The sequence below is a fragment of the Flavobacterium sp. GSP27 genome (genome assembly GCF_003970395.1).
Classification (GTDB): domain Bacteria; phylum Bacteroidota; class Bacteroidia; order Flavobacteriales; family Flavobacteriaceae; genus Flavobacterium.
The window spans coordinates 1-57,671 of sequence record NZ_RYDP01000008.1; the positions used below are offsets into that span (position 1 = coordinate 1).

49 protein-coding genes and 1 pseudogene (1 of these 50 running past the window's edge) are annotated in these 57,671 nt (G+C 35.4%); 24 read left to right on the forward strand and 26 right to left on the reverse strand.

Features of this window, described 5'->3' with window-relative positions:
• Positions 1-206 precede the first annotated feature (206 nt).
• The 3 genes and pseudogenes from EKM05_RS08535 (at position 207) to EKM05_RS08545 (ending at position 2,353) form a co-directional block, all read left to right on the forward strand.
• A complete protein-coding gene (locus EKM05_RS08535; protein WP_126554611.1) occupies positions 207-497 on the forward strand; it encodes a hypothetical protein in 291 nt (96 codons plus the stop codon).
• A pseudogene (locus EKM05_RS08540) lies at positions 496-704 on the forward strand (anti-sigma factor); the annotation flags it as partial. The gene EKM05_RS08535 and the pseudogene EKM05_RS08540, both read left to right, overlap by 2 nt.
• A 200-nt stretch (positions 705-904) precedes the next feature.
• Complete coding sequence (locus tag EKM05_RS08545) at positions 905-2,353, forward strand: IS1182 family transposase (protein ID WP_126554613.1); 1,449 nt, start codon at positions 905-907, stop codon at positions 2,351-2,353.
• Between the two features lie 596 nt (positions 2,354-2,949).
• Here the strand turns inward: EKM05_RS08545 and EKM05_RS08550 are convergent.
• From EKM05_RS08550 to EKM05_RS08560, 3 genes are read right to left on the reverse strand one after another with little or no spacing between them, the layout of a single operon-like run.
• Positions 2,950-5,607, reverse strand: coding sequence for a hypothetical protein (locus tag EKM05_RS08550; RefSeq protein WP_126554615.1), 2,658 nt, complete (start codon positions 5,605-5,607; stop codon positions 2,950-2,952).
• A gap of 8 nt (positions 5,608-5,615) precedes the next feature.
• Entirely contained in the window at positions 5,616-6,239 is a 624-nt protein-coding gene (locus tag EKM05_RS08555; RefSeq protein ID WP_126554617.1) for a hypothetical protein, read from the reverse strand.
• A complete protein-coding gene (locus tag EKM05_RS08560) occupies positions 6,236-6,718 on the reverse strand; it encodes a T9SS type A sorting domain-containing protein (RefSeq protein WP_126461620.1) in 483 nt (160 codons plus the stop codon). The genes EKM05_RS08555 and EKM05_RS08560 overlap by 4 nt, the downstream gene beginning before the upstream one ends.
• Positions 6,719-7,031: 313 nt before the next feature.
• On the opposite strand from EKM05_RS08560, the gene EKM05_RS08565 reads away from it, so the two are divergent.
• Together EKM05_RS08565 and EKM05_RS08570 are read left to right on the forward strand one after the other, a co-directional pair.
• Positions 7,032-8,195, forward strand: a complete 1,164-nt coding sequence (locus tag EKM05_RS08565; RefSeq protein ID WP_126554619.1) for an AraC family transcriptional regulator — start codon at positions 7,032-7,034, stop codon at positions 8,193-8,195.
• 98 nt (positions 8,196-8,293) lie between these two features.
• Positions 8,294-8,629 carry an OmpA family protein gene (locus tag EKM05_RS08570; protein WP_233584092.1) on the forward strand — a complete coding sequence of 112 codons (336 nt, stop codon included), beginning with the start codon at positions 8,294-8,296 and terminating at the stop codon, positions 8,627-8,629.
• A 79-nt stretch (positions 8,630-8,708) separates the two neighbouring features.
• On the opposite strand, the gene EKM05_RS08575 is transcribed toward EKM05_RS08570, so the two are convergent.
• Positions 8,709-9,290 (reverse strand): tRNA-(ms[2]io[6]A)-hydroxylase, encoded by a 582-nt coding sequence (locus EKM05_RS08575; protein ID WP_126461626.1) that lies wholly within the window; start codon positions 9,288-9,290, stop codon positions 8,709-8,711.
• A gap of 110 nt (positions 9,291-9,400) precedes the next feature.
• Between EKM05_RS08575 and EKM05_RS08580 the strand changes: the two genes are divergently transcribed.
• Complete coding sequence (locus EKM05_RS08580; RefSeq protein ID WP_126554623.1) at positions 9,401-10,642, forward strand: glycosyltransferase; 1,242 nt, start codon at positions 9,401-9,403, stop codon at positions 10,640-10,642.
• Between the two features lie 56 nt (positions 10,643-10,698).
• Here the strand turns inward: EKM05_RS08580 and EKM05_RS08585 are convergent, their stop codons facing one another.
• From EKM05_RS08585 to porU, 5 genes are all read right to left on the reverse strand, one after another.
• Entirely contained in the window at positions 10,699-12,372 is a 1,674-nt protein-coding gene (locus EKM05_RS08585; protein WP_126554625.1) for a pyruvate dehydrogenase complex dihydrolipoamide acetyltransferase, read from the reverse strand.
• Between the two features lie 7 nt (positions 12,373-12,379).
• Entirely contained in the window at positions 12,380-13,378 is a 999-nt protein-coding gene (pdhA, locus tag EKM05_RS08590; RefSeq protein WP_126554627.1) for a pyruvate dehydrogenase (acetyl-transferring) E1 component subunit alpha, read from the reverse strand.
• 156 nt (positions 13,379-13,534) lie between these two features.
• Entirely contained in the window at positions 13,535-14,017 is a 483-nt protein-coding gene (cdd, locus tag EKM05_RS08595) for a cytidine deaminase (RefSeq protein WP_126461638.1), read from the reverse strand.
• An 85-nt stretch (positions 14,018-14,102) separates the two neighbouring features.
• On the reverse strand, positions 14,103-15,275 hold the full coding sequence (gene porV / locus EKM05_RS08600) for a type IX secretion system outer membrane channel protein PorV (protein WP_126554629.1): 1,173 nt from the start codon (positions 15,273-15,275) through the stop codon (positions 14,103-14,105).
• A 37-nt stretch (positions 15,276-15,312) separates the two neighbouring features.
• Positions 15,313-19,140: a type IX secretion system sortase PorU gene (porU, locus tag EKM05_RS08605; RefSeq protein ID WP_126554631.1), complete on the reverse strand. Its 3,828-nt coding sequence runs from the start codon at positions 19,138-19,140 to the stop codon at positions 15,313-15,315.
• Between the two features lie 208 nt (positions 19,141-19,348).
• Between porU and gldJ the strand changes: the two genes are divergently transcribed.
• Positions 19,349-21,037 (forward strand): gliding motility lipoprotein GldJ, encoded by a 1,689-nt coding sequence (gene gldJ, locus EKM05_RS08610; protein ID WP_126461647.1) that lies wholly within the window; start codon positions 19,349-19,351, stop codon positions 21,035-21,037.
• A gap of 63 nt (positions 21,038-21,100) precedes the next feature.
• The gene (murF, locus tag EKM05_RS08615) at positions 21,101-22,384 is read left to right on the forward strand and encodes a UDP-N-acetylmuramoyl-tripeptide--D-alanyl-D-alanine ligase (RefSeq protein ID WP_126554633.1); all 1,284 of its coding nucleotides are present in this window, start codon (positions 21,101-21,103) and stop codon (positions 22,382-22,384) included.
• A 32-nt stretch (positions 22,385-22,416) separates the two neighbouring features.
• Here murF and EKM05_RS08620 read toward each other — a convergent pair whose 3' ends face one another.
• Positions 22,417-22,635: a glycoside hydrolase family 3 N-terminal domain-containing protein gene (locus EKM05_RS08620; protein WP_233584093.1), complete on the reverse strand. Its 219-nt coding sequence runs from the start codon at positions 22,633-22,635 to the stop codon at positions 22,417-22,419.
• On the reverse strand, positions 22,620-22,823 hold the full coding sequence (locus tag EKM05_RS14395) for a hypothetical protein (RefSeq protein WP_158615145.1): 204 nt from the start codon (positions 22,821-22,823) through the stop codon (positions 22,620-22,622). The genes EKM05_RS08620 and EKM05_RS14395 overlap by 16 nt, the downstream gene beginning before the upstream one ends.
• Positions 22,824-23,244: 421 nt before the next feature.
• On the opposite strand from EKM05_RS14395, the gene EKM05_RS08625 reads away from it, so the two are divergent.
• Complete coding sequence (locus tag EKM05_RS08625; protein ID WP_126554637.1) at positions 23,245-24,000, forward strand: NUDIX domain-containing protein; 756 nt, start codon at positions 23,245-23,247, stop codon at positions 23,998-24,000.
• 368 nt (positions 24,001-24,368) lie between these two features.
• On the opposite strand, the gene EKM05_RS08630 is transcribed toward EKM05_RS08625, so the two are convergent.
• The 5 genes from EKM05_RS08630 to fabD form a co-directional block, all read right to left on the reverse strand.
• Positions 24,369-25,097 (reverse strand): superoxide dismutase, encoded by a 729-nt coding sequence (locus EKM05_RS08630; protein ID WP_126452624.1) that lies wholly within the window; start codon positions 25,095-25,097, stop codon positions 24,369-24,371.
• A 330-nt stretch (positions 25,098-25,427) separates the two neighbouring features.
• A complete protein-coding gene (locus EKM05_RS08635; protein ID WP_233590895.1) occupies positions 25,428-25,928 on the reverse strand; it encodes a hypothetical protein in 501 nt (166 codons plus the stop codon).
• A gap of 54 nt (positions 25,929-25,982) precedes the next feature.
• Positions 25,983-26,852 (reverse strand): chromate resistance protein ChrB domain-containing protein, encoded by an 870-nt coding sequence (locus tag EKM05_RS08640; protein WP_126554639.1) that lies wholly within the window; start codon positions 26,850-26,852, stop codon positions 25,983-25,985.
• Between the two features lie 516 nt (positions 26,853-27,368).
• Positions 27,369-27,620 (reverse strand): hypothetical protein, encoded by a 252-nt coding sequence (locus EKM05_RS08645; RefSeq protein WP_197037213.1) that lies wholly within the window; start codon positions 27,618-27,620, stop codon positions 27,369-27,371.
• A gap of 117 nt (positions 27,621-27,737) precedes the next feature.
• A complete protein-coding gene (gene fabD, locus EKM05_RS08650) occupies positions 27,738-28,613 on the reverse strand; it encodes an ACP S-malonyltransferase (RefSeq protein WP_126456372.1) in 876 nt (291 codons plus the stop codon).
• Between the two features lie 174 nt (positions 28,614-28,787).
• On the opposite strand from fabD, the gene EKM05_RS08655 reads away from it, so the two are divergent.
• Positions 28,788-30,431 carry a hypothetical protein gene (locus EKM05_RS08655; RefSeq protein ID WP_126461663.1) on the forward strand — a complete coding sequence of 548 codons (1,644 nt, stop codon included), beginning with the start codon at positions 28,788-28,790 and terminating at the stop codon, positions 30,429-30,431.
• Positions 30,432-30,469: 38 nt separating this feature from the next.
• Here EKM05_RS08655 and EKM05_RS08660 read toward each other — a convergent pair whose 3' ends face one another.
• The 5 genes from EKM05_RS08660 to EKM05_RS08680 form a co-directional block, all read right to left on the reverse strand.
• On the reverse strand, positions 30,470-30,793 hold the full coding sequence (locus tag EKM05_RS08660; RefSeq protein ID WP_126461666.1) for a DUF6370 family protein: 324 nt from the start codon (positions 30,791-30,793) through the stop codon (positions 30,470-30,472).
• 143 nt (positions 30,794-30,936) lie between these two features.
• Positions 30,937-31,089, reverse strand: coding sequence for a hypothetical protein (locus EKM05_RS14635; protein ID WP_231507376.1), 153 nt, complete (start codon positions 31,087-31,089; stop codon positions 30,937-30,939).
• A 266-nt stretch (positions 31,090-31,355) separates the two neighbouring features.
• Complete coding sequence (gene purT, locus EKM05_RS08670) at positions 31,356-32,516, reverse strand: formate-dependent phosphoribosylglycinamide formyltransferase (RefSeq protein ID WP_126554641.1); 1,161 nt, start codon at positions 32,514-32,516, stop codon at positions 31,356-31,358.
• Between the two features lie 235 nt (positions 32,517-32,751).
• Complete coding sequence (locus EKM05_RS08675; protein WP_126461673.1) at positions 32,752-33,954, reverse strand: pyridoxal phosphate-dependent aminotransferase; 1,203 nt, start codon at positions 33,952-33,954, stop codon at positions 32,752-32,754.
• Positions 33,955-34,053: 99 nt separating this feature from the next.
• Entirely contained in the window at positions 34,054-35,148 is a 1,095-nt protein-coding gene (locus tag EKM05_RS08680) for an acyl-CoA desaturase (RefSeq protein ID WP_126554643.1), read from the reverse strand.
• Between the two features lie 106 nt (positions 35,149-35,254).
• Between EKM05_RS08680 and rsmG the strand changes: the two genes are divergently transcribed.
• Positions 35,255-35,884: a 16S rRNA (guanine(527)-N(7))-methyltransferase RsmG gene (gene rsmG, locus EKM05_RS08685; RefSeq protein ID WP_126461679.1), complete on the forward strand. Its 630-nt coding sequence runs from the start codon at positions 35,255-35,257 to the stop codon at positions 35,882-35,884.
• A gap of 71 nt (positions 35,885-35,955) precedes the next feature.
• On the opposite strand, the gene EKM05_RS08690 is transcribed toward rsmG, so the two are convergent.
• Positions 35,956-39,507 (reverse strand): PAS domain S-box protein, encoded by a 3,552-nt coding sequence (locus tag EKM05_RS08690; RefSeq protein WP_126554645.1) that lies wholly within the window; start codon positions 39,505-39,507, stop codon positions 35,956-35,958.
• A gap of 344 nt (positions 39,508-39,851) precedes the next feature.
• Here EKM05_RS08690 and dnaG point away from each other — a divergent pair, with 344 nt between their 5' ends.
• Positions 39,852-41,834, forward strand: coding sequence for a DNA primase (gene dnaG / locus EKM05_RS08695; protein WP_126554647.1), 1,983 nt, complete (start codon positions 39,852-39,854; stop codon positions 41,832-41,834).
• Positions 41,835-41,975: 141 nt separating this feature from the next.
• Here dnaG and EKM05_RS08700 read toward each other — a convergent pair whose 3' ends face one another.
• Both EKM05_RS08700 and nadE read right to left on the reverse strand, forming a co-directional pair.
• Positions 41,976-42,605, reverse strand: coding sequence for a response regulator transcription factor (locus EKM05_RS08700; protein WP_126461693.1), 630 nt, complete (start codon positions 42,603-42,605; stop codon positions 41,976-41,978).
• A 94-nt stretch (positions 42,606-42,699) separates the two neighbouring features.
• Entirely contained in the window at positions 42,700-43,503 is an 804-nt protein-coding gene (gene nadE / locus EKM05_RS08705) for an NAD(+) synthase (RefSeq protein WP_126461696.1), read from the reverse strand.
• A 100-nt stretch (positions 43,504-43,603) separates the two neighbouring features.
• Here nadE and gldB point away from each other — a divergent pair, with 100 nt between their 5' ends.
• Both gldB and gldC read left to right on the forward strand, forming a co-directional pair.
• Entirely contained in the window at positions 43,604-44,560 is a 957-nt protein-coding gene (gene gldB / locus EKM05_RS08710; RefSeq protein ID WP_126554649.1) for a gliding motility lipoprotein GldB, read from the forward strand.
• The gene (gene gldC, locus EKM05_RS08715) at positions 44,560-44,895 is read left to right on the forward strand and encodes a gliding motility protein GldC (RefSeq protein ID WP_126554651.1); all 336 of its coding nucleotides are present in this window, start codon (positions 44,560-44,562) and stop codon (positions 44,893-44,895) included. Before gldB ends, gldC begins: the two co-directional genes overlap by 1 nt.
• 80 nt (positions 44,896-44,975) lie before the next feature.
• On the opposite strand, the gene yihA is transcribed toward gldC, so the two are convergent.
• On the reverse strand, positions 44,976-45,596 hold the full coding sequence (yihA, locus tag EKM05_RS08720) for a ribosome biogenesis GTP-binding protein YihA/YsxC (RefSeq protein ID WP_126554653.1): 621 nt from the start codon (positions 45,594-45,596) through the stop codon (positions 44,976-44,978).
• Positions 45,597-45,621: 25 nt separating this feature from the next.
• The gene (locus EKM05_RS08725; RefSeq protein WP_126461705.1) at positions 45,622-46,401 is read right to left on the reverse strand and encodes an alpha/beta fold hydrolase; all 780 of its coding nucleotides are present in this window, start codon (positions 46,399-46,401) and stop codon (positions 45,622-45,624) included.
• Between the two features lie 378 nt (positions 46,402-46,779).
• Between EKM05_RS08725 and mraZ the strand changes: the two genes are divergently transcribed.
• The 10 genes from mraZ to murC form a co-directional block, all read left to right on the forward strand.
• Positions 46,780-47,253 carry a division/cell wall cluster transcriptional repressor MraZ gene (gene mraZ, locus EKM05_RS08730; protein WP_126554655.1) on the forward strand — a complete coding sequence of 158 codons (474 nt, stop codon included), beginning with the start codon at positions 46,780-46,782 and terminating at the stop codon, positions 47,251-47,253.
• Positions 47,228-48,136, forward strand: coding sequence for a 16S rRNA (cytosine(1402)-N(4))-methyltransferase RsmH (gene rsmH, locus EKM05_RS08735; RefSeq protein WP_197037212.1), 909 nt, complete (start codon positions 47,228-47,230; stop codon positions 48,134-48,136). The genes mraZ and rsmH overlap by 26 nt, the downstream gene beginning before the upstream one ends.
• Before the next feature lie 105 nt (positions 48,137-48,241).
• Positions 48,242-48,589 carry an FtsL-like putative cell division protein gene (locus EKM05_RS08740; protein WP_126452681.1) on the forward strand — a complete coding sequence of 116 codons (348 nt, stop codon included), beginning with the start codon at positions 48,242-48,244 and terminating at the stop codon, positions 48,587-48,589.
• Positions 48,580-50,583: a penicillin-binding protein 2 gene (locus EKM05_RS08745; RefSeq protein ID WP_126461714.1), complete on the forward strand. Its 2,004-nt coding sequence runs from the start codon at positions 48,580-48,582 to the stop codon at positions 50,581-50,583. Before EKM05_RS08740 ends, EKM05_RS08745 begins: the two co-directional genes overlap by 10 nt.
• Positions 50,580-52,043, forward strand: a complete 1,464-nt coding sequence (locus tag EKM05_RS08750) for a UDP-N-acetylmuramoyl-L-alanyl-D-glutamate--2,6-diaminopimelate ligase (RefSeq protein WP_126554659.1) — start codon at positions 50,580-50,582, stop codon at positions 52,041-52,043. The genes EKM05_RS08745 and EKM05_RS08750 overlap by 4 nt, the downstream gene beginning before the upstream one ends.
• 98 nt (positions 52,044-52,141) lie before the next feature.
• Entirely contained in the window at positions 52,142-53,371 is a 1,230-nt protein-coding gene (mraY, locus tag EKM05_RS08755) for a phospho-N-acetylmuramoyl-pentapeptide-transferase (RefSeq protein WP_126554661.1), read from the forward strand.
• A gap of 1 nt (position 53,372) precedes the next feature.
• Positions 53,373-54,704 carry a UDP-N-acetylmuramoyl-L-alanine--D-glutamate ligase gene (gene murD, locus EKM05_RS08760; protein ID WP_126461723.1) on the forward strand — a complete coding sequence of 444 codons (1,332 nt, stop codon included), beginning with the start codon at positions 53,373-53,375 and terminating at the stop codon, positions 54,702-54,704.
• A 63-nt stretch (positions 54,705-54,767) separates the two neighbouring features.
• Positions 54,768-56,057 carry an FtsW/RodA/SpoVE family cell cycle protein gene (locus EKM05_RS08765; protein WP_126461726.1) on the forward strand — a complete coding sequence of 430 codons (1,290 nt, stop codon included), beginning with the start codon at positions 54,768-54,770 and terminating at the stop codon, positions 56,055-56,057.
• A gap of 41 nt (positions 56,058-56,098) precedes the next feature.
• Positions 56,099-57,202 (forward strand): undecaprenyldiphospho-muramoylpentapeptide beta-N-acetylglucosaminyltransferase, encoded by a 1,104-nt coding sequence (gene murG, locus EKM05_RS08770; RefSeq protein WP_126461729.1) that lies wholly within the window; start codon positions 56,099-56,101, stop codon positions 57,200-57,202.
• A gap of 51 nt (positions 57,203-57,253) precedes the next feature.
• Positions 57,254-57,671, forward strand: partial view of a UDP-N-acetylmuramate--L-alanine ligase gene (murC, locus tag EKM05_RS08775; protein ID WP_126554663.1) — the beginning only. Its footprint extends 932 nt past the window's final position; the window shows 418 of its 1,350 coding nt (coding positions 1-418); the start codon lies at positions 57,254-57,256; its stop codon lies off the right edge, out of view.

Consider the following 57,671-nt stretch of genomic DNA (forward strand, 5'->3'; position numbering starts at 1 on the left):
ATTTGAACCCCAGTCTGAAAAGACTGGGGTTCTTTTGTTTATAGATACCACGTGTTCGCCCTGCGGGCTCGGTTCGTCACCTTTCTTTGAAAACCCCCTATTCCTATCGGAATAGGGGGTTTTGTTTTAAAAAATTATGTTTTTTTACTTAAATTTGGACAAAGTTTTAAACTAATTTTATTAGTACATGACAAAAACATATATTATTGAAATTCAACAAAATAACTGTTACTAAAAACAGCTCTTATAGAAGAATGCAAAGATTCATGAAGGAATTTTATTTTCGCATGAAAATAGTTTCTTCATTGATATTCATTTTATTATCAGCTAAATCCGATTTGGTATTGGTGCTAGATAGAACCAATTGGAAGTTCGGAACTAAAAACAGTAACATTCTGATGTTGGGAGTAAGTTATAAAAACGTAGCATTTCCATTGATGTTCAAAATGTTGGACAAACGAAGGAATTCAGATACACTAGGGAGGATTGATTTATAGAATGGTTTATGTAGATGCTACAGTATTACCGGAACCTCCAGAAGAATTGTATATCAAGTAGGGGCATTAAATTTGAATCCATTAACTCCTACAAGCATTGGATTATTAGATAATTTCAAGGTTAATGATCAAAAAATGTTTGCTGTAGCTAACGCAATTGATGCAGAAGCTTTTGGGATAACCTTAGAACCTAAGGAAGGAAGTTGAACCCTTACAATGGAACAATTATATACGTTAGGAAAAGTGTAAATAGTACTTCTTCTTAATTACTAACAAAAAAGGTTCAACCGTAAAGCGAGGGCACTGAAAAAGTCTTTTTAAGAATTAATTGTTAATAAAAAGGAGTAGAAAACTATAGTTTTTTGCTCCTTTTTTCGTATTTTTAATGGTAACCAAAAGGCTTTTAGATGTTAGTTCAACAACAAAAAATTCAATTCAGTCCGTACTCTTCGTTATATGATTTAATCGTTCCCAAGGACAATATGCTAAGAAAAATCAATGAGTTGATAGATTTTTCATTTATCTATGATGAGTTGCTAAATAAATACTGTACAAATAATGGTCGCACAGCAGAAAGTCCTGTGCGTATGTTCAAGTATTTACTTCTGAAAACAATTTATACCGTTTCAGATGTTGATGTAGTGGAGCGTTCCCGTTTTGATATGTCCTTTAAGTATTTTTTGGAAATGGCACCAGAAGAAGATGTTATCAATTCTAGTACGTTAACAAAATATAGAAAACTACGTTTGAAGGACACCGACTTATTAAATCTATTGATTAGTAAAACGGTGACTATAGCCCTTGAAAAGGGCATTATCCGTCCTAAGTCTATTATAGTTGATGCCACACATACTTTATCGAGATCAAATCCATTTTCGGCAATTGCAGTATTGCGTGAGCGTTCAAAACTACTGCGAAAAACGGTTTATTTATTTGATGACCAATGGAAAGAACGTATGTCAGAGAAGAACAATACCAATGAATTAGAAAAGGAATTGGCCTATTGTAAAGAGTTGGAGAGACGGCTAGAAAAAGAACAATCTTTAAGTTCTATACTTGCGGTGAAAGAAAAATTAAACTTGCTTAAAGAAACGATAGAAGACACTCAGGAAAATTTTACGTTATCAAAAGATCCAGATGCTAAAATGGGGCATAAATCCGCTGATAGTTTCTTCTTCGGCTATAAGACTCATTTAGCGATGACCAAAGAGCGCATCATTACAGCAGCTGTAGTCACATCAGGCGAAAAAGGAGATGGCCCGGAGTTACCTAAACTTTTAGAAATTAGTCAGGAAAACGGAATCGATGTTGATATAATTATTGGCGATGGAGCCTATACAGGAAAAAAAAATCTCAAACTCACAAGTGGGCAAAATATTAAAGTGGTAGCAAGACTAAATGTTACAATAGCACAAGGGGCTAGAAAAGACGAAGATAAATTTGATTACAATAAAGATGCCGATAGATTTGTTTGTCCTGCTGGTCACATGGCTATACGAAAGGCTTGCCAAGGCAAAAAAAATGTTGGAACCAATCAAATACAAACCTACTATTTTGATGTGGAAAAATGTAAGACCTGCTCTTTAAAAGAGGGTTGTTATAAAGAAGGAGCCAAGACAAAAACATATTCGGTGTCGATAAAATCGGACTTACACCAAGAACAAATCAGCTTTCAAGAAACTGACTATTACAAAGAAAAAGCAAAACACCGATATAAAATAGAAGCGAAAAATAGTGAGTTGAAAAATGTACATGGTTATGATAGAGCAATATCATATGGCATTACCAATATGCAAATGCAAGGTGCAATAGCAATATTCACAGTCAACTTAAAAAGAATACTCAAATTAATGTAGGAAAATCAAAGCTACATGCGCAGTACACTCAATGAGCCTATAAAAGTCAAAAATCGACTCATATAACCTATAATAAAAAACAGTTGTAAAAATTAAAACGCTCATAAAGGATCTTTAAAATCCTGTTATAAGCGTTTTTTTATTGTCTAAAAAAGGATGCTAATCAAAATAAGTGAAGTTTTTCAGTGCCCTCCGTAAAGCTGAACCTTTTTTATATAAAAATCTAAATAACAATAACTATAAAAATTATCGCTAATTTGCATCATTGGCTCAAGGTCATTTTTAAATTTTACGTGAAATATCACTTCGCAAAATCTACTCTTATTAAAATATTACCACAACCATCCTTTGTTACAAAAAGCAAAAACTTTGTCTATGCTATCCATCGAGGTGTTCTTTCTTTAGCCCTGAATATACTCCTTACCAATTTCAATGCATCCCTTTTTACCCCCCCCCCCCTTGGATAATTACAAACATTCATTTATTTTTTTGAAAAAATCTTTATCCAAGGGTATAAATCATAATAAGTGCTATTTTTTAAATTAGACCGCTTATGCGGTAATGAAAAAATGGTTAATCCCGATAGCTATCGGGAGTTAAAAAGCCCTAACTCCACGTACGGAAACCGCGGTGGTCTTAAGATCGATTATGACGTAACCAAGTAAGAAACTGAAGTTATACGCCATAGAGTTTGTATTTTCGGTACTGCTCCAATAGTTAGCTGATATTGAAAGCAGTGTGTTGTTACCTGCTCGCAAAGCCTTTTGTGCACTATAACGATTGGAATACAATAATATTAATTCATCAATACTTGGCAAATACCACTCAGGGCCTAATCCGTTAATATAAGTTTTCGTTGGGCTTCCTGTCATTAAATTGGTGTTAAATGCACCATCTTCGGTACGGTTGGCACCTGTAAGTGTGGGTGCTGTTTGCCATGCATATGTGCTTTCGGTAAGCGCAACGATAAGCCCGTGTTCTAAACCATCGCTACCTTTGTAGAGATAATAAATTATGCCACCATTAAAGAGTTCGCCAAGGTAATGTGTAAAACCACCTGATGCTGCTGCCCAAGTAGCCACACCACTTCCATTTGTTGTAAGTACTTGCCCGTTGGTGCCATTTATAGCAGGATAAGTAATACCACCAGCGGTTAAACCTCCAGTTAATGTCCAGTTCGTACCATTATTTTGTGCTTTAATGGCTCCTGTACCGTTGGCTAAAATGATGTTGTTGGTAAGCGTTGTGGCTAAACCTGTTACATTAGCCCCTAGTATGGTGTTGCCAGATCCTGTACCGGAACCTGCACTTACACCTGTATTGTAACCGATAGCAGTATTGTTGTTGCCTGTTGTGTTTTCGTACATCGCATCCTTACCTATAGCAGTGTTGCCGCGACCTGAGGTGTAGTAAAGGGCATTAGAACCAATACCAGTATTGTTACTGCCGATTGCGTTAATGTGAAGAGCATTAACACCGATAGCAGTATTTTCGCTACCTGTGGTGTTGTTTCTAAGGGCTAGAGCGCCATTGGCGGTGTTAACGCTACCTGTGGTATTGACCTTTAATGCCTCATAGCCTACCGCTGTACTATAGAATGAATTGCCTGTACCACGCCCTACAGTAATTTCATTGAATTTCGCATCAGTGCTAAAAGTTTTTACGCCCGCAACAGTTTGCGCAGTTGTTAAATCTACAAAAGAACCTCCAGCAGAAGTTGCTGCATTTACAAATGCGGTTGTGGCTAAGGCGGTCGTATTATTTCCAACCGCTTGAGTTACGCCAATAGTTCCGGTTGGCAATATAGGTGCGCCGGTAAAAGTTGGAGAAGCTATATTAGCTTTTAAGGCTAATGCGGTATTTGTAGCGGCGATTGTTGTTAAGCCGCTCAAATCTTGATCCCCTGAGTTAGTGCCCGATTGATTGCCAAGTTTTGTGATTTCTGTTGCGTTGATAAGTCTTTCTCCTGTTACTTTATCTACTTTGGATCCTAATGCAGTTGCGGTTAATGTTGAAACAGGTTTATTAACATCGCTGGTATTATCTACATTACCTAAGCCCACCATTGTTGAGGTAATTCCTGCTACCGTTCCGGTAAAAGTGGGAGAAGCTAATGGTGCTTTCAGGTCTACCGCACTTTGATCTGATTTAGCTGCCAGCGCAGCTAGACTCGCCTTTAAGTCTAATGCGGTTTGTATGGCAGTTGATATCGGCTTTGCTGCATCGCTTGTATTATTTACATTGCCTAAACCGACCATCGTTGCTGTTACTCCAGATACAGTTCCGGTAAAAGTAGGAGAAGCTAATGGTGCTTTCAGGTCTACCGCACTTTGATCCGCTTTAACTGCCAGCGCAACTAAACTCGCTTTTGCATCTAATGCGGTTTGTATGGCAGAGGAAACAGGTTTATCTGCATCTGCTGTGTTATTTACATTGCCTAAACCTATATCGGTTTTATTTAGTGTTATTGCTCCGTTTACCTGTGTAACTCCGTTAACTGAAGTGGTTAAACCAGCTACTCCTGCTGCGCCAGTATCCCCTTGAATTCCTTGGGGTCCTGTTGTAGGTACTTGACTATCTACATAAGTCTTAACCGATTTTACCGTTGGATATTTAGTATCTGATGCAGCATCAGTTGCAATACTAGTGCTTTTGTTTGTTACATTTTCTTTTAAACTGAATACTAATTGAGCAGCGGCACTTATTGGTTTATTCAAATCGCTCGTATTATCCATATTCTCCATTCCGAAGTTTGTTTTTAAACCACTCATCGTAATCGCTCCGGTACCTCCATTTTCAATAGCCACCATACCAGTAACATTTTCTGCATTTTTAGTAAAAAACGCAAAAGGAACCGAATTAAAGTGCTGATTGCTTATTTCAGTAAAAGAGTTGCAACTGCCATTTGTGTTAATAGCCACTATCAATTTTTTACTGATAGAATTCCATACGATTTCCTGAAAAGAGGAAGCATACCCGCCTGTTTGTGATCCTGATCCAATGATCAGATTGACCATTCCAAATTTATCTGTTTTAGTTTGAATCACTTCCTGATATTCTACATTAGAATATTCGTCAACAAATTCAAACTTCATGCAAATGTCTTTACTTACTAAAAAAGCATTTGAATTATTTACTCCTGGTATTTTTTCTCCTTTTGGATTCAAAATTACGGCCTGATAGGTTATCCCATTAGTTTGCGCAAAATTTTTGGCGCCAATAAAAAGGAAAATAAGTAGAATTATTTTTTTCATAATTTAATTTATTTAATTGGGAAATTAACACCTAATTGTAGTTGATGGGTCATGAATGATATTTTTTCAGTTGTCGAATTGGATATGTTTAAAGTTTGACCATAATTATAGCCAATACTTAAAAAACCCAGGGAAGGAACACGATACTTGACTTGAAAACCGATGGATGATTCCACTACTAGTCCCGTAAATTCCTTTTGGTGCACTAAATCATAATAAGCGCCATCTATTTTTTGTTTTCCATAAATGATGGTTTCGCCTAAAATACCCACTTGCAGTAAAAAATTTAATTTATGAAAATCGTCCATAGGGAACAAAGAAAATCCTAATCCTGTTTTAACGCCCAGGTATTTAGTTTCCCAACTATAGGAATTTGCAACATTCCCGCCTAGGGCATTATATTCATTAAGAGAAAGTCCATATGAATAAAGTATATGCTTATTTAGTATCGGTTTATTAAACCCAATTTCATAAAAATTACCCGTTCCGCTTTGAAGATCTGGATCTGATTGCCCAAAGCCATTCTTATAATCATACTTTGTAAAATTCTTTCCTGTATTTAAAAAAATTTCTTGTGAAAATAATTGACAGGAAGTAATTAAAATAACAAATAGTAGGTAATTTTTCATCATCGTTTTATAATTTTAGTATAATAATTGAGGTTGGTGGAATTTAGTCGTACTAGGTATTCTGAACTTGGCAACTGTGCCAAATTAATAGTCAAAATTGTGTTGACGGATACTTTTTTTTGTTCAAATATCAAACGTCCCAAAATATCAAAAATAGAAATGGTAATTAGATCAGTAATCGATTCTGAGAATTGAAAATTGACAGTTTCAGTAAATGGATTGGGATAGGTTATGGTTTTAATACCTTCAATCACATCTATTTTATTGGAAGTAATATATTTCCCCCAAAGGCTTTGCTGAAATCCTTGCATTACGGTATAATCTTTATTCGTGGAAGTTCCTGTCATACTTTGCTGACCAATAGTTTGTACTACTATCAAACCATTATATGTTTTTGTTGATATCCCTTGAGAAGAAAGCATTTCATGGTGTAGTACCTGTGCATAAAAAGCTGTACTGAAAAGTAAAAGTAAATATTTCATATAAACGGATTTTGATGTAATGATAAGACAAAAAAAAAGCTATCAAACATCATAAATCCGACGAACTACACAAATTAATCAAAATAGTAAGAGTTTTTGAGTTTTTAGTAAATAATAAATTCAAAAAATGATACAATAAAAAGTAATTCTGAAATCAAAAAAGAATTGTTTCAATGTTAATTTAAAAACATATTACTTGTTTTTGAATTTTTTTGCTACCGAAAAATTGAATTAATAATATATATTTGTCTTTGTGTCGCAGCGTCTATTTCAGTAAAAACAAATTTTTAGTTTTATTTAAAATATATAAATTTTGATTATAAATTTACTTTTCATTATCACTGGTTTTTTAGGCTTTTTAACCTTAATAATAATCCTAGCAAGCTTTAGAAGAAATAAAACGATCAATTTTTATTTAATATTGATTTTTACTCTAATTTCTATTCGTTTTCTATTAAGCGGATTTTTCTCTTTTGGTTATTTAGTTTATTTAAAAGAACATTATATTAATTACTGTAAATTTTTAATACTAATCATTCCTAGTTTATATTTGTATTTTAAAAATTTAATTGCCGATCAGAAGCTATTTATGAAGGCTGATCTTGTCCATTATATTTTCCCTCTTGCATTTTTGGCGATAAATTTATCTGTCGTAAGTACAAATTATTTCTTGCCACCCTCTTTTTATTTTTCCTTCTTTTTAGTCTTAATATTGTACACCATAACATACTTTTTTTTGGCTTACCAGATATTAAACAAGAATGTTTGGGCAAAAAAAAATGGAGAAAGTAATAGTAAACATAGTATATTGATTAAAAAATGGAACCTTTTTTTGTTCATCATAGTATTAATTATTTCGCTTAAACTTTTTGCGACGCTCTTTTTAGTTAACGATTATCGCAGTGGTTTTGTTGCAGCCGATCGTTTTCAGTGGATAGGTGCAATAATTTGGATAATAACTTTTTTTAGAGTATTAATATCTCCAGAATTACTTTATGGCTACCCAATTTTTGATATCATGAAGGAAACAAAAAAGGTCAATCTGTTATTGGATACAGATTGGATTGTTGAATTTAACAAAGAGCAAAAAAAAGATCAAGATAGTAAATTACAAGAAAAAATTGATAAATATATTATACGGTATATTAATGAAATTGAGGAAATTTCTAGAAAATTTGAATTGTTTCAAGATTCAAAATTTTCAATAGTTGACTTAGCAATAAAATTAAATATTCCCAATAGCCATTTAAATTATCTTTTTAAGTATCATTCTAAAATCTCGTTTTTAGATTATAAAAAGAAAATCCGAATTTATCGTTCAATTCTATTGATTGAATCGAATTATTTAAAAACAAATACAATGGATTCACTAGCAAAAGAAGTGGGATTTGCCTCATATAATCCCTTTTTTACCAGTTTTAAAAATGTTACTGGAATTTCTCCACAAAAATATATTATCAAAAAAAATGATTTTTAAAAAACAAAAAAGCTTCCAATTTTATAGATTGGGAGCTTTTTTTTATTAAATTAAATCCTATTTCTAGTCCTTATTTTTACTATAGTATTTTCTATATTTTGAATCCTATTTATTTCGATTACAACAAAAGTAATATAACAAAAAAAGGCGCGACAGAACTTGATAAATTGGTTTATGTGATGGCTCAAAATGATCAATTAAAAATTAATGTAAAGGCACATACGGATTCCAGAGGAACAGAGGAATTTAACTTGGATCTTTCTGAGAGAAGAGCAAATGCTGCGGTAGCTTACATTGTTTCAAAAGGAATTAGTGTTGATAAAATAACAGGAGAAGGGTTTGGCGAATCAGAATTTAAAGTGGATTGTCAAGAGAATTGTACCGATGAGGAGCATGCCTTAAACAGACGTTCGGAGTTTATGATCGTTAAATAATAGACTAGAATTTTAAGTAAACAAAAACAGGATACCGTAAAGCATCCTGTTTTTATTTACTATTAGATTGTCTGTTTAATTATCCATGAATCGTTTCCTGTTTTCCGTAATTAGTGATAATTGATCCTTCAAATTCTATCCATGCTGCCCATCTTTTGTCAACATCTACATTATCAGCATATTTCCGTGCAAATCTCAAAAATGTGGTGTAATGTCCCGCTTCACTAATCATTAAATCTCTGTAAAAAGTAGCCAGTTCAACATCTTTTATGTTTTCTGATAAAACTTTAAATCGTTCACAGCTTCTTGCTTCAATCATTGCTGAAAATAATAATCGGTCACACAATGCATCTTTTCGGCTGCCATCTTTTTTCATGAATTTGAAAAGTTCATTTACATAATGGTCTTTTCTTTCTCTGCCTAAAGTCAATCCTTTGCTTTTTATTAAGTCATGTACCATTTGCAGATGTTCTAACTCTTCTCTTGCAATTATTAACATTTCGGTTACTAGTTCTTCTATTTCCGAGTTGTAGGTAACAATACTGATGGCATTTGAAGCAGCCTTTTGCTCGCACCACGCATGATCCGTTAGAATTTCTTCTATATTTGATTCAACTATATTTACCCAACGCGGGTCTGTGGCTAATTTTAATCCTAACATACTGATGAAATTTATTTGTGCAAAATTAGTGTTTTATAATCTATTTTTGATTCAAATGACCAGATTGAACTCAAAATAGCATTATTTTGCAATTGAAATTTTATAATACTATGAATCAAGTTCAAAAGCTTTTAATTATTGGTTTTGTTTGGCCGGAACCCAATTCGTCTGCAGCGGGAGGAAGGATGATGGAATTGATTTCACTCTTTAAAGCGCAAGGTTTTAGCATTACGTTTGCCAGTCCTGCACAAAACAGTGATTACATGGTTGATTTACAAGAGTACGAAGTGGAGAAAATAGCAATAGAACTTAATAATTCCAGTTTTGATGTTTTTATAAAAGAACTGAATCCTGGTGTGGTTTTGTTTGATCGTTTTATGATGGAAGAGCAATTTGGTTGGCGTGTTGCCGAAAATTGTCCGGATGCGTTACGGTTGCTAGACACCGAAGATTTACATTGTCTGAGATTGGCTCGTCAGAAAGCATTCAAAGAAAATCGTTCCTTTAAGACTACTGATTTATTTGTTGAAGAGGTAGCCAAACGCGAAATAGCCAGTATTTTACGTTGTGATTTGTCTTTGATGATTTCTGAATTTGAAGTGGAACTTTTGGAATCTACATTTAAAATTGAGAAAGCCTTATTGTATTATTTGCCTTTTTTATTGGAACCAATTGTTGTTGCCGAAATAGACAAGCTACCTTTCTTTGAAGAACGAAAAGACTTTGTTTTTATCGGGAATTTTCTTCATGAGCCCAATTGGAATGCGGTTCAGTATTTAAAAGAAACGATTTGGCCCTTAATTAAGATGCGTTTGCCGGAAACAGTTTTGAATATTTATGGTGCTTATCCTTCTCAAAAAGTACTGCAATTGCATAATAAGAAAGAAGGCTTCTTAATCATGGGACGTACCATTGATGCGCAAGAAGTTGTGAAGGAAGCACGAGTGGTTTTGGCTCCTTTGCGTTTTGGGGCGGGTATTAAAGGGAAATTATTAGAAGCCATGCAATGCGGAACGCCAAGCGTAACAACTACTATTGGTTCAGAATCCATGCATGGTGATTTGTCTTGGAACGGTAACGTCACGGATGATGTTGTTGATTTTGCGGATGTGGCAGTACAATTATATCAAGACAAAACAATTTGGCTTCAAGCCCAACAAAATGGACTGAAAATTATTAATCAGCGCTATGTAAAATATTTGTTCGAAAATAACTTTAGAATTAAAATAGAATTTTTATGTGCTAATTTGAAGGAACATCGACTGCATAATTTTATGGGAGCCATGTTACAACACCATACTTTAAAAAGCACAAAATATATGTCGCGCTGGATTGAAGAGAAGAATAAATAAAAAATCCCGTCAAGTTTTTGAAACAAGACGGGATTTGTATTTTAAAAACGGAGTTATTACGCAAGCATCGTAATTGGGTTTTCTATAAATTGTTTCAATGTTTGTAAAAATTGAGCTCCAGTTGCGCCATCAATTGTTCTGTGGTCGCAAGCTAAAGATAACATCATTGTGTTTCCTACCACAATCTGACCATTTTTTACTACTGGTTTTTCTACAATAGCTCCTACGGATAGAATAGCAGAATTGGGTTGGTTAATGATTGAGTTGAACTCAGTAATACCAAACATTCCAAGATTAGAAACGGTAAAAGTACTTCCTTCCATTTCTGTAGGTAATAATTTTTTGTTTTTAGCTCTTCCTGCAAGATCTCTTACGCTTCCGCCAATTTGAGATAAACTCATAGCATCTGTAAAACGCAATACAGGAACTACTAATCCGTCTTCAACCGCTACAGCAACTCCTATATTCACGTGATGGTTGATAAGAATTGAATCTTCTCTCCATTGTGAATTCACTTTTGGGTGTTTTTTTAAAGCCATTGCACACGCTTTTATCACCATATCGTTAAACGATACTTTTGTGTCCGGAACACTGTTAATGATTACTCTTGATTGCATTGCTTCATCCATTGCTACCTCTATCACTAAGTTGTAATGTGGCGCGGTGAATAAAGATTCTGCTAAACGTTTCGCAATGATTTTTCGCATTTGCGAATTTTTGATTTCTTCTGTAAAAATTTCTCCTGCTGGAACAAATACTTTAGGCGCAGCTGCAGTTTCTGTTTTGGCTGGTGCAGCCGCTACATTTGTCTGGGCTGGAGCGGCAGTTTGTGGCGTGAAGTTTTCAATATCGCTTTTTACAATACGTCCGTTTTCACCAGAACCTTTTACTTGTGTCAATTGAATTCCTTTATCACTTGCAATTTTCTTTGCTAATGGGGATGCTAAAATTCGTTGCCCGTCAGTTGATGCTTCTTGAGCAAGTGGTTCTTGAGTCACTGGCTCTGAAGTTTTTTCTGTCGAAGCAACTTCTTTTTCTATCTCTTTTTCAGCTACGGGCGCTGCTTGTGGTGCTCCGCCAGTTTTATGATTTTCTGCAATTCCGGAAATATCCGTTCCTGCTGGTCCAATGATTGCTAAAAGGCTGTCTACTGGCGCTGAATTTCCTTCTTCAATTCCAATATACAATAAAGATCCTTCGTTGAAGGATTCGAATTCCATTGTTGCTTTGTCTGTCTCGATTTCAGCAAGAATGTCTCCTTCGGCAACTGTATCGCCTACTTTTTTTAACCAAGTCGCAACAGTTCCTTCGGTCATGGTGTCACTTAAACGAGGCATAGTAATAACTATAACTCCCTCTGGTAAAGCAGTGGTAGTAGGTTTTGTTTCTTCTTTTATAGCATCGGGAGTTGCTTCTGTAGTAGCTTTTGCTTCTTCTTTAACTGGAGCCACATCAGCTGTTTTTCCAGCGATTAAGTCAGAAACATCTTCGCCTTCATCTCCAATAATTGCTAACAAAGAATCTACAGCTGCGGTTTCTCCTTCCGGAATACCTATATATAAAAGAGTTCCTTCATTGAAGGATTCGAATTCCATTGTTGCTTTGTCTGTTTCAATTTCGGCAAGGATATCGCCTTCGCTGATTTTGTCCCCTACTTTTTTTAGCCAAGTCGCTACCGTTCCTTCCGTCATCGTATCGCTCAAACGAGGCATTGTAATTATTGTTGCCATAATTGATTTATAGTTTATGAGGTAAAAATGGATAGTTCTCTTGTTCGTATACTACATCGTAAAGTTGTTGAATAGGTGGGTATTCAGATTCTTCAGCAAATTTCACACATTCTTCAACTAAACTTTTCACTCTCTTATCGATTGCTCCAATTTCTTCATCGGTAGCATATTCTTTTTCTTTAATTATATCTAAAACCTGTGTAATTGGATCGATTTTTTTGTACTCTTCAACTTCTTCTTTCGAACGATACAATTGCGCGTCTGACATTGAGTGTCCTCTGTAACGGTACGTTTTCATTTCAAGAAAAGTAGGTCCGTCACCACGACGTGCTCTGTCAATTGCTTCTGTCATAGCTTCAGCAACTTTTACAGGATTCATTCCATCTACTGGTCCGCAAGGCATTTCATATCCTAGACCTAGTTTCCAGATATCAGTATGATTCGCTGTTCTTTCTACAGATGTTCCCATGGCATATCCATTGTTTTCAACAATAAATACGACAGGAAGTTTCCATAACATTGCCATGTTGAAGGCTTCGTGTAAGGATCCTTGACGTGCGGCGCCATCACCAAAATAGGTCATAGTAACACCCCCAGTTTCAAAATACTTGTCTGCAAAAGCCAATCCTGCACCTACAGGTATTTGTCCGCCCACAATTCCGTGTCCACCATAAAAACGGTGTTCTTTTGAAAAAATGTGCATAGAACCACCCATTCCTTTTGAAGTTCCGGTAACTTTTCCTAAAAGTTCCGCCATCACACGTCTGGGATCAACTCCCATTCCTATTGGCTGAACGTGATTTCTGTACGCGGTAATCATTTTGTCTTTTGTCAAGTCCATGGCGTGCAATGCACCGGCTAGTACTGCTTCTTGACCGTTGTATAAATGTAGAAAACCTCTAACTTTTTGTTGGATGTATAATGCGGCAAGTTTGTCCTCAAACTTTCGCCAAAGCAGCATGTCTTCATACCACTTTAAATATACTTCTTTTGTAACTTCTTTCATCTGAATTTTTCTTTTGCTAAAGTGTTATTGTATTATCAATGTGTACCTATAACGCAAAATAGTTTCCTCCCACAAATTTGCGCCCCGAAGGGTCGGGATGCAAAAATAAGACATTCCAACTTAGAACTAAAATTTAATAGGTAGTTTTTGGATTTTTTACAAGTATTTTTTGTCAAACATAAAAGGGAGCAGGTTTTTTAGGGATTCGGATTTGTAAATTGTACCAATCTCTCCCATGAAATAGATTTCAATAGGGGTCTCTTGCCGAATTTCATATTCGGCTATGGATTGTCTGCAAGAACCACAAGGCGGTATTGGGGTCGAAGTCGTATTAGTATCTGAAGCAGCTGTGATAGCCATTTTCAAAATTTTAGCCTCTGGATAGACTGCGCCTGCATGAAAAATAGCCACCCGCTCCGCACAAAGCCCGGATGGATAAGCCGCATTTTCTTGGTTTGAACCTAAAACGATCTTGCCGTTATCTAAAAGAAGGGCTGCGCCAACTCTGAATTTTGAATACGGGGCATACGCTTTTTTTCTAATTTCAACAGCTTGTCCCATTAAATTCTGAATGTCATTTGGCAAATCTTCAATGGCATCAAATGCTTTGAATTGTGTAGTAATTATTATTTCTTTCATACTAATTTGAGGAAAAAAAATCCAAACTTCATTCCGAAGCGTTCGGGCTGAAATTTGGATTATTATTGGTGAATTTTATTTATGTTTAATATTCTTCGTATTTATCTCCAAAATTGAAGGTAAGTGAAAAACGAAGGGTGTTTTCTAAAGGGTTTTTTACTTTTGATGCCGAGAATAAATACGAAACATCTACTTTGACAACATTGTATTTAAAACCTGCTCCAAGGGATAAAAATTGTCTAGCCCCTTTCAACGGACTTTCATGAAAATATCCCAAGCGCATGGCAAAGGAATCTTGGTACAAATATTCAGCACCTACCGCATAAGTTACTTCTTTTACCTCTTCTCCAAATCCATCAGGCGCATCACCAAATGATTTAAAAACACCAGATGCCCAGCCTATTGAACGGTAATTGTCATTGTTTTGATTGCGTTCTTCGGGAGCCACTGTGCCATCTCCATTCAAATCTGGATTTTGAGGAGTTGGAACTAATAATTTATTAAATTCAACATTTAAAGCAACCTTATTATAATCGTCTAATATAAAATCAAAACCAGTTCCAATTTTTAAATTAGCGGGTAAAAAATTATTATTAAAATCATCATTGTCATAACTAATCTTTGGACCTAGATTCTGAATATTAAATCCCGCTCTCCATCTCCCGTTAAATTCATTGTACGCCAGTTCTTCGGATTGGTAAAAACCGGCTACATCAACAGCAAATGAACTGGCAGATGTGGCGTCGTTATTTTCGGAAGCAATTTTTAAATTAGAATTTATAAATCGTCCTGCAATCGCCATCGAGAATTTCTCGCTTAGTTTTAAGGAGTAGGAGCCGTCAACAGCAAATTCATTAGGCGATACGGTTGGAAAGGTTTCTGTAGGTTCGCCAGTTCTGCGTAATTCAATATCGCCCCATCCAAAATAACGAATGCTTCCTGCAAAAGCACTTCGGTCATTCAGTTTTTGATAATAGGTCAGTTGTGCTAATGCGATATCATTTACCAGATCAGTAAGGTATGGCGTGTAACTTATTGAAAACCCTTGCGCATCTGTGGCAAATGCATATTTTGCCGGATTCCATTGCTGAGAAAAAGCATCGGCTGATGTGGCAACCCCTATATCTCCCATCCCTGCAGCTCTTGCATCGGCAGCGACTAATAAAAATGGAACTCCAGGGTTTATGACCCTATTATCCTGAGCTTTTGCAAAGGAAACCATAAATAAAAGGGTAAAAATCAGTATTGTTTTTTTCATTATTTCAGAAGGTTTGTTAAACAAATATAGTATTTAATTAAAGGATTACAAGTTTCTCATATTTTTCGGATTTCTTGTTGGTTAGGCTTGATTTTACAGTGAGTTTATAGATATAGACTCCCTTCCCTATTCGGTCTCCAAAATCATCTTTGCCGTCCCAAGTGATTTCTTTGGATAAAAAACCGTCTGTCGTGACGATTTGATTCCTTGTCCAAACTATTTTCCCTGTTATTGTCATTACTTGAACCTGAACGTCTAATGGTTCAAATGGTCTGTTGTGCGTAAACCAAAACTCCGTATAGCTGACAAATGGATTGGGGTAATTTAGCACATGTGTCAATGTTATGGCATCATCACCCACTACAATAAACTGAATTTCTGTGGTTACGGGATTGTTGTACACATCCCAAGCTTTGAATGCGATTGTATGCAACCCGGGAGCTAAATTGCGCAACGGAAACCGAAGCATTCCACTGGTGAAATCATCCAGTTTTGTTTGATAATAGTCATTTAATACAAAGGGATTGCTTACATCTCCATCTAAAATGGCAACAATATCATGGCCTATTCCGCTGGCTGTATTTATGCCGTTTTCATCTTCAAGTAACGCAACAAGAAACGGGGATTCATTTGTTATTCCGCCAGAAACAAAAGTCTCGTCATTCATGTATAACTTCACTGTTGGGCTAATATTGTCTGTTGCGGCATTTTCGTTTATTCCGCCTATTTTTATGGTAGCATCATATCCGGTTTCGTTTTGTAATACTTCATTTTTTTTGGCATAAAAGCTAATTCTTCCGTTTGCCAAAGGGATTCTGATATCTCGGGGTACAACAAAGCTAAATTCAAATTCACCGTTTGTAACCGATGCATTTCCCCGGAATATGGTTTCTCCTAAAACATTAAAATTCATGACTGGACTATTTCCGTCATTATTATAGGTTGCTCTTGAAATGGTTTTGTCAAAAATAGTAGTGGAAACTTCACCATTATAGTTGGTCAAAGGATTGTTGTTCTCATCCGTAACTTCGCCGGTCAACTTGATTTTAGAGAGTGATTTGAAGTCCTCAATACTTTGGGTAACGGCTATGTCATTCACTTTTGTTAATCTAATTTTTGGTCTGGGGACAGCGAGCATTAATGCAGGGTCGCCAATGTAAAAGACGACATTGGTCGCTGAATTGGGATTGCTGTTTTTCGAAATTCTCAGTGCTTCTGCAATAGATAAATATTGGTTTGAGCCGTATGATAATAAATTTTTAGTAAAAACATCATTAAAGTTTTCGGCACTAAACTGACCAATGGAACGAATCGTTGTAATCATGGCTATTGCCCCGCCTTTTGGGTTCCAGTACGTATATTCCCCAGCTGTAGGTCTAAAGGGATTGTCAAAGCGGGAAAATTCACAGGTAATAGTGATGAATAATGGATATTTGAATTGATTGCTTAAATTTTGTCCGTCTGATTTTTCCCAAATCCGCTCGCTTGATAAACCGTCTTCGCCACCATGACCTAAATAATTAAATACTAAAGCGCCTTTTTCGAAAGCATTAAAGAAATCGGCTCGTGCTTTAGGGTATCTGGATCCTCCTGCAGCGGCTTCCTGAATGTAGGAATCCAAGAGGATTTTATTGACATTCAAAAAAGGTTTTTCGGTAGCAATGGTATTTGCAAGCGTATTTTGTCTTTTTTGCAAAGTGGCATCGGAGGCAATATCTGAATCATCAGAAATTAAAACAAAATTATTTCTCCAGCTTCCGTAAGATTTTATGTCGTGATATTCAATTACTTTATTCACCATTTCATCCGCCTGTTTGGAGTCGTTCACCAGCATTCGGCCTACTGCAATATCGATTCCCCCAAAATAGGAAATAACATTTCCTTCTGAAGGATCCATTAGTCCAAAAAAATCATCAGAGGCAAAAGAGGATTCTCCCGATGTATTGCTATTTAAAGAGTGATAAATAGGGACAACATTGGTATTGTTGATGATTCTGTTTTTGAAATCGTAGGAAGCATCGCCAAAAAGGTTAATGAATTGTATTCTTTTTTGTGGTGTTGAAGCATTTTTATAGATGTATTTAATGCAGTTTCTTATAGCAGCGACATCCTGTTTGCCCGAAGAAAATTCTTGATATATCGATTCTAAAGGGATTACTTTTACATTCAAATTAGAATAATTGCGGTGAAAACCGGCTAGTTTTTCAGCTTGAGAAACTAAAAATGAAGGCGAAATAATTACATAATCGATATCTTGAAATTGACCCAGACTATTTTTGAATAAGGTTCCTTTTAGGTTTTGATTCTGGACCGTTGATCTGCTTTCTTTTAAAGGAGTATAATAATCCAAGGCCTCTACTGCAATGTACTTTCTGAGTTCTCCCAAACCTGCTTTGAAATTGACTGTATTTTGATCTACATTTTCGATTTTAGTTGTGTTGTAGCTATCCGTAACATCCCATATTTGAGAGATTCCCGCTGCATTTGAAATAAGATAATTGACAATTCCGGTCTTTGCGCCGGATTGATCGTATTGAAAATGAAACTGTTTTCCGTATCCTTGAAGTTTTCTCTTGGCAATTAGCCTAATATTATCCAGAAAGCCTTTAGAGCCCGGAACGCCATTGTTGTTGTATTTGAGCTTTATTTTGACCGTTTCGGCCCCATTGAATGAGGCGTTAATGGGTAAATACCCCAAAACAAATTCAGTTTCTGAATTTTTATTCAGCGCAGGAAACGAGATGTTTCCAACTGAAATTCCGTTTGCAGTCACAGTAAATGAAGTAGGTGTAAAGGCGGCTGAGGCTGCTGTCAGCATGATTTTAACGGGTGATGTGGCGTCAAAATTAGGAAAGGTAAAGTCAAACTCCTGTTCGTTTTTAACCTCAAATGATTCGCCAAGCCATTGACGGCCCAATCGGGCAATGTTTGCCAGATCTACTTCATGGTGTTGGTGATCATCAAAGGAGGTTAAAGTCAACGTGCTGTTTCCGGCAGGTTGACTTAAAGGAGCCATTCTTTTCCCGTCAGCACCTTGCGTTGTAATGTAGTAATACGATTTTGTGTCATATAAGTTAAGGTGTGTTTTGCTTTCCTCATTCCAAGTATCAACGCCTTCACCATAAAAAAGAATGTAATCTTCATTGTTGAAAATGCCGTCCCCCTCGCCATTTATTTGAATTGCATTTTCGATCAAGTCATTTGGATAGTAAATGTTGTTGGACAGTGGTGCCATTCGTCCACCATTGCCGTATATTTTTATTTTTCGGGGGTCAGCGGTAACATCAAGTCCGAGTTGTTGCAGAAAGCTTTTAGAGATTTTATACACGCCCGATTTTTCAATATAAAATCGAAACCAAGTACCGCTCGATAAAACCGAATTAGAAATGCCATTAAACGTTTTTTCGGAGGGTGAAATTCTAGAAGTATTACGCTCTATTTCATACGAAAAGGATTTGATTCGTTTGAATCCGAAATTATCTTTAATTATTGGTGTAAGCTCAATAAAGGCATTCTTTAGCTCTCTAGAATTACGTATTTGCAAAGACGAACTTACTGTTTTAGGAAGGTTTGCAATATCTAAATCTCCGAGTTCAGCAGCAGTAATCGATTCGTAAATTATATTTGTAACTTGAATTTTCCCTTCGTCAAAAGAGACTGGTTCATTTATTTTTAAAGTAAAAAGGAGCGTTTTGGCAGTAGCATTATAATGGAAACTATTTCCTAAAAAAAAAGGGATCGTAACTTTGAAATCACCATAGGACATTTCTTTTTTTTCTAACCAATCGATGGTTGCATCGCCTTTGATTTGGGCAAAAGAAATGAACGGAAATAGGACTAAATAAGCCAAAATAATTTTTCTCATTATTTTTTTAACGGGATTAATAGACAGTTATTATTAATCAGTAAAAATAAATCATTTCATGTTATAGTAAATAATAAATATTATAAATTTGCGTTCGTATATATAATTTGTTGTTAAAATTGGTTTTTTGAAAATAGTAAGAAAGATCGATGTTGATTAATTGATAATTATTATATTGCGCCACTAAAATTATTACCCACTAAAGAGTATGAAAGCAAACAGAATTATGAGCTTACGATTGTTAATATCAATCCTGTTTATTATTGGTTTTTCCAGTTGCAGTAAAAAATCTAGCTCAAAGAATACTTCAAGAGCGACTGGTTGGAATATGGACAGTAAAAAGGCAGGTTCAAATAATAAGAAACAAGTAGCAGGTCCGGGATTGGTTTTTGTGGAAGGAGGTACATTTACCATGGGTAAAGTGCAGGATGATGTTATGCATGACTGGAATAACACCCCAACACAACAACATGTTCAATCTTTTTATATGGATGAAACGGAGGTAACGAATTCAATGTATTTGGATTATTTAGACTGGTTGAAAAATGTGTATCCACCAACGGAAGAAAATTATAAAAATATATATGAAGGTGCCTCGCCAGACACTTTAGTTTGGAGAAATCGATTGGGCTATAATGAAACAATGACCAATAATTACTTAAGACACCCTTCTTATGCAGAATATCCTGTAGTAGGTGTAAATTGGATTCAAGCAGTCGAATTTAGCAATTGGAGAACCCAACGTGTAAATGAAGCGCTTCTGGAAAAAAACGGATACCTTAAAAAGAATGCAAAAACACTAGATGTGACTGCAGACAGCAATTTTGATACTGAAACCTATTTAAATTCACCGACCTTGGCTTATGGAGGAAATGAAGATATTGTGTTAAAAGGAAGAAAAGGAGCCAGAAAAACTCCTAAAGCTGGAAAAAACGGGACGGTTGTAGAACCAAAGAATGTTTATGCGCAGCGTTCTTCCGGAATTCTTCTTCCGGAATACAGGCTTCCTACAGAGGCGGAATGGGAATATGCAGCTGCAGCCGATGTGGGACAAAGAGAATATAACATATACAAAGGGCAAAAAAAATATCCTTGGTCAGGCGGGTACACGCGTTCCGGCAAAAGACAAAGTAAAGGGGATCAATTGGCTAATTTTAAGCAAGGAAATGGTGATTACGGTGGAATCGCAGGTTGGTCTGATGATGGGGCTGATATTACAAATGAAGTAAAAAAATACCCTGCAAATGATTTTGGATTGTACGATATGGCCGGAAACGTAGCTGAATGGGTTCAAGATGTTTACCGACCTATTATCGATAATGAAGCAAATGACTTTAATTATTTCAGAGGGAATCAATACACTAAAAATAAAATTGGTGAAGATGGCAAAGTAGAAATTGTCACTAAAGACAATATGAAATTTGACACTTTAAGCAACGGAAGAATCATTGCCAGAAACTTTCCAGGTCAAATCGCTCAGGTACCCGTTGACGAACAAGAGACTTATCTGAGACAAAATTTTAATAAAAGTGATAATATTAACTACAGAGATGGAGATAAACAATCTACTAGATATTATAATTTTGGAGATTCAGAATCAGATGACGAGAAAACGAAAGAAGAAAAAAACATGTATAACTCCCCAATACACAATGTGACTACGGACAGTTTAGGGAACATGGTTAGGAAATATGATAAATCAAGCAAAAGAACAACTTTGATAAATGACAATGTCAGAGTTTACAAAGGAGGATCCTGGAGGGATAGAGCCTATTGGTTAGATCCGGCTCAAAGAAGGTATTTTCCTCAGGACATGGCCACAGATTACATTGGCTTTAGATGTGCGATGTCTAGAGTAGGAGCAAAAGCAGATAAAAAAAGATCAGCCAGAAATTAATTTTTATATAAATACAAACAAAAGCCCTTTGATTAGGGCTTTTGTTTTTTTAAATCGTTTCAAATGGATATTAATTACATTCATAGTTTGTTTTTGCAATGCAACTCAGTTTCAATTGACACCCGCAAGATTGAGCCAAACTCCTTATTTGTTGCCATAAAAGGAGAGCGTTTTGATGCTAACACTTTTGCAAAAGAAGCATTAGAAAAAGCAGCTGCGTATGTTATAATTGATGATGAATCTTATTTTATTGATCAAAGGACTATCTTAGTTGAAGATAGTCTGGTCGCGCTGCAGGAATTAGCAAAATACCATCGTGAATATTTAAAATTACCTATAATTGCGCTTACGGGAAGTAATGGAAAAACAACCACTAAGGAACTTATTCAGGTTGTACTTTCGAAAAAATTTAAAACCAAAGCAACCCTTGGCAATTTAAACAACCATATTGGGGTTCCATTGACATTGCTTTCTTTTACTTCAGAAACTGAAATAGGAATAGTTGAAATGGGAGCAAATCACAAAAAAGAAATTGAATTTCTATGTGAATTAGCAACACCGGATTATGGGTATATCACTAATTTTGGCAAAGCCCATTTAGAAGGTTTTGGTGGTGTAGAGGGCGTTATTGAAGGCAAAAGCGAAATGTATCAATACCTTTCAAAAAAAGACAAGCTTGCTTTTGTTAATTTGGAAGATACAATTCAAGTTGAAAAATCAAAAAGGTTACACTCATTTACTTTTGGTATAAATAAAACAAATGCGGATGTTAATATTACTTCGATTAAGGCAAATCCTTTTGTAGAAATATGTTATTTCGGATTGGAAATAAAATCCCACCTAATTGGGTTGTATAATGCCAATAACATCAATGCAGCGCTCACTATTGGTAAGTATTTTAGTATCGATGATATCGCAATAAAAGAAGCTTTAGAAAGCTATGTACCTGAAAACAACAGATCACAGTTGTTGACAAAAGGAACTAATCAAGTAATTCTAGATGCCTATAATGCAAATCCGAGCAGTATGGCTGTAGCTATTGAGAATTTTCTACAGTTAGAGGATTTAAATAAGGTTATGATTTTGGGCGATATGTTTGAGTTGGGACAGGAAAGTCAGCAAGAACATAAAGCAATAGTTGACCTTCTTTTGAACGAAGATAAAGTGAAATGTTATTTTATAGGTGCAGCATTTTATACCAATAAAATGGGAAAAAGCAACTTTTGGTTCTATAGTACATTTGAGGAATTTTCTAATGATTTACCAATGATAACATTCAACAATAGTACTATTTTGATAAAAGGATCGAGAGGAATGGCATTGGAACGAACGTTAGATTTTTTGTAATTAAAAAATATTTTTTTTTAATAAAAATGCCATCATATTAAAGTTATGATGGCATTTTTCATGGAAGTTCCCACGCCTTGACTTTGAAGACCATTGATAAAACTAACAGCAACTTCTCCGGCTAAAACTGGATATTCAGAAAAATATTCGAAGTTTCTTCCGAGAAGAGGCGATCGCTTCATATTTACTCCGGGGTCTAATACTATTTGAAGATCGTTAGTCTGAGATTCGATTTCTAGGGTTTCACCCATTTTTTGTACCAATGCTGGATTCCAGGACGAAGCAAGTGCCGATGCAGTCGGAAAAGAATGGAAGGAACACTATTAGTAAAGTCGAAACCTTCTGCTTTATGCAAACCAAGCGGTCCATCCGTCATAAAAATAGTAGGAATATCCAGTATTGAACAGCTTTTGTGGACTAATCGGTTTCGCCGGAACATAAAAAAGCTTTTCTTCTAAACTCATTTTAGCTACTAGTTTTTTTGCCTTAGCGCGATAATCTACATCTTGAGCATGCGATTGGGAGATTGATATCAGTCCAAAAAGTAATAAAAATATTTTTTTTTCGTCTTTTACTGGGTTGTTTTTGAATTATTGGGTTCGTTAATTAAATGTGTTATTTTGACGCATTGTGCATGTTTATTTGATTCGTAATGCATTTTGCATAATTTTTTTAGACTATTTTTAGTACAGATGTGTTTTTACACAATCGATTTGTACTATTATTGCAGTGTTTTTTCTTTTCAATAGAAAAACACTGCATTGAGAGTTTTGAAAAAGTGATGTTCTTTAATTTTCTTATAAAAATGAGCTAAATTGCAACACTAATAAATTATACTTTAATTATCAGAAAATAAGTACATGTTAAAAAATATTTTAGACAATAAGGAAAACTATCAGCCCGGTTTATCAATAGATTGTGTGATTTTTGGATTTCATGACAATCAGCTAAAAGTGTTATTGATAAAAACAAAGTACAGTGATAAATGGGCTTTGCCCGGTGGTTTTGTGCCTATAAATGAGGATATTGATCAGGCTGCTGTCACTGTTTTGAATGGTAGAACGGGACTAAGGGGGATTTTTCTAAGACAATTTTCAACTTTTGGAGCAGCCAGAAGGTGCAATGTTGATGTCAGTAATACTGTTTTAGATTTTTACGGAATACCTTTAGCGGAAGGCAAATGGTTTGCCAGTCGTTTTGTAACCGTTGGGTATTATGCCTTGGTTGATTTTTTAAAAACGATTCCGCAACCCGAGGGTAACAATGAAACGGTGGAATGGATTGACCATAATGCGGTGCCGGAATTAGTTTTAGATCACAAGGAAATTTTAGATAAAGCATTAGAAACACTCCGCATGGAATTGAATTTAATGCCGGTAGGCTATAATTTATTACCCGAAAAATTCACGATTCCTGAGTTGCAGAAATTATATGAAACCATCTTAGGCAGAAAACTCGACCGTAGAAATTTTTTACGTAAGATAATGGCAATTGGGATATTAAATAAGCTGGACGAGAAGAAAAGTAATGTAGCCCACAAAGCCCCTAATTTATACCGTTTTGATAAAGAAAAATACGAAGAGGTTGTTAAAAACGGGTTGACGCAGGGGTGGTAAATTAAAGAAAAGGCATAAAAAAACTTCATTAGAAATAATGAAGTTTTTTGTGGGCGATTAGGAACTGTTTTCTAACCATTTTATGCAGGATTTGAAGAAATAACAATTTATAATTTAATTCGATTTTAATTAACCATTCTTTTTTGAAGGGTTACTGGCAGGAAAATATTTTTTTCATCTTTCTAAAAGACTTCTACTTATTTTAAACCGAGTATCCAAACGTATAGGATAAGTAAGTCGAAAGTTTAAACGTCATAAAGTCAAAAGTAGTCAACAGTAGTTTAAAATCAATCTGTTGGGTTATTTCATCTAATTTTAAAATACGATATTATACAATGGTTGTTACTTAGTTGGTTTTTATTACTATTTTATTTCATCAGATTTTCTGCATCGTTCAATCTCATCGCCACATTGTCCCAATTGATTATATTGAATAAAGCATCTACGAAATCGGTTCGTTTATTTTTGTATTTTAAATAATAGGCGTGTTCCCAAACATCAATAACCAATATCGGAATGGCTCCCCACTGCGTAAGTTTTTCGTGGTTTTCGCATTGTAAAATTACCAGGCTATCGCTGTAAGGTTGATACGCAAGAATTCCCCAACCGTTGCCGTCAACATTTTTTGAGGTGGCAGCAATTAGAACTTTCAATCTATCGAAACTACCAAAACTTTTTTCTATTCGTTTTAGCAAATTACCTTGGGGTGATGTGTTTTTATTGGTAAGATTAGTCCAAAATATAGAATGTAAAATGTGAGATGAAAAATGATGGGAGAGCTTTTTTGTCCAAAAATCAACAGTTTCCAAATTGTTTTCATCCAATGCTTTCTTTATCATTTGTAAATCTTTGTTAGCACCCTTTACTGCGCCACCGTGATGAAAAGTATAATGCAGGTGCAAGGTTTCGGCATCCATGTAGGGTTCCAAAAAACTTTCGCTGTAAGGCAACGTTTGTTGAATATAATTACCATTGGCATCTACCAATTTATCGATGGAATTGTCTGCTAAATTTTTAGCAAACGTGTTTGTAGTCGGAAGCACTAATGCTGCTGCTCCAAACAAGCTACTCGATTTTAAGAAATCTTTTCTGTTCATTTTTTTAGCGTTTAAATTATTTTTAAAATTAGTCCTATTATTGCGGAAATCAAAATGAGGTTCGTTCTTGTGTTTCCTTAATGTAGATCTTGCAAGTATTGATAAAACGGCATGTATTGTCGTCGTTATGTTCGTTATATTATGCTGTGCCTTTTTTTTAAATGACTCTAAATTTATTTTTCCGAAAGCCTATTTTCTTTGACTAAATCTCGGGGGCACTTAATTGACTAGTAGCACTGGACTAGCGAAACCTGAATAACTTAATTTTTAGAAAACAAACAGTTAACACTTTTAACATATATTGTGTTTTCTTTCATAAATTAAGTAGCTTTAAAAGGCGATGCCAAATTGGAAACCTACAGTAAAAGTGGTAGGGTGATCATTACCAAACCGCACTGGCAATGGAATGGCAATATAATAACTGCTATTGGTGTTTTTTATTATCGTTTTGTTGAATACTGGAGTTATGCCATACCTACCACTAGTCTCAAATGCTGCTCTGCCTGCAAAGGTGTATCCGTTTCCTAGTGCTACTAATACGCCAGGATGAAATAATAAACTATTCACTTTACTAATTCCGTTTTCTGCTCTTATATTGGGTACAATTTCAAATGAGAACCCAATTTTTGGACTTTTCCAAATATTGATTCCAGTTGGGAAACCCAGAGCATAATAATCTCTAAAATTGATATTAGTTCCATCCGGACTTACCGTTACAATGGGATGCAATATCCCAAAATATCCCGTAATTTTCGGATAAGTTGTTTGCCCAATTGCAGGTATAGAAAATACTAATATAGCAGCAAGAAGAAAATATTTGAAAAAAATCATAATAGTTTGTATTTTTTACAAAACTACAGAGGAGAAATAGGAATAAATAGAATGCTATTTACTTTTTGTATTTGAATTACTTTTTTGCTTTTTTTTTCGGTAGGAAGAAGGGTTTTTCCCTGTATGTATTTTGAATATCCTCGTAAAATGACTTTGGTCTGAAAAGCCGGTCATATAAGCTATTTCAGTAAGAGAGTACGTTGAATTCTGAATAAGGGAGATTGCTTTTTCAATTCGTAATTTTCTAACATAGTCTCCAAAATTGAGGTCTCCAAAATATTTTGAAAATTCTCTTGATAAATAAGAAGGGTTAATCTCCAAGTCACTAGAAATTTTTTTTAGGTCAAAAGTAAATTGATTGTCTATTTGATCCTGAATAATTTTTTTCAAATCTTTGACCCAAGCTGGAGCTTTCTTTTTGTTTTTTTTCTTTTCCTTTAAAAATTTATTGTACACTTCGTGCAGCAGGTTTTCAAAAGGACTATTCTGCAAATGATTCTGTTTGTACAAATGTGTTGCCCAACTGTATAGCCCATCATAAATAACCATTCCTGTTTCTAATAACTTATAATCATCTGTAATATTATAAGAAAGTCCCGCTGAAATTGCCAAAAGTCCCGCTGATTCTTTTGCAATATCGTGTCTATCTGTGTCTGCTCCTCGTACAATATCAGCTATAATTAAAATAGCTGGGTCTTTAATTTTATATTTTTTCACAATATAATCAAAGGTGCTTTTCTCTTCATAATGTGTGTATTCTACATTAGGAATATCAAAAGGAATGGCATCAAATTCTTTTGCTTTATTCAAAACATCACTGAATGGGACATAAATAAATTCAGCGTTTTTGTCTATAAAAGTTTTGATCAACCAAGGACTGGCTATTCTATCAATTTTAGGGCGTTCTCTAGTAATCCATTTCATTTGAAATAATATAAAGGAAATTTTGCTCCTTAAATAGTAAGCTAATCTACATTTATTTATCTAGGTTTCAAAAAAACACTTACGAATCAATTGTTCAAGAGCTAAGATTAGAGATTGATTATTTCGACAATGGATCTTTATACAAAAAAAGATAAAACAAATAAATATCAGTCTCTTTAATATGACTTTAGGATATTCGAATCAATAATCTTAATAAATTTAGGGGTTATCAATTGTATAACCAAACTAACCTCTAAAATTAAATGACTTGGTTATTTGAATTTTGTGCGCGATAGAGGATTTGAACTCCCGATAACTTCGGGTAGAATCGTAATGTTATGAACCATTTGAGCTTATTTTTATTTGAAATTAATTCTTGAATTTTAACCCGGTTTTCCAAGATTTAACGTTGTACCTCTTTATTAATTTACAGTATGCCACTCGATGACGGGTTGTATACTCAATTTAGAAACAAGGCTGTCTGGGAATTACTTTCCGGGCAGCCTTGTTTTTGAATTATTCTTTTCCGGATTCCTTCAGTTTTTCAGCAGCCTGATTTATCTTGTCAGCTCCTTTTTTAAGAATTTCTCCTGCTTTTATTCTGGTAGAATCAGCGGCAGCATCAACTTTTACCGCTGCAGTATCGATAGCTCCTTCCATTTCATTACTAATGGCCTCTCTAGCTTCTTTCACTTCCTCTTTTGTTTCTTCTTTACAAGAAGTCATTAAAGTGGCAACAAATACTAATCCTAAAAGTGCTTTTTTCATTATATTTTCATTTTAAAAAATTGATAATTGAGTACATTCATCGTATAAAGATAAACAAAATCGTTACAAACATAAGTTTGGGGAAATTTCGTTTATTGGACACCAATTACCACTATTTTATACATTAGCGGTAACAGCGTCTCTGTCAATTTTCCCGATCAATCCTGCTAATACTTTTCCAGGGCCTACCTCAGTAAATGAGGTTGCTCCGTCTTGGATCATTTGCTGTACTGATTGTGTCCACTTTACGGGAGCTGTCAATTGAATGATTAGGTTTTTCTTAATTTCTGCGGGGTCTGATACTGCACTGGCTGTTGTATTTTGATATACCGGACAAATAGGAGTTGAGAAGGTTGTTGCTTCAATAGCTGCGGCCAGTTCTTCACGAGCCGGTTCCATCATTGGAGAGTGAAAAGCACCTCCAACAGGCAACAATAATGCACGTTTTGCACCAGCGCCTTTCATCGCTTCACACGCTTTTTCCACTGCTGATGTTTCTCCTGAAATCACTAATTGTCCTGGGCAGTTGTAATTTGCAGGGACTACAATTCCGTCAATCGAAGCACAAACTTCTTCTACAATGTTGTCAGCCAATCCTAAAACGGCCGCCATAGTCGATGGTTTTATTTCGCAGGCTTTTTGCATAGCTAAAGCTCTTTGAGAAACCAGTTTCAAGCCGTCTTCAAAAGATAAAGTACCATTAGCTACTAAAGCTGAAAACTCACCCAATGAATGTCCCGCTACCATTTCTGGTTTGAAATCCTCCCCTAATGTTTTTGCTAAAATCACCGAATGCAGGAAAACGGCTGGTTGTGTCACTTTGGTTTCTTTCAATTCCTCGGCTGTTCCTTCAAACATGATGTCTGTGATGCGGAAACCTAAAATTGCATTGGCTTTTTCGAATAATTCTTTTGCGAGAGCAGAATTTTCATACAAGTCTTTACCCATTCCTGTGAATTGCGCGCCTTGACCTGGAAATACGTATGCTTTCATGTTTTTATTTTAAAGATTGAAAAAAATTAAAGACTGAAAAATGAATTCCAATCAGAATGCAAAAATACTGTTTTTTGCGGTATTGTAAATAGGGTTATTGTTTTCTTTAAAATTGACACTTTTATTAGTGTAACATTTAGGAGTATTAAAGACTAATATTTAAAACTTAGTTTTATGAAAAAGATTTTATCAATAGCTTTCTTACTCCTTTTTGGTTTTTTATTGTTTTATGGCAACCTTCCGGTAATCAATTATGGATTTACTGGTTTTGCTTTTATTTTATTACTGTTGTTAGTAATAGGGATCTTATTTTCTGTTGGTTTGACTATTTCTCAGCAAACAAAGCAAGTCAAGATTGTTTCCAAACCTAACAAGATTTTGTTTGTTTTGGTAGGATTGCTTTTAGCGTATTGTGTTGCGCTTCCTTTTATAACCAGCCTAAAAATGTTCCGAAGCGATTCGTATCAAAAATTAATAGGCGAGGTTAAAAACGGCCAAAAAATAACCAATCACATTGCTCCAATTTCTATTGATAAAATCCGTGTGGTCGATGAGGAACTAGCCCATCTTTTGGGAGAGAAAATTTTAGGTTCTCAACCCGCTTTGGGAAGTCAGGTAGAATTGGGGGATTTTTGTATCCAAAAGGTGAACAATAACTTGTACTGGGTTGCTCCATTATTACATTCTGGTTTTTTGAAATGGTTTAACAACCAAGAGGGAACTGCGGGATATGTTATGGTTTCTGCAACCAATGAACGTGATGTGAAATTAGTTCAGAGTGTAGGAGGGAAGAACATTAAGATTAAATACCAGCAAGGCGCTTACTTCCAAAGTGACATTCACAGACACGTTTATTTTAATGGAAATGCTACTGTTGGTCTGGCTGATTTTAGTTTTGAAATTGATGATGCTGGAAATCCGTTTTGGATTGTCACTAAATATGTGAAAAAAATTGGTTTTTCAGGAAAAGAAGCTACGGGAGTTATTGTGGTTGATGCACAATCTGGAGCAATAAATGAATATTCAATTGCTAAAACGCCAAAATGGGTGGATCGAATTCAGCCTTTGGATTTTATAGAAAATCAGTTGAATGATTGGGGTGAATATGTTCACGGCTATTGGAATTTTTCTAATCAGGATAAACTGCAAATTACAGAAGGAATGACATTGGTATATGGAAAAGACAATAAATCCTATTGGTACACAGGATTAACTTCAGTCGGGAAAGAAGAATCTGCAGTAGGTTTTGTATTGGTAGATACCAGAACCAAAGAAACTACTTTTTACAAACAAAGTGGCGCGACGGAATATGCGGCTCAAAGTTCGGCACAAGGGAAAGTTCAGGAGAAAGGATATAAAGCGTCGTTGCCTATTCCGTATAATATCAATAACATTCCCACGTATGCGATGACGCTCAAAGATAACGGCGGATTAGTTAAAATGTTTGCGATGGTGGCCATTTCAGATTATACGATTGTGGGCGTCGGCAATACAATGCGAGAAACCTTGACTTCGTTTAAAAATGTCTACAATATGTCGGATAATAAAATAAACCCGAATAGTGTTTCTAATAAAAAATCAGTAAAATCAGTAGTAACGAGAATTCAGAATGATGTGAAAAACGGGAATAGCTTTTATTATTTTAAGGTGAAAGATTACCCTAATATTTTTGTGGGTTCGTCACAAATATCCAATCAATTGCCAGTAACAATTGTGGGTGACAGTGTGAAAATTTCTTTTGATGTAGACATGGAAGAAGTTATTGATGTTTCAAGTTTTGAGAATATCAATTTGGAAGCGAGTATGAAATCGAAGTAATAAAAAAAGGGCTAAAGAATTTTCTTTTAGCCCTTTTTTTATTTTTTTGGCAGTAATTTAAAAGAAGTTACTTTGAACCGATTATCTACAATTTTACCAACAATTTCGGCTTTTCGTATTGTTGTACAAAAACCGTCATTGGCGTGTGCATCTCCGTGCGAATCGATTGAACTACCGTCAACAAAATAAGATTTTCCATCCACACGAACGGCTAATTCACAACCGTGTCCTTCCATTCCAAACTGGCATTGACCACAAGCAGCCTCAACAATTTGTGGTTTTGGTTCTTCTTTTTTATCTTTATCCTGAGCACTTGCTAATGTTACAACGAACAAAAGGGTTAAGTATAATAACTTTTTCATAATTGATTGTTTTTTGCTTTAGCTAAGATACTCGTTTTTTACATCGAATAATTTTTAAACATGTAAATTCATATTAATCTGGAAAGAGGAATGTTAATAGAAGCCATTTCAATAATGACAACTGCAATAATTGGAATGATTCGTCAATCAAAACTTTCGGCAAAAAAGAATTGAGCAAGGCCAAATGTGGCAATACCTTGTGCTACCGTCAGACCATAATTAACATACATTGCACCATGAAAATAACCCGGTTCTTTCTCGAATTTATTGTGACCATGGAGGCAATATTCATTCATTTTTGGAAATCCTATGTGTAAGCAAATATTTTTTTTCTTTGAAAACTTTCCCTTGAAGGCAGTGTGGGTAATCATTATTCAGGATGTCTACGATAGAATTAGACATCGGTATTTTTTTATCAAAGGTATTTAAAGGTTCCAGAAGAACTTTCGAATGGTTAGGTGATAATTCACAAGATGATAAAAAGGAACGCTGATAACACTGATTTAGCGAATTTTTTTTTCATCTTGTTTTCGGTATAATATTGGAAGTTTATTAAATGTAATTACGAATGCACGGTAATCAACCTTGCTGCATTTTTTGCTTTTTCTACCACTTCTTCAATTGGAGTTTCTACGGTATCACTTACTAAAGCCACTGCCATTCTGCGGTACGGTCTTGAAGTTGGTTTGCCAAAGATTCTGAAATCAGTTTTAGGTAAAGCCGCAATTTTTTCGGTGCCAGAGTACGTTGGATTTGTGGAGTTTTCCGAAGCTAAAATGACTGCACTGGCTCCCGCTTTTTCTAATGTGATTTCAAAAATAGGCAAACTTAAAATAGCGCGTAAATGCAATTCGAATTCGTTGAAGTTTTGTGTTCCGGCTAATGTTACCATTCCGGTATCATGCGGACGAGGCGATAATTCCGAGAAATAAACGCCGTCATCAGTCAAGAAAAATTCGACTCCAAAAAGTCCTGCACCACCTAAAGCTTCGGTTACTTTTTCGGCCATGTCTTGCGCTTCGTACAAATCCTTGTCGGAAATTCTGGCGGGTTGCCAGCTTTCCTGATAATCGCCACGTTCTTGTCTATGGCCAATTGGCGCACAAAAAAGTGTTGGATTATTGTTTTGTACCACCGTTAATAAAGTAATCTCCGAATTGAATTTGACAAATGCTTCTACAATCACTTCTACGACATCGCCACGGGAACCCTCCACGGCATACTTCCATGCTTTTTCGATATCGGCTTCGGTTTTTATGGTGGATTGTCCTTTTCCGGACGAAGACATTAATGGTTTGACGACACACGGCATTCCAACGGCTTCAACGCCTTTTTGTAATTCCGCGGCAGTAGTGGCGTAGCGGTAATTTGCGGTTTTTAATCCTAATTCTTTACATGCTAAATCTCGAATCGCTTTACGGTTCATCGTGAAGTTTGCCGCTTTCGCAGAAGGAACTACGGTAATTCCTTGGTTTTCATAGTCATAAAAACGCTCGGTTCTGATGGCTTCTATTTCGGGAACAATAAAATCAGGTTTATGTTTGGCGACGACGCGGTCTAGGGCTTCTCCGTCGAGCATATTGATGACTTCAAAATCATGGGCAACTTGCATGGCGGGTGCATTTTCGTAACTGTCCACCGCAATTACGATTTGCCCTATGCGTTGTGCAGCGATTGTAAATTCTTTTCCTAATTCGCCTGAGCCGAGAAGTAGTATTTTCATGTTTTTATTGTGTTAGGTATAGCTAGGGACATCTCGCGAGCTGTTCTTACTGCATGAGGGATAGTAGTGGAAATCCTTTGTATTCCCGCAGCGATAGCGAAGGTAATAAAAAAGATTGCAACGGATAGCCCGACCCGCCTTTTCTGCGGGGCATGCCCCAAAAAAAAATAGTTTAAAATTTAAAGCGTTAAAACTTTAAACCTTAAACTATTTTAAACTTGAAACAAATTTTATATTATGCAGGAACCTCAGTAAGAGCTACAGCTTCTTTGATTCGGCGTAAGGCTTCAATTAGCAATTCTTCGCTTGTTGCGTAAGAAAAACGGATACAGTTTGGGTTTCCAAAAGCGTCACCGGTTACGGTTGCTACATTGGCTTCGCCCAAAAGATACATAGAGAAATCATTGGCGTCTTTGATAAACGTTCCTTTTAATGTTTTTCCGAAAAAAGAAGAAACGTCTGGGAATACATAAAAAGCACCTTCGGGAACGTTGATTTTTACTCCTGGAATGTCTTTTAATAATCCAACGACTAAATCTCTACGGCTATGGAAAGCGTCCACCATGTGTTTTAGAACACTTGGATCAGCATCTACTGCGGTAATAGTAGCACGTTGTGCAATACTATTCGCACCGCTTGTTACTTGACCTTGAATTTTTGTACACGCTTTTGCAATGAATTCTGGTGCGCCAATATATCCAATTCTCCAACCTGTCATGGCGAAAGCTTTGGCTACTCCATTTACGGTAATTGTTCGTTCTAGCATTCCCGGGATGGATGCGATGCTGCAAAAAGTTCCGGAGAAATTAATGTGCTCGTAGATTTCGTCAGCAACAACATATACATGTGGGTGTTTTTCCAACACTTTGGCAAGAGCCGTTAATTCGTCTCTGTTGTACACCGATCCGCTTGGGTTACAAGGGGAACTAAACCACATCATTTTTGTTTTTGGTGTAATTGCTGCTTCTAATTGTTCTGGTGTGATTTTGAAATCCGTATCTACAGAAGTGGGTACTTCTACAGGAATTCCGCCTGATAATTTTACGATTTCGAAATACGAAACCCAGTAAGGAGCCGGTAAAATTACTTCGTCACCGTCGTTTAGCATTACTTGAGCAATGTTGTATAAGGATTGTTTTGCTCCGGTTGACACTACAATTTGAGAGGGTTTGTACTCTAAATTATTGTCTCTTTTGAATTTTCTGCAAATGGCTTCTTTTAATTCAGCATATCCTTCTACTGGAGAGTAGGTGCTGTAATTTTCGTCAATCGCTTTTTTCGCCGCTTCTTTGATGAAGTCTGGCGTATTGAAATCTGGTTCGCCTAAGCTTAAACTGATAATGTCTCTTCCTTGTGCTTTTAATTCTCTGGCCAAAGCTGCCATTGCTAATGTTTGAGATGTAGATAAATTGTTTATTCTATCGGATAATGGATTCATTGTAATAGGTTGTAGTTAGTTTATTAGTATATATACACTGTAAAGATGCAATGTAGAGATGCACTGCAGAGCATCTCTAGATGTTGTGATTTTGAATGATTATGTAAGTTCTGGTTTCATTCCCAATTCTTTCAAATGCTTAAAATGAGCAATAACAGCACTTCGCATCGTTTTGTATTCGTAATACGGCAAGTTGCATTCTTGGGCGGTTTGCTTTACGATACTCGCAATTTTCCCATAATGCACGTGACTGATATTTGGGAAAATATGGTGCTCTATTTGGTGGTTTAATCCACCGGTGTACCAGTTGACAATGGCATTTTTTGGTGCAAAATTGGTGGTGGTAAACAATTGGTGAATCGCCCAAGTGTTATCCATTTCTCCTAATTCATTAGGAGAAGGATTGGTCGTTTCTTCGACAACGTGTGCTAATTGGAATACAACACTTAATATGAGTCCTGCGGTATAATGCATGAGGAAGAATCCAATAAGAACTTTCCACCATGTGATTCCAATAACGATTGGTAACACGATCCAAATAGAAACGTAAATTACTTTCGTGATAATTAAAGTGGTCCAAAGTATTTTTGGGCTTTTTGCTTCTCCGTAAGATAATTTTCGCTTTAAATAGCTTTTCATCTGCTTGAAATCAGTTGTAATAGCCCAGTTGAACGTTAATAATCCATATAAAAATACCGAATAATATTGCTGAAAACGGTGAAAATTATACCATGTTGCTTCTTTTGTAAAACGAATCACACGTCCGGCATCTAAATCCTCATCGTGACCTGGAATGTTTGTGTACGTATGGTGCAAAACATTATGTTGAACTTGCCAGTTGTAGACATTTCCTGCCAGAACATAAATAGTTCCTCCCATAAATTTATTGACCCAGTGTTTATTGGAATAGGAGCCATGATTTCCATCATGCATGACATTCATTCCCACTCCAGCCATTCCAATTCCCATAACAATTGTTAATAGAAGATGTGCCCAAAAAGGCATACCTAATGTCAGAATTAAAAAATAAGGCGCTAGGAAAACCGTAATCAAAATGATAGTTTTTAAATAAAGTTTCCAGTTTCCAGTCTTTTGGATGTTGTTTTCTTTAAAGTAAGTATTTACCCGTGAGTTAAGTGTTCTGAAAAATTTCAGGCTATCTTGTTTTGCAAATGTTGGTAGCGTATCTGTCATAAAAAAATCAATAAAGGTCAAAGGTAATTATTATAAATTTTTGGATATACAAAATTGAGATAAATATTTTAACTCTAAAGTATTACTTTTGTTAAAAAATTAAAAGATGAATGAGATTCTGAAGCATTTTCCTAATTTAACGGATATTCAAAAAGAACAGTTTGAAAAATTGGATTTTTTATACCATGATTGGAACGAAAAAATAAATGTTATTTCCAGAAAAGATATTGATGCCTTATACACCAAACATATCTTGCATTCGTTGGGGATTGCCAAAATCATACAATTTGAACCGGGAACGTATGTCCTTGATGTGGGAACAGGAGGTGGATTCCCTGGAATTCCATTGGCGATTCTTTTTCCGGAAACGCGTTTTTATTTGATAGATATTATTGCAAAAAAAATAAAAGTGGTTCAGGCTGTTGCCGAGGGATTGGAATTAAAAAATGTTAAAGCTGAGCAAATGCGAGCAGAGAATGTAAAAGGAGATTTTGATTTTATTGTGAGTCGTGCCGTGACCAATATGCCGGATTTTGTTTCTTGGGTGAAAACCAAAATCAAAAAGAACAACAAACACGAATTGAAAAACGGAATTTTGTACTTAAAAGGAGGCGATTTAACTGAAGAATTAAAAGATTTTCCTAAAGCGACGGAATATAATTTAGCTGATTTTTTTGAAGATGAATTCTTTGAAACAAAGAAAGTAGTCCACGTGCCGTTGAAGTTTGTGGTTTAGAAACATAGAATAATTTTGTCTCAAACGGCTTTTTTTCAGGAAATAGGAATCTCTTCTGGTTGAGATTCCTTCTAATTGTGTACTGGAAATTCAAGGGTTACCTTAGTTCCTTTTCCTAATTTACTTTCAAGTTGAATTGTTCCTGAGTTTTTTTCTGTAAATGTTTTTACGATATAGAGGCCTAATCCAGTTCCTTGGATTCCATCGGTATTACTGGCCCTAAAAAAAGTATTGAATAATTTTGGTTGATCTTCGGCTGGAATTCCAATACCTAAATCAATAATCTCTAAACAAATAGTTTTTTCGATGACACATAAATTTAGCTCAATATCACCAAAGCCTTCTGAATATTTAAAGGCATTGTTTAATAAGTTGAAAATAGTATATTCCATCAGTTTTTGATCTGCCATAACTCGAAAATTATCGCCTTTGATGGAGGTTTGAACTTTTCTTCCAATTAATTGATCGGGATAACTTATTTCGATCACATCTAGGCAAATTTGTTTTAAATCAAATTCGGTAGGATCGAAATTCGTTTTTCCGGAGTCCTCTTTTGAGATCGTTAGCACGGCATTCATCAATTGAACAATGCGATCAATTTCTTCAATAATACAATCAATTCTTTTTTGCAAACGGGGAGCATTTTCTATTTTTTCATGTTCTAAGTAAAGACTTATTAGTTCAGCACTAGTTCTGATGGTTGTCATAGGCGTTCTGAACTCATGTGAAATTGTGGATACTAAATTCGTGCGAAGATCATTTAAATCGCGTTCTTTCAGTAATGCTTTTTCAATTTTTTCTTCGGCTTCTTTTTGGGTGGTAATTTCTCTGTTTGAGGAATGAAAGCTAATTGTAACACCATTTTCTTTAACTAAATTGGCCTTAATTTCAAACCAAATATAATCGCCGCTTATGTTTCTAAATCGGATCTGAATTGCTATGTCTTCCATTTCTGTTAGAAAGCCTATGATGTGACTTTGAAGTTCCTCAATATCGTCAGGATGGGCATAATCTACAGGAAATTTCCCTATTAAAGATTGTGGGGTGTATCCTAATAGTTTTTCAATAGAAGGAGAAACGTATTTGAAAGAGGTGTCTGTATTATGCAAGCAAACTAAATCAACGGTGTTATCAGCTAAAAGACGGTATAAATTTTTAGCTTTGTTGAGCTGAATGGTTTTGATCCTGTTATTTTCTTCGGATAATATTTTGTTTTGTTTTTCAATCCTTTTCCGATCTGTTATATTGATCATCTGGAAAATATGACGCTTCGTTTTGTTTCGACTGCTTTTAATTATTGAAGCAGATATATACATCCAAATGACAGATTTATTTTTATGAATAAATCTTTTTTCTAAATTGAAATTAGAGATTTTTCCGGAATTTAATTGCTCTTTCAAAATAAAATCATTTTTTAAATCTTTTGGATAAGTTATTTCTTGAGAGGTTAAGGACGCAAATTCCTTTTTAGAATAGCCTAATATTTCACAAAGTTTTTCATTGACTTCTACAAAATTATCATCAATGTCTATTAACGCCATTCCTGCTGCCGAATATTCAAAAGCATCTTTAAACTGTTCTTGGCTTTGTTGTAATTCATCTTTGAGTATCTTCTCCTTAGTGATCTCTTGCATTGCACCAATCATCCGTATGGCTTTACCTTCATTGTTTCGAATGATTATGGCCTTGTCATTTACGAATCCATAGGAAGTATCTGTTTTTTTATAACGATACTCATGGGACCACACATTATTTTGACTTTTAACAGCCACATCTAGACTTTCAAAAACAGCTTTTTTCTCATCCGGATGTAAAAAATTATTAAGCAAACTAGCTGCTAGTACATTTTTCTTAAATGTATAACCAAAAAGCGTTTTAAAGCCATCTCCGACATAAATTTTGTCAGTGGTCAAATCCCAATCCCAAATGGCATCAAAAGTAGCCTTGCTAAAATAAGAAAAGCGCTCGTTACTTTCTTTTAAAGCATCTTCTGCTTTTTTCTGTGCCGATATGTCAATAAAGGAACATATTACGAAAAGTAATTCATTGTGTTTTCCAAGTACGGGTACGGCATCAACCAACAACCATACTAAATTTTTAAGTGTGGGATTATAGACTCCCATAATGACATTGTTTATTGGTTTTAGTGTCTGGATTGCTTGAGGGACTGCATGATCCTCCGCTTTAAATAAAGTACCGTCAAGATGAATTGTCTTCCAGTGCTCGTCGTAGGATGTTTTTCCAAGTAATTGGTCTTCTGTGAGTCCTAGCATTTCGCAGGCTGCTTTGTTGTTTTCTAATATTTCTGAGTCAGGGCCTTGGACTATAATTCCCACAGCTATATTGTAGATTATACTTTTAGTAAGCTGTCTGCTTTTAATAATTTCTTGCTGGGTTTTTTTACTTTCAGTGATATCTACACCAAATCCTACCATCATTTCTAGGGTTTCATCTTCATGAAAAACAGGAGTTAGTTTTCGGGTATGATAGGTTTTTGTGCCATCAAGATGTTCTATAGTATCCTCCCACTCAATTGTATTCCTGGATTCTATGGCTTCTAGAAAATGGATGCGTCTTGTTTTTGCAAAGGCATCATCTCTGCCAGTATGTTTTGCATATTCAAAATCGTTTTTTCCTATAATGAATTTTCGTAGCTTCTCTTTTTTTATAGCGGCTGGATTTAAATACGTGTAGGTATGACTGCTGTCAAAAACGGCGACATCCGTTGGGAGCCTGTCCAATATTTTTTCATAAAATTCTTTTTGTAATACTAGCTTTTGTTGAATTTCAATATACTCCGTAATGTCTCTACAGTTTCCTATAAAAATTGGCAGACCATTTTTTTGAGATAATTTTAAACGTGTGGAATGCCAAACATAATAACCTTCCTGATGAAGAATTCTATAGGTAAATTCACCTTCATTTTTTCCGGTTTCAATTGCTTCACTTAAATAAGTTTTGCAATTTTCTAAATCGTCAGGATGTAAAAAAAAAGTATTGCTTTTGTCTAAAATATCTTTATTCTCATAGCCTAGGTATTTAGTCCAGTTGTCTGAAGCATAGGTGATTATTCCTTCTAGGTTAAGCTCGTAAGTAATTTCTTTTGAATTGTCAATAAATAATTGAAATTGAGTGTCCTGTTCTTTGATTGTTTTTTGTAAGCTCTGGTTTTCAATATGTAATTTTAATAAAGATTGGATTTGTAGCACAGTATATTTTAGGTGTTTTAACTGCATTACAGAAAGCTCTCTAGGGCTAGTATCCATAATACAAAGAGTTCCAATGACTAGATTTTCATTAAAACATATAGGGAAACCCGCAAAAAAAGCTATTAAATTTAAATTTTCGGGAGGAGCATCAATGTCTTTATTAATGTCTGAGATAATTTTGATTTTATTTTGCTGGATGGTATTCTCATTAAGTGCAATAATAGTAGGAGAGATGGGAATATAATCAAAACCTATTTTTGTAACTATTATGGGACTAATAGAGTCTGTTAATGAAATAAATGCAAGAGGCATCTCGCATACCTCGGATGCAAATAATAAAACCGTATTGAATTCCTCTTGAATAGTTCTGTTTTCAAATAATTCGCTTATTTTTTTCTTGTCAAATACAGGCATAGGTTCTTGGTGTAATTGATTAATTAATAATTATTTTGCATCATAGATATAGGTTTTTTAAAGTAATTGTTTCTTTATCAATAAGTTGTGATGTAGATTGGGGGGGAATCAATTACAAAATAACGTCTAATTTATTAAATATAAAAGAATGTTAAAAACTAATAACTTTTTTAACTGATTTAAAATGATGATTTAGCGCGTTTCTTTGATTTGTAAAACATTAATAACTTCTTAAATTATCAAATGGAATGATTTATGAGTTTAACTAGGAGTTGATTTTATTTGTGCTAACAATAATTTTTCAGGTTAAACTTTGTAACTTTGGATTTCAAAAAATAATAGATTTGATCACAAAAGCTACTATAGATACTGTTTTCGAAACTGCTCGGGTAGAGGAGGTTATCGGTGATTTTGTGCAATTAAAACGCGCAGGGAGTAACTTCAAAGGGCTTAGTCCTTTTTCGGAAGAGCGTTCTCCATCGTTTATGGTTTCCCCAGCAAAGGGAATCTGGAAAGATTTTAGTTCTGGAAAAGGAGGGAATTCAGTTGCTTTCTTAATGGAACACTCCCATTTCACTTACCCGGAAGCCATACGGTATTTAGCCAAAAAATACAATATAGAAATTGAGGAAACCGAGCAAACGGATCAAGAAAAAGCCATTACGGATGTACGGGAAAGTATGTATTTGGTATCGGAGTTTGCAAAAAGTTATTTTCATAACACCCTGTTCAATTCTGAAGAAGGCAAAGCAATAGGGTATTCTTATTTTAAAGAAAGAGGATTTACTGCGGATACAATTAAGAAATTTAGTTTGGGATATTCCCCTGAAAGTTGGGATGCCTTTACCAAAGAAGCCTTAGGGAAAGGTTATAAATTAGAGTTTCTAGAAAATACCGGACTCACAATTCCCAGAGATGACAGGCCTTTTGACAGGTTCAAAGGTCGCGTTATGTTTCCTATAGAAAGTATGTCAGGTCGAGTACTTGGTTTTGGAGGCAGAATTCTTACCAACGATAAAAAAGCGGCAAAATACTTGAATTCACCGGAAAGTGAAATTTACCATAAAAGTAAAGTGCTGTATGGTATTTTTCAGGCCAAACAATCAATAGCCAAATTAAATAATTGTTATTTAGTCGAAGGATATACTGATGTAATTCAGTTCAACCAATCCGGAATTGAAAATGTGGTTGCTTCCTCAGGCACGGCGCTTACACCAGATCAAATCCGTTTAATAAACAGATTGACAAAAAATATCACAGTGCTTTTTGATGGTGATGCCGCAGGTTTACGGGCTTCTGTGCGTGGAATTGATCTAATTTTAGAGGAAGGAATGAATGTAAAAGTGTGTACGTTTCCTGATGGGGAAGATCCGGACAGTTTTGCAAAAAAAACATCTTATGAAGCGTTAGTTTTATACTTAGAGAATAACGCAAAAGATTTTATTCAGTTCAAAGCCTCTCTTTTGATGAATGAAGCGAAGAATGATCCCGTCAAAAAAGCAGATCTTATACGGGACATGGTCGTCAGCATTTCGAAAATTCCGGACAGGATTCAACGAGAAATTTATATCCAGGAATGTTCCAGAATAATGGATATTTCAGAGCAGGTTTTACTAAGCACTTTGGCGCAATTAGTCCAAAAAGACGGTATCGAAATTGAAAAAAAACACAAACAAAAGCAATTGCAGAATGCCTTTGACTATGTTAAAAATGACGATACTGTCCAGACTGACAAAGTAGATTCACTGTATCGATTTGAACGTAAAATAATTGAAATCCTATTGCTTTATGGTAACAAGACGGAAAAATTTGAAGAAGTTTTATTAAAGTCAAATAGCGACGGAGAAATTGTGGACGTTACCGAAATAAAAGAATTAAAAGTTTTTCAGAAAATATATTTGAGTTTGCAAGATGATGAAGTAGAATTTGCAAGTCCTATATTTAGAGATATATACAAAAATTTAATCGATTATTATTTGCAAAATGAGAACTCTGGGCTTGATAAATATATAAATCACTACCAGTCAGGTGTTCCTGATGAAGTAACTAATATTATAATGGAAGAGGAAAAAAATGTTTTGCACAATTGGACTGGTCAAAATATTTTCCCTAAAAGTAAAGAAGAAATGTTAAATCAGGATGTTTCGGACACATTGCTTACTTTAAGATGGTTTCTGCTTAGTGAGATTATTGAAGAGTTGAAAAACTCCGTTTCTAACGATCCGGAATCAGATAATATGGAGTCATTGTCTTTAGCAATGAGTTATATCGAGTTGCGAGGTAAGTTTTCAAAAAAATTAGGGCGAGTTGTGGTACGATACCATTAAAGGCTACACAATCTATAAATCAAAAAGCGCTGTATCTCTGAAATTTGATACAGAGATACAGCGCTTTTATTAATTGTAATGAATCACATGTAATCCATTCTTTTTTTTAAATTGCCTAGACGTGGTTAGGCCTCAATGGTACTAAACGATTTCTAACGTTTTTGCTTTGTTTACTAAATCTACTAGATTAGTAACATTTAGTTTTGTTAACAATCGCAGTTTGTACGTACTAATCGTTTTTTCATTTAGTTTAAGAATAGTCGCGATCTCGTGGTTTTTCTTTCCATCACTTAGATAACGCAAAACCTCCACTTCCCGGTTGGAAAGCTTACGATACAATCTTTCACTCTTGCTTTGTTTTGCAATTAAGGCTAAATTTTTCTTTACAGTCTCATTCATGATTATTTTTCCTTGGTGGACTTTAACAATCGACTGACCTAAGGTTTCTAGTTTTTCAGATTTGTGCACAAAGCCAGATACTCCGGCTTTAATGGCATTTGGCGCATAAATCTGTTCTGAAAGACCACTGAAGATAATGATTTTAGTTTTTGGAAAATTTTTCAAAAGTGCTTTCACTTCAAAAATACTGGAAAGACCTTCCAGTTCCAAGTCTAATATCAATACATCAATGTCTTTTGTTAAAAGTATATCCCGTACCATCAAAAAGTTACCAACATTGGCTACTATTGATATCTCGGCATTGTCTTTAAAGTAAGATTTTACTCCAAAATGCACAACGGGGTAATTGTCGGCTATACATACTTTAATCATGATTTTAGTTTTTTAGAATTATTTATTATTGGAAATGTAAAATTAATAAATAAATTCTGTAATTAATTGTAAATCAATATAAAATATCATTTCTTTAATCTTTTGGGATAAAACAAACTGGTATTGCGGTCATTTTATGTTGATTATTAGTGTTTAATCGTTTGTAGATTTCAAAAACAATTTTGTCTCTTCCGGTAAAATTTTCGATTGATTTTCCAGCGTGATCTTCTGCCATTGCCCACTCTAGCTCATTATAGCTGGCGCCTAATTGATCTTCATCGGTTCTTTCATCTCCAAATAATCCGTCGGTTGGCGGTGCTTTCAAAATAGAATCTGGAATTTTTAAATAGTTGCCTAAAAGATAGACTTCTGACTTCATTAAGTCGGCAATAGGGCTTAAATCAACACCTCCATCGCCATATTTAGTATAAAAACCAACGCCAAAATCCTCTACTTTATTTCCCGTTCCGGCAACTAATAAACAATGAATGCCTGCAAAATAATACAATGTGGTCATTCTTAAGCGAGCTCGGGTGTTAGCCAGGGATAGGTTTACTTTAGAAATATCTGAATGATTACCGGGCACTATTTTTTTGAAACTCTCAAAAACAGATGTCAAATCAGCTTCCACGCTAGTTACGTTAGGGAATCTTTTTTTTAATTGTTCGATATGTTCCCGGCCTCTTGTTACATGGCTTTGCGCTTGATGGATGGGCATTTCAATACATAAAACCTGCAGTCCGGTCTGGGCGCATAGTGTAGAGGTTACCGCTGAATCAACTCCCCCTGAAATCCCAATAACAAATCCGTTCACTTTAGCATTTTCAGCATATGTTTTTAACCAATTTACAATAAGAGTATTTATTTTTTCGACGGGTAGTGCCCTTTTTTTAGTCATAATAGTTTACGTTTTAAAAAGTAGGAATGTATATTTGCACACTAAATTAGTTGCAGATGGGTTTCCTTAAATTCTGTGGTAACAAATTTAATTAATAATTATGAAAATAGATCTGTTGTCCCTCGTCTTTTGCCTCTTTTTTTTGTCATGTGATAAGAAAAGTAAAGTAGAGAATACTATTGCTGCAATTCCTGTACAAGTAAAATTAGAACGATTTGATAAAATATTTTTTGAAACGCCACCAAAAGACTTAGAGAAAATAAAAAATGAGTTTCCTTTCTTTTTTCCTCCAGGAAATGACAACAGCGTTTGGCTGAATAAAATGCAGGATCCAATCTGGAGAGAATTATATACGGAAGTACAAAAAAAATATGCTGATATTGAACCGGTAAAAGAAGAATTAGAAGGTGTGCTTAAGCATATTAAATACTATTTTCCTGAAACAAAAATACCAAAAGTGATTACCGTAATTGCTGAGATGGACTATAATAATAAAGCCATTTATGCAGACAGTCTGGTTATTATCTCACTTGAATTGTATTTAGGGAAAGACCATAAATTTTATCAGTTTCCCAATTATTTAAAACAAAATTTTGAACAAAGACAGATTGCACCAGATGTAGTTTCGAGTTTTTCAACACGTAAAATTCCTCCTGTTTTAGATAAGGATTTGCTGAGTCAGATGATTTATTGTGGAAAACAATTGTATTTAAAAGACTTGCTTTTGCCAAAGTATACAGAAGCCGAAAAAATAGGGTATACGCCAGAGCAATTAGTATGGTGTCAAGAAAATGAAAGTTACATGTGGCGTTATTTTATTGAGAAAGAATTACTTTACAGTAATGATCAAAAGTTAATTCCACGATTTATAAATCCAGCACCATTTTCTAAGTTTTATCTGGAAATAGACAATGAATCTCCAGGCCGGGTTGGTGCCTGGATCGGTTGGCAAATAGTGCGATCCTATATGAATAATAAGGACGCAGGTATTGCAGATCTGTTAAAAAAAGATGCGAAAGAAATATTTAAACAATCAAAATACAAACCTAAAAAGTAATGGCAAATACACATACCTCAGAAATTAAGTTTCTAATTGAATTAGATGAAAATAAGGTTCCGGAAAAATTAATGTGGACCGCTAAAGATGGCGGAGTAGAGCTGGAGGAAGCCAAAGCAATAATGTTGTCTATTTGGGATAGCAAAGCAAAAGAAAGTATGCGCATTGATTTGTGGACGAAGGAAATGCCGGTAGATGAAATGAAAATTTTCTTTCACCAGACTTTAGTGGCAATGTCTGAAACTTTCAAGCGTGCTACTGATGATGAAAAAATGGCGGATACGATGAAAGATTTTTGCGATTATTTTGCTGAAAAATTGGAGCTCACAAAGTAAATTTTTGTATTGTTTTGCAAAAAAATCCCAAGACTAAAGTGTAGTTTTGGGATTTTATTGCAATGCTCTTAGATTGTTTTCTAAAACTGGCTGTTGTTTTTAAAAACTTCCTGATTTACTTCTTCAATGTAATTTAATACGTCCTCTTTTCCGGTAGATTCAGTCGCTGATGTGACAAAGTAATGCGGCATTTCGGCCCAGTTATTCGCAAACATTTTCTTTTTATAAGCGGCTACGTGAGAGTCTATTTTTACCTTGCTGATTTTGTCCGCTTTCGTGAAAACTATACAAAAAGGAATTTCGCTTTCACCCATATACGACATGAATTCAATGTCGATAGTTTGTGCTTCGTGACGAATATCAATCAAAACAAAAGCACAAACAAGTTGCTCTCTGGTCTCAAAATAATCAGTGATGAATTCTTGAAAAATAGATTTTGTTTTTTTAGAAACTTTAGCATATCCATAACCGGGTAGATCGACAAGAAACCAATTGTTGTTAATTAAAAAATGATTAATCAATTGGGTTTTTCCTGGTCTGCCGGATGTTTTAGCTAATTTTTTTTGGTTGGTCAGCATATTTATCAAAGAGGATTTTCCTACATTTGATCGACCTATAAAAGCATATTCCGGTAAAAAGTCTTTTGGACATTTTGCCACATCAGAGTTGCTAATAACAAATTCGGCGGTATTAATTTTCATTTTTGCTAGGTATAAAATTCTCCTTTTACGATTTGTGTACGGATAAATGAGTGTTTGTAAGCCACTCCTCAAGTAAGCGATTGAATTCCTCCGGATGTTCCATCATGGCCGCATGACCACAGTTATCGATCCAATATAAAGTAGAATTAGGTAATAATTTATTGAACTCTTCTGCTACATCTGGAGGGGTGACTTTGTCATTTTTCCCCCAAATAAGACAGGTTTGAACATGCATTTTAGGTAAATCTTTTGCCATATTATGGCGAATGGCACTTTTTGCAATAGTCAGTGTTTTGATCAATTTCATGCGGTCGTTAACAGACTCGTACACTTCGTCTATAAGTTCTTTAGTCGCAACTTTTGGATCATAAAATACATCTTCTGCTTTTTTCTTAATGTATTCATAGTCCCCCCTTTTTGGGTAGCTATCGCCCATGGCACTTTCGTAAAGACCTGAACTTCCGGTTATTACAAGACCGGCTACTTTTTCAGGATACATTTTAGTGTGGTACAATGCAATATGGCCACCAAGTGAATTTCCTAAAAGGATAACACGATCTAATCCTTTAAAAGTGATGAAATCCTTGACATATTTTGCAAAACTTTTCACGTTAGTTTTTAAAATATTTTGAGTATATATCGGTAAATCTGGAATAATTATTTTATATCCTCTTGTAGAAAAGTAGCTGGCAACGGTATCAAAGTTGCTAAGTCCCCCCATAAGTCCGTGTAAGATTACGATTGGAGTTCCTTCACCAGCTTCATAATAGCTGTATCTGCCTTCTTTTTTGTAGTGTTTTTCCATTTTTTGTAAATGCGGATTTTCAATTTTGACAAATATAGGATTTAATAAATAAAAATGGATTTTTAGAACAATTTTTAATTGTAAAATTATCCCACTTTAGATAAAATTTAGTTGTTTTTTTTTAGGATTTAGCAACAAATTTCTATGTAAATGCCTTTTATTTTTACATTAAAAAAATCAAATTTCATTGGTTTTGGCAGTCTTTTTTCTATAACGATCTCTTTCTTACAAATTAAGCAGAATGGGTTAATGGCCTGATTGTCCAAAAAGTAAGGGTTTTTGTTTGAAAGTGGTTAAACTTATTAACAAAGTGGGGTATAGTGGTAGATAGTGGTAATATTTTTTATATTTTTGCTCAACATCATTTAATATTTTTTCTTGGATACAATTATTGGAACATATGAATGTAAAGTTGATGCTAAAGGAAGGGTGCTGTTGCCGGCGCCTTTGAAAAAGCAATTGGCACCTTCACTTCAAAACGGATTTGTTTTGAAGCGTTCCGTTTTTCAGCCCTGTCTGGAGTTATATCCCATGGAGGAGTGGAATGTAATGATGCAAAAAATCAATAAACTCAATCGATTTGTAAAGAAAAACAATGACTTCATCCGCAGGTTTACTGCAGGCGTAAAAGTGGTTGAGATCGATGCATTAGGACGATTATTGGTACCTAAAGATTTAGTAGTTTTTGCCAGTATTACAAAAGAGGTAGTGTTTTCGTCAGCCGTAAACATTGTGGAAATTTGGAATAAAGAATGGTATGAAAAATCAATAAATGGGGAAGATGTTGATTTTGCAGATTTAGCAGAGGAAGTAATGGGAAATATAAATGACAACGACGATGGAATATCATAATCCGGTTTTGCTTCAGGCATCAGTAGATGGTTTAAATATTAAGCCAGATGGCATTTATGTTGATGTCACTTTTGGGGGTGGCGGTCATTCAAAAGAAATTTTGAAAAGGCTAGGGCCGGATGGAAAGTTGTTTGCTTTTGATCAGGACGAAGATGCATTAGCAAATGCTTTGCCGGACGAAAGATTTACGCTGATTAACGAGAATTTTCGTTTTGTAAAGCGGTTCTTGCGTTTTTACGGTGTGAAAAGTGTGGATGGTATCTTAGCAGATTTAGGTGTTTCATCGCATCAGTTTGATGTTCCGGAAAGAGGGTTTTCGACTCGTTTTGATGCCGATCTGGATATGCGAATGAGTCAAAAAAATGATTTGAATGCCTATAAAGTGGTCAATGAATATGATGAAGCAAATCTAAAAAGAGTGTTTTTGGATTATGGCGAATTGAAAAATGCTCCTGTTTTGGCAAGAACAATTGTAGAGGCAAGAGAGCTGCAGCCAATCAAAACAACAGATGAGTTGAAAGCCGTTTTGGCGCGATATTTACCGGAAAGAGTTCGAAATAAAATATTAGCCCAAATATATCAGGCCATTCGAATTGAGGTAAATCAGGAAATGGATGTTTTGAAAGAGTTTTTAGAGCAATCTCTGGAAATATTAAATCCAGCAGGGAGATTAAGTGTAATATCCTATCATTCCTTAGAAGATAGATTGGTAAAAAGATTTATCAAAAACGGAATGTTCGAAGGAGAGCCGGAAAGAGATTTTTTTGGTAACTTTTCTGTTCCTTTTAAAACCATTGGTAAACTAACAGTTCCGAATGCCGAAGAAATAAAAGCAAATAACAGAGCGCGAAGTGCAAAATTAAGAATTGCTGAAAAAATATAATCCCCACCCGGCCTCCCCAAAAGGGAGGAGCCAAACAGGAAAAATAAATATTAACTTTTAATATCTCGGCTCCCTCTCCTTTGGAGGGGGTCGGGGAGAGGACAAATGAAAAACGGAGTGTATAGCATATTGAAAGCGAAGTTTCTTATTGATGATGATGCTGTCAAAAACTGGCGGTTCATTGTTTTTATCCTTTTGTTAGCTATTGTTATGATTGCAAATACTCAGCGATTTGAGCAAAAAGTATTTAAAATTACGGAGCTCACCGGACGGGTTAAAGAGTTGCGTTCCGAATTTGTAGATCGGCGGTCTGAGTTAATGAAATTAAAAATGGAATCAACGGTTTCTGAAAAAATGATAGAAAAAGAAATCTTTCCTTCAACAGTTCCGCCAATTAAAATAAAAGTTAAAAAAGAGGAAGATAAAAGCTTCTTTAAAAAATTATGGCAGTAGAAGATAAATACATATCCTACAGAATTTATCTGGTCGCATTTGGAATTTTCCTGATGGCGATCGCGATAGCCGTAAAATTAACAAATATTCAATGGGTAGAGGGTGATTATTATAGAAAATTAGCCAAACAAAGAACCGTTAAAAATTTTATTATTCCGGCCAATAAGGGGAATATTTATTCTGCTGATGGAAGTCTTTTGGCTACATCAATTCCAAATTATGAAATACGCTTTGATGCACTTGCTTCAAAAACAGAATTATTTGAGAAGAATGTGAAACCATTATCAGACTCTTTGGCTCTATTGTTAGGGAAATCAGCAAATTATTTTGAAAATGAATTAAGAAAAGCCCGGGGCAATAAAAACAGATATTATTTAGTGGCCCGAGATTTAAGTTATACAGAATATGTTAGAATCAAAGGGTTTCCTTTATTTAATCTTGGTGCTTATAAAGGAGGAATTATTGTAGAACAGGAAACCATAAGAGAGCATCCTATTGGAAAAATTGCAGAACGTACTGTAGGGTATGAGCGAACATCAAACGGGCAATCGCTGGATGGAAAAGGAATTGAATGGGCTTTTAGGAATTATCTAAATGGTAAAGACGGTAAAATATTAAAACAGAAAATAGCCAAGGGACAGTGGAAGCCCATACGCGATGTTAATGAAGTAGACCCTCAGGATGGCTATGATGTGATATCAACAATTGATGTTTATATTCAGGATATCGCACATCATGCTTTGCTTAAACAGTTGGAATTGTATCAGGCAGATCATGGTTCTGTAGTGGTTATGGAAACTAAAACGGGTCATGTGAAAGCAATTTCTAATTTAGGAAGAGCAAAAGACGGAACGTACTACGAAACCACTAATTACGCAGTAGCGGAGTCTCATGAACCGGGTTCTACCTATAAATTAGCGGATTTGATGGCACTTCTGGAAGATAAAAAAGCGGATACCAGTTCTGTTTATGACAGCAAAGGAGGAGTCGTTGTATATTCAGGTAAAAAAGTGCGTGATTCCCACAAAGGCGGTTATGGAAAAATTTCTTTAGCAAGAGGTTTTGAACTTTCGTCTAATACCATCATGGTTCAGGCGGTGTATGAAGCGTACAAAAATAACCCGTCGCAATTTGTCAATCATCTTAATGATTTTGGATTAAACAAAACTTTAGGACTCTCCATCAAAGGGGAGGGCGTGCCTTATATCCCTCAGCCAGGCGATAAAAACTGGTCAAATATTTCGCTTCCTTGGATGGCTTTTGGATATGGAGTCCACATAACTCCCATGCAGACACTGGCATTTTATAATGCGGTTGCCAATGATGGGGAAATGGTAAAGCCTCAATTTGTTTCTGAAATAAAAGAATGGAACAGAACCATCAAAAAATATGAGAAAGAAGTTTTGAATCCAAGAATTTGTTCCCCACAAACTATTTCCAAATTAAGGGCAGTTCTGGCAAATGTTGTCAAAAAAGGAACGGCTTCTAAATTATATTCAAAAGATTTTTCGATGGCAGGAAAAACAGGAACAGCGGCGGTGAATTACGGAAAGGCTGGAGGAACTGGAAAATATTATGCGTCGTCTTTTGTGGGCTACTTCCCGGCAGACAAACCAATGTATTCTTGTATAGTTGTGGTGCATAAACCAAGTACAGCGCTAAATAATTATTACGGTGCGGATGTGGCTGGGCCCGTTTTTAAGAGAATCGCACAAAAAATATTTACCGATGCCCCTTCGACAAATGAAATTAAAAATTTAGATAGAAAGATACCAAAACAAGAAAATAATTATGATTCTTATTTTGTGAAATCTCAGAACAAACAACAGTTTATACCCAATGTAAAAGGAATGCCAGGAATGGATGCTGTTGCTTTATTAGGAAATTTGGGAGTCAAAGTAAAGGTCGTAGGAGTTGGAAAAGTGAAAAAACAGTCGCTTGAAGCAGGTCAAAATATTCTAAAAAACACAACGATACTATTGGAATTATCATGAGTATACTAAAAGACATATTATACAAAGTAGCCATTGAAGCCGTAATGGGTTCGACGGATATTGCTGTAAACAAAATAGATTTCGATTCTAGAAAAATTGAGTCTAACGATGTTTTTGTAGCAATTCGTGGGTCAATATCAGACGGTCATGATTTTATAGGAAAAGCAATCGCATTAGGAGCAGTTGCGGTGATTTGTGACACATTTCCGGAAATTATTGAAAAAGGAATTACGTACGTTCAGGTAAAAGATACGAATTCAGCCTTGGCATTTATGGCCTCTAATTATTTTGGGGATCCTTCTAAGAACCTGAAATTGGTTGGAATTACAGGAACAAACGGGAAAACCACAATTGCTTCTTTGTTGTATCAATTGTTTAAAAAGGCAGGGTTTAAAGTGGGATTGCTCTCAACAGTTAAAATTTTAGTTGATGATATTGAATATAAAGCCACACACACGACTCCGGATTCGATTACTATAAATTACTATTTGAATGAAATGGTCAAAAATGGAGTCGACTATTGTTTTATGGAAGTCAGTTCTCATGGTATTCACCAAAAAAGAACCGAAGCCTTGCATTTTGGAGGGGGTATTTTTACTAATTTGTCTCATGATCATTTGGATTATCATCCAACGTTTGCAGAATACAGAGATGTAAAAAAGGCCTTCTTTGATAATTTGCCTAAAACTGCCTTCGCATTATCGAATATTGATGATAAAAATGGGCAAGTAATGTTACAAAATACAACAGCCAAAAAATGTACGTATGCCTTAAAATCGTATGCGGATTATAAAGCGCAAATCCTGGAAAATCAATTGTCCGGTTTGTTGTTGAAAATAAACGGAAATGAAGTTTGGGTTAAGCTGATAGGAACATTTAATGCGTATAATTTAGTAGCTATTTATGGAGCGGCAGTCGAATTAGGAATGGAAAGTCTGGAAGTACTTCGTTTATTGTCGGATTTAGAAAGTGTTTCGGGACGTTTCCAATTTATTGTTTCTGCTTCAAATATTACCGCTATTGTAGATTATGCCCATACGCCGGATGCTTTAGAAAATGTACTAAAAACCATCAATGACATTCGCACCAAAAATGAACAGTTGATCACCGTTGTGGGGTGCGGTGGTAATAGAGACAAAAGCAAGCGCCCTATTATGGCCGGAATTGCCGCTGAATGGAGTGATACAGCAATTTTCACTTCGGATAATCCAAGAAATGAAAATCCGGAAGTGATTATCACCGAAATGGAACACGGTGTAGCCGCTCAAAACTATAAAAAAGTGCTGTCAATAACCGATAGAAAGCAAGCCATAAAAACCGCATGTCAATTGGCACAGCCCAACGATATTATTTTAATTGCTGGAAAAGGGCATGAGACGTATCAGGAAATAAATGGAATTCGCCTTGATTTTGATGACATGGAAATAGTTAAAAAAACACTAGGCCAACTGGGAAAATAAAAGTTTAACCGGAGTAACTGTTTATTTGTTTATGGGAATATCCAAATAACCGATTAACCAAATAACCAAAAAAAGATAAACCAAATAAACAAAGAGATATGCTATACTATTTATTTGAATATTTAGACAAAACACTTGACGTTCCGGGAACCGGTGTTTTTCAGTACATCACTTTTAGATCTGCATTAGCATTGATGCTTTCGTTGTTGTTATCAACAATTTACGGAAAAATTATAATTCGCTTTTTGCAAAGACAGCAAGTGGGTGAAACCGTGCGAGAGCTTGGTTTAGCTGGTCAGAACGAAAAAGCGGGGACGCCGACCATGGGTGGATTAATCATTATTTTTGCTACGCTGGTACCGGTATTATTATTTGCAAAATTGCATAATATCTACATTGTGTTATTGATTGTTACCACGCTTTGGATGGGGACTATTGGTTTTATAGATGATTATATTAAAATTTTCAAAAGAGACAAACAAGGATTAAAAGGAATATTTAAGGTTGTTGGTCAAGTGGGTTTAGGTCTCATTGTGGGAATCGTCTTGTATTTTCATGCCGGGGTTACAGTGAGAACGGATATTGGTAAAGCCAATGTTTTCAAGGCTTCTACTGAAAATGTAGTTTTTCAAGCGCCGCTCGAAGAAAAATCAACTGCAACAACGATTCCTTTTTTTAAAAATAATGAATTCGATTATGCGGAACTATTAGCATGGACTGGGGAAGGATATGAAAAATGGGCTTGGTTGATTTTTATTCCGGTTGTTATTTTTATTATCACCGCTGTTTCTAATGGAGCTAATTTGACTGATGGAATAGATGGTTTGGCAGCAGGAACATCCGCGATTTCAGTATTGGCACTGGGAATATTTACGTTTGTTTCGGGAAACATTATTTTCTCTAATTATCTGAACATCATGTATATCCCTAATTCAGGGGAAATGACAGTCTTTATTGCGGCTTTTGTTGGATCGTTAATCGGGTTTCTTTGGTACAATTCGTATCCGGCATCTGTTTTTATGGGTGATACAGGAAGTTTAACAATAGGCGGAATTATTGCAGTTCTGGCAATTGCAGTCCGCAAAGAAATGCTGATTCCTTTATTGTGCGGAATTTTTCTTGTCGAAAATTTATCTGTGATTCTTCAGGTCAGTTATTTCAAGTATACCAAGAAACGCTTTGGCGAAGGCCGAAGAATATTTTTAATGTCGCCTTTGCATCACCATTATCAGAAAAAGGGCTATCACGAAAGTAAAATTGTGACCCGGTTTTGGATTGTTGCCATCATGCTGGCCATTTTGTCAATCGTTACTTTAAAATTAAGATAACATGAGGCTAGTAATTTTAGGTGGAGGCGAAAGCGGTGTTGGCACTGCTATTCTGGGTAAGAAAAAAGGATATGATGTTTTTGTGTCTGATTTTGGAAAGATAAAAGAGAATTACAAAGAGGTTCTTCTTATTAATGAAATAACCTGGGAAGAGCAGCTGCATACGGAAGAATTGATTTTGAATGCTGATGTGGTGATGAAAAGTCCCGGAATTTCGGATAATTCTCCAATTGTAAAAAAATTAAAGGAGAAAGGAATCTCGGTAATTTCTGAAATTGAGTTTGCTGCTCCTTACACTGAGGCTACCATTATAGGGATAACTGGGAGTAACGGAAAGACCACCACTACAATGCTGACACATCATTTGCTAAAAGCAGCGGGGCTAAATGTAGGATTGGGGGGCAATATAGGAAAGAGTTTTGCCTGGCAAGTTGCTGATAATAAATATGATTTGTATGTGCTTGAATTGAGTAGTTTTCAGCTGGACGGGATTGAAAATTTCAAACCGCATATTGCCATAATTACCAATATAAGCCCGGATCATCTGGATCGATATAATTATAAATATGAAAATTATATTGACGCAAAATTCAGGATTACGATGAATCAGACTCAGGAGGATTACCTCATTTACGATGCGGATGACGAAGCCATCAATGAATGGTTCAAAACACACACAACAAAGGCGAAATTAATTCCTTTTTCATTGACTAAAACATTCAACGAAGGAGCTTATATACAAAACAACAAAATGGAAATAAAGATTAATCAGGAAGAGTTTACAATGGACACCGAACACATTGCTTTAGAAGGGAAACATAACATGAAAAACGCAATGGCAGCAACTTCTGTGGCAAAATTAATGCAAATAAGAAAAGCTACAATTCGGGAGAGTCTTTCTAATTTTCAAGGAGTAGAACACCGTTTAGAAAAAGTTTTTAAAATCCAAAACGTGCAGTATATTAATGATTCTAAAGCAACGAATGTGAACGCTACTTTTTTTGCATTAGACAGTATGAATGCTCCTACGGTATGGATTGTGGGCGGGGTTGATAAAGGAAATGATTACAATGAATTGATGTCCTTAGTGCGTGAAAAAGTTAAAGCGATTATCTGCCTTGGTGTGGATAATAAAAAGATAATTGATGTTTTTGGGAATGTGGTTGACATGATGATTGAAGTGTCCAGTATGGATGATGCGGTGAGAATGGCACAACGAGTGTCAGAAAAAGGAGACGTAGTGTTATTGTCCCCGGCATGTGCCAGTTTTGATTTATTTGAAAATTATGAGGACAGAGGAAATCAGTTTAAACTAGCCGTTAGAAATTTATAGAAAAGTGTAAGGTTGAACAACTTTACACTTTAAACACAATGATACTTCAAACCCAAACTTACAATGAAGCAACTAATAAACAATTTGAAAGGAGATAGAGTAATTTGGTCATTCGTGGCTTTATTGGCTTTGTTTTCCTTTATGCCTGTTTTTAGTGCGAGTAGTAACTTGGCCTATCTTGGTCGGGGAACCGGAAATACATTGGGCTATTTAGTCAAACATTTGGCTCATATTTGTATTGGTTTTTTAATTATTTACTGGGTTCATAAAGTACCGTATCATTATTTTCGGGCTATTTCTAAAGTAGGATTGCCCGTTGTTTGGGTTTTATTGGCCTACACATTAATCAAAGGAACAGTTATTGCCGGCGCTAATGCCAGTCGATGGATTCAGGTTCCGTTTATTGGGGTCACGTTCCAAACGTCAACATTGGCCTCAATAGTGTTGTTTATTTTTGTAGCGCGGTACTTGTCTAAAACCAGAGAAGTCCCTATTACTTTTAAGTCTTCTATTTGGGAGCTTTGGACGCCGGTATTCATTACCTTAATGTTTATTTTGCCAGCTAATTTCTCAACAACGGCATTGATTTTTTCGATGGTATTGATGTTGGTTTTTATTGGAAAATATCCTATCAAATACATTGCAGTCATTCTGGGTTCAGGAATTGTATTTCTGGCCTTTTTTATTCTGCTTTCAAAAGCGTTCCCTGATTCGAAATTTTTTAGTAGGGTAGGAACTTGGGGAAACAGAATTGAAAGTTTTACCACAGATAAACCAGAGGAAGACGATTACCAAATTGAAAAAGCGAAAATTGCAATTGCATCCGGAAAAATATACGGATTAGGTCCGGGGAAAAGCATTCAAAAGAACTTTTTGCCACAATCTTCTTCTGATTTTATTTTTGCAATTATTGTAGAAGAATATGGGCTCATTGGAGGTTTAGGCGTGCTTACACTATACTTATTGTTGTTGTTCCGATTTGTTATTGCCTCACACAAAGCCACCACGCTCTTTGGGAAATTAGTAGTCATAGGTTTGGGTTTTCCAATGATATTCCAGGCCATGGTCAACATGGCTGTTGCTGTAGAATTATTGCCGGTCACTGGACAAACATTACCCTTGATTAGCAGCGGAGGAAGTTCTATCTGGATGACGTGTTTTGCCCTTGGAATCATTATTAGTGTGACCAAAAAAGAAGAAGAGATCGTACAAGAATTGAAAGAAGCAGCCAAAAGGGAAGAAGCACTTCAGAAATTAATCGATAGGGAACTAGAAGAAGAAACAGTGGTTGAGGAATCCTATTCTATTGAAGATAAAGCGAAAAATCCATTGCAGGCAGTTTTAAATAAATAAGTTGTTTTATAAAAACACAATAACGCAGTAATTGATTGAAAATGAAACAGTATAAATTCATATTAAGTGGAGGTGGAACGGGTGGGCATATCTATCCGGCAATTGCTATTGCTAATGAATTGAAAACTCGTTTTCCGGACGCTGATTTCCTTTTTGTAGGGGCCAAAGATAAAATGGAAATGCAAAAAGTACCTCAGGCAGGCTACAAAATAATAGGGTTATGGATTGCAGGATTACAAAGACGATTCACCTTTGATAACACTCTTTTTCCAATAAAACTGATTAGTAGTTTATTGAAATCACGTACTATAATCAAACAATTTAAACCAGATGTAGTAATAGGAACAGGTGGTTTTGCCAGTGGACCGTTGTTACAGATAGCAGCGCTTTGCGGAATTCCAACACTGATTCAGGAACAAAATTCCTTTCCAGGAATTACCAATAAATTGTTAAGCAAAAGAGCCAACAAGATTTGTGTGGCTTACGAGAATTTACAGCGATTTTTTCCGAAAGAAAAAATGATTTTGACTGGAAATCCTGTGCGTCAGGATTTAATTGATATTGACAGTAAAAGAGCGGAGGCAATTCGCTATTTTGATTTAGATCCCAATAAAAAAACGCTTTTGGTATTAGGAGGAAGTCTAGGTGCAAGAAGAGTAAATCAGTTGATTGCTAAAGAAATTCTAACTTTTTCAGCCCATAATGTACAAGTGATCTGGCAATGTGGGAAATTGTATTTTGAGGAGTATAAATATTGTCAAGAAAATGAAAACATACAAATTCATTCTTTTATTGACCGGATGGATTTAGTATATGCAGCAGCAGATTTTGTGATTTCCCGGGCAGGAGCATCTTCTGTTTCGGAATTATGCATTGTTGGTAAACCGGTGATTTTTATCCCTTCGCCTAATGTTGCAGAGGACCATCAAACTAAAAATGCGCAAGCTGTAGTAGATAAAAATGGAGCAATTCTGCTTAAAGAAAATCAACTGGACACACAATTTAGTGTTGTTTTTGAGTCCTTGGTCAATGATCCGGAAAAACAGAAAGAACTTAGTGAAAACATAAAACAGTTGGCTCTGCCAGAAGCAACAAAACAAATTGTAGATGAAATAATTAAATTAGTCCAAATCCGAAAGGCATAAAGTCAAATGACTTTAAAACTTTAAGGCTTTAAGACTTTTAGACATAAAAAAATGAACTTAAATCAAATACATAACGTCTATTTTATAGGGATTGGAGGAATCGGGATGAGTAATCTGGCTCGTTATTTTCGCAATTTGGGAAAGCAAGTTTCGGGTTATGATAAAACGCCTTCTGTTCTTACTACGGAGTTAATTGAAAGTGGAATTTCAATTCATTTCGAAGACAGTATTGATTTGATTCCAAAAGATTTTTATCTAGACAATACACTGGTAATTATTACTCCGGCTGTTCCTAAGACGCATTCTGAGTGGAATTTTTTTGTAGAAAGAAATTACCAAATCAAAAAAAGAGCCGAAGTTTTAGGGTTAATTACAAAAGACACCTTTTGTTTTGCGGTTGCCGGAACACATGGTAAAACAACTACATCAGGGATTTTAGGCCATCTTTTGTACGAAAGTGGTGCTGATG

Coding starts and splice junctions, on each gene's coding strand:
- EKM05_RS08640 (WP_126554639.1), bottom strand. CDS start 26,852: ATGAAATGGATTACTAGAGAACGCCCTAAAATTGATAGAATAGCCAGT.
- EKM05_RS08740 (WP_126452681.1), top strand. CDS start 48,242: ATGAAAAACGGAGTGTATAGCATATTGAAAGCGAAGTTTCTTATTGAT.
- EKM05_RS08555 (WP_126554617.1), bottom strand. CDS start 6,239: ATGATGAAAAATTACCTACTATTTGTTATTTTAATTACTTCCTGTCAA.
- rsmG (WP_126461679.1), top strand. CDS start 35,255: ATGAATGAGATTCTGAAGCATTTTCCTAATTTAACGGATATTCAAAAA.
- gldC (WP_126554651.1), top strand. CDS start 44,560: ATGGCAAATACACATACCTCAGAAATTAAGTTTCTAATTGAATTAGAT.
- murG (WP_126461729.1), top strand. CDS start 56,099: ATGAAACAGTATAAATTCATATTAAGTGGAGGTGGAACGGGTGGGCAT.
- EKM05_RS08700 (WP_126461693.1), bottom strand. CDS start 42,605: ATGATTAAAGTATGTATAGCCGACAATTACCCCGTTGTGCATTTTGGA.
- EKM05_RS08560 (WP_126461620.1), bottom strand. CDS start 6,718: ATGAAATATTTACTTTTACTTTTCAGTACAGCTTTTTATGCACAGGTA.
- EKM05_RS08750 (WP_126554659.1), top strand. CDS start 50,580: ATGAGTATACTAAAAGACATATTATACAAAGTAGCCATTGAAGCCGTA.
- murD (WP_126461723.1), top strand. CDS start 53,373: ATGAGGCTAGTAATTTTAGGTGGAGGCGAAAGCGGTGTTGGCACTGCT.
- murF (WP_126554633.1), top strand. CDS start 21,101: ATGGATATTAATTACATTCATAGTTTGTTTTTGCAATGCAACTCAGTT.
- cdd (WP_126461638.1), bottom strand. CDS start 14,017: ATGAAAGAAATAATAATTACTACACAATTCAAAGCATTTGATGCCATT.
- EKM05_RS08550 (WP_126554615.1), bottom strand. CDS start 5,607: ATGAAAAAAATAATTCTACTTATTTTCCTTTTTATTGGCGCCAAAAAT.
- EKM05_RS08645 (WP_197037213.1), bottom strand. CDS start 27,620: ATGAAAAAAGCACTTTTAGGATTAGTATTTGTTGCCACTTTAATGACT.
- mraY (WP_126554661.1), top strand. CDS start 52,142: ATGCTATACTATTTATTTGAATATTTAGACAAAACACTTGACGTTCCG.
- EKM05_RS08620 (WP_233584093.1), bottom strand. CDS start 22,635: ATGGGTGAAACCCTAGAAATCGAATCTCAGACTAACGATCTTCAAATA.
- EKM05_RS08745 (WP_126461714.1), top strand. CDS start 48,580: ATGGCAGTAGAAGATAAATACATATCCTACAGAATTTATCTGGTCGCA.
- EKM05_RS08630 (WP_126452624.1), bottom strand. CDS start 25,097: ATGAACAGAAAAGATTTCTTAAAATCGAGTAGCTTGTTTGGAGCAGCA.
- gldB (WP_126554649.1), top strand. CDS start 43,604: ATGAAAATAGATCTGTTGTCCCTCGTCTTTTGCCTCTTTTTTTTGTCA.
- nadE (WP_126461696.1), bottom strand. CDS start 43,503: ATGACTAAAAAAAGGGCACTACCCGTCGAAAAAATAAATACTCTTATT.
- EKM05_RS08675 (WP_126461673.1), bottom strand. CDS start 33,954: ATGAATCCATTATCCGATAGAATAAACAATTTATCTACATCTCAAACA.
- yihA (WP_126554653.1), bottom strand. CDS start 45,596: ATGAAAATTAATACCGCCGAATTTGTTATTAGCAACTCTGATGTGGCA.
- pdhA (WP_126554627.1), bottom strand. CDS start 13,378: ATGAAAGAAGTTACAAAAGAAGTATATTTAAAGTGGTATGAAGACATG.
- EKM05_RS08585 (WP_126554625.1), bottom strand. CDS start 12,372: ATGGCAACAATAATTACAATGCCTCGTTTGAGCGATACGATGACGGAA.
- EKM05_RS08680 (WP_126554643.1), bottom strand. CDS start 35,148: ATGACAGATACGCTACCAACATTTGCAAAACAAGATAGCCTGAAATTT.
- EKM05_RS08690 (WP_126554645.1), bottom strand. CDS start 39,507: ATGCCTGTATTTGACAAGAAAAAAATAAGCGAATTATTTGAAAACAGA.
- EKM05_RS14395 (WP_158615145.1), bottom strand. CDS start 22,823: ATGTTCCGGCGAAACCGATTAGTCCACAAAAGCTGTTCAATACTGGAT.
- EKM05_RS08725 (WP_126461705.1), bottom strand. CDS start 46,401: ATGGAAAAACACTACAAAAAAGAAGGCAGATACAGCTATTATGAAGCT.
- EKM05_RS14635 (WP_231507376.1), bottom strand. CDS start 31,089: ATGAATGAATATTGCCTCCATGGTCACAATAAATTCGAGAAAGAACCG.
- porU (WP_126554631.1), bottom strand. CDS start 19,140: ATGAGAAAAATTATTTTGGCTTATTTAGTCCTATTTCCGTTCATTTCT.
- fabD (WP_126456372.1), bottom strand. CDS start 28,613: ATGAAAGCATACGTATTTCCAGGTCAAGGCGCGCAATTCACAGGAATG.
- porV (WP_126554629.1), bottom strand. CDS start 15,275: ATGAAAAAAACAATACTGATTTTTACCCTTTTATTTATGGTTTCCTTT.
- EKM05_RS08545 (WP_126554613.1), top strand. CDS start 905: ATGTTAGTTCAACAACAAAAAATTCAATTCAGTCCGTACTCTTCGTTA.
- EKM05_RS08635 (WP_233590895.1), bottom strand. CDS start 25,928: ATGATTTTTTTCAAATATTTTCTTCTTGCTGCTATATTAGTATTTTCT.
- EKM05_RS08660 (WP_126461666.1), bottom strand. CDS start 30,793: ATGAAAAAGTTATTATACTTAACCCTTTTGTTCGTTGTAACATTAGCA.
- rsmH (WP_197037212.1), top strand. CDS start 47,228: ATGACAACGACGATGGAATATCATAATCCGGTTTTGCTTCAGGCATCA.
- EKM05_RS08575 (WP_126461626.1), bottom strand. CDS start 9,290: ATGTTAGGATTAAAATTAGCCACAGACCCGCGTTGGGTAAATATAGTT.
- EKM05_RS08655 (WP_126461663.1), top strand. CDS start 28,788: ATGAAAAAGATTTTATCAATAGCTTTCTTACTCCTTTTTGGTTTTTTA.
- EKM05_RS08765 (WP_126461726.1), top strand. CDS start 54,768: ATGAAGCAACTAATAAACAATTTGAAAGGAGATAGAGTAATTTGGTCA.
- gldJ (WP_126461647.1), top strand. CDS start 19,349: ATGAAAGCAAACAGAATTATGAGCTTACGATTGTTAATATCAATCCTG.
- EKM05_RS08580 (WP_126554623.1), top strand. CDS start 9,401: ATGAATCAAGTTCAAAAGCTTTTAATTATTGGTTTTGTTTGGCCGGAA.
- purT (WP_126554641.1), bottom strand. CDS start 32,516: ATGAAAATACTACTTCTCGGCTCAGGCGAATTAGGAAAAGAATTTACA.
- EKM05_RS08625 (WP_126554637.1), top strand. CDS start 23,245: ATGTTAAAAAATATTTTAGACAATAAGGAAAACTATCAGCCCGGTTTA.